Raw genomic sequence first — 57,671 nt, 5'->3', positions numbered from 1 at the left:
GTTTCGGATTCTCCTACAGCAATTTATGCTGCTACAGAAAACGCATTGTTTTCTAAAAATACCGCAACAAATATTGTTAAGACAATAAATACTGTTGATGGCCTTTCTGGGCAGTCTATCTCGTCTTTATATCATAGTGAATCATTTCGTAAAACACTTATTGGGTATGAAAACGGATTGATGACAATAATTAATGAAGTTGATGGTAGTATCGTAAAAGTGGTTGATATCATTAATAAACAACTCCCTGCGAATCTTAAAAAAATTAATCATTTCATGGAATATAATGGGATGGTTTATGTTTCATGCGATTTTGGAATTGTTCAGTTTAATCTAAAAACATTGCAGTTTGGAGATACTTATTTTATTGGAGACAGTGGAGCTCAAATTAATGTAAGACAAACTACGATTTACAACGGATTTATTTATGCAGCGACTAATAGTGGTATAAGGAAAGCTAATATTACGAATCTTAATTTAGTCGATTATATTCAATGGTCATTAGTTACTGCGGGCGATTGGTCAAGTGTAGAAACAAATGACACAAAACTGATTGCAATTAATACTTCAGGTTATATTAATAACTACGATTCAGGTTCTAATACTTTTGTTGGTTTTATGTCGCTTCCTCAACCATCAAAAGATATGAGAGCTAAAAATCATAATTTATTTATAACTACAGCAAGTGCAGTTTATGTATATAATAATCAAATGGTTTTACTACGTCAAATAAATAATAGTGACGTTTCGACAACAGGATTGAGTTTTACTTGCGCAACTGCTATTGGCGATAATATCTATATTGGAACAAATGAAAGTGGGCTTTTTGTTTCTACGCTTTCAGGGGCATCTATGTTTGAAAACACGATGCCAGCTGGGCCATCACAAAATAATATTTTTGCTATTAATGTTACGCCAAATTCACTTTGGGCAGTTTATGGTAATTATGATGTTTTTTATAATCCATATCCATTGGATAGTTATGGGATTAGTAAATTTAGTACTGCGGGATGGTTAAACATACCATACGAAAAATTATTTCAGGCAAAATCTATATCAAGGATTATAGTTAACCCTAATAATGAAAATCAAGTATATGCAAGTTCTTTTTTTTCAGGATTATTAAAAATAGATAATGAGACTCCTTCAATTTTATTTAATCAATCAAATAGCGGATTAGAGACTTTAACATTTTTGGGACCGAATTATATAGATGTTAGAATAAACGGAACTGCTTTTGATAAGTCAGGAAATTTATGGGTAACCAATAGTTTAATTAAAAATGGACTAAAGGTATTGAGAACTAATGGGCAATGGCAAACATTTCCTATTGGTGCAGTTCTTAGTAAGCCTGAGGATGCTAGTTTTAGTAGTATGACTATAGATAAGAATGGAACAAAATGGATTGGTACAAATAGAGATGGCGTAATTGGTTTTAATGAAAGTACAAATACAGCCAAAAAAATTGCAGTTGGTATCGATAATGGAAATTTACCAACTACAGATGTAAGGGCAGTTGCCGTAGATGCTAAAAATCAGCTTTGGATAGGTACAACAAGAGGACTTCGTGTTTTAAGTAATGTAAGTAATTTCCAGACAGAAAATCAATTAAAAACAAACCCTATTATCATAATGGATGATGGTTTGGCTCAGGAATTACTTTACGAGCAATTTATCTCGGCAATTGTTGTAGATGGGGCAAATAATAAATGGATTGGAACCACAGATTCAGGTGTTTTTTTTGTTTCACCAAATGGTCAGGAAACTAAATATCACTTTACGATAAATAATTCGCCATTACCAAGCAATCAAATTAATGATATTGGGATAAACAGTGTCACTGGAGAAGTTTATATTGCGACAAATAAAGGAATGGTTTCGTTTAAAGGAATCGCTACCGAAGCCAATGAAAATTTAAATAATGTATATGTATATCCAAATCCTGTACGTCCAGAATTTTCGGGAACAGTAAAAATTGCAGGATTACTAGATAAAGCCAATATTAAAATTACAGATATCGAAGGTAATCTTGTGTACGAAACAACATCCGAAGGAGGAACAATCGAATGGGATACGACTGCTTTTGGAAAATATAAAGTAGCTTCTGGTGTGTATATGATTGTTGTTTCGGCTGAAGACGGAGGAGAAACCAAAGTTAAGAAAGTAATGATAATACGATAGTTTTTAGTGTCAGTCCCAGTAATCAGTCTCAGTTTCTAAAAATCTAAGAAGTCTAAGCAAGTCTAAATAATCTAAGAAGTCTATTTTGCAAGTTAAAACCAAAGCAATTGTCATTTCAGCTATAAAATTCCAAGAAAAAAGCTTGATTGCCAAGTGTTTTACGCTTTCGCATGGATTGAAAACTTATTTTGTTAGAGATGCTTTTTCAACTCGTAAATCCAGTCAGAAAATAGCCTATTTTCAGCCATTAACTATTCTTGAGATTGAGGCTGTACATAAAAATAAAGGGACATTAGAAAATTTCAAGGAAATAAAAATTGGAACTCCTTTTCAGACCATTCATACCGACATTGTAAAAAGTACGATTGTCATGTTCTTATCCGAGATTCTGCATTATTCAATTCAGGAAGAAGAAAAGAATGAATCACTTTTTATTTTTTTAGAAACAGCTTTGTTTTGGTTGGATCAACATGATGAAATTACCAATTTCCATCTTATTTTGATGTTAGAAACTACTAAGTACCTAGGCTTCTATCCCGATGTTTCTGATGCCGATCTGCCGTTTTTCGAAATGAATGAAGGTGTTTTTACTCTTTTTCATGGGTTAAGTGCCCTAACCGAACATGAAACTAATTTGTTCAAAAAGCTAATAGATTTGAAGTTTGATAATGATCAAAAAGTTTTTCATGTTATTGAACGACAACTACTCCTGAAAATCTTAATAGACTATTATAGTTTTCATTTAGATGGTTTTAAAAGGCCGAAATCACTAGAGGTTTTGAAAGAAATATTTTCTTAAAAATCGAATCCTATTTTTATATATTTGCGCTGTAATTTTTATAAAATTTTGAAGTTTTCAATCTTTTATAATTAATTTCAAGAACATTATTCATTCTTAACTATAAAATTTTAAAAAACCAAACATGAAGAAAATTACGTTTTCGATTATTTTACTTTTATTAGTCAGCTTTTCGGCTATTTCCCAAAGGAAATATGACGAAATAGTTAACACAGAGAATACCGTACAAGATATGGTACAAAATGGAATTACAGGAATTGTTGTTTTTAATGAAGGAGGAACAATAAAAGGTTTAGATCCTGAAACTAAAAAAGTTGTATGGACTTTGACCAAAGATGATTTTGGAGGTAAATCAGCATTGACTATCATAGGTGATACCGATCTTACAAAGCTTTTTGATGATAAAAGTGCTTTAACTACCGTTGCCGGAAGTCCTTATGTTGAAGCTTACATCAATAACAAGTACATTATCATCAATACTGATACTGGTAAAGTGGTTTACAACTCTTCAAAAGAATCTTTTTGGGTAACACAATCAGATTTTATTCCTGAGACAAATGAGTATTTGCTTACTTTGAAAAAAGATGGCGACATGGCAATTGCATTATTGGATATGACGACTGGCGAATTAAAATGGAATACTACTGTAGATAAAGCAAAATCATTATTTAGCTTCTCTTTTAGAGAATCAGTAAATACAAACGTTGCTAAAGTACACGGATCAGTAATTTATTATTTGCTGTACGGAAAATTATATTCTTTTGACAGAGCTACCGGAAAGTTAAACTGGAAAGGTGAAGAAGATTATTCAAAATTCTTCCTGACACAAAATGATAAAAATATTGTTGTAGTAAACAACACTGGAACTTTTTCGAATAAACAATATTTGAATGTTTTGAATACAGAAAACGGAAAAAGTATCTGGAAAGAATCAATCAAAACAAAGAGAGTTGTTTATCTTGAAGATTGGGGAACAAAATTGTTAGTAGCTCACTATAGTGGTTTTAACTTTTTTGATTTAAAAACAGGTGAGAAAATCTGGAAAAAAGATGCTCGTGGAGATGGTTTGAAAAGAGTAATTCCTATTGATCAGGATTTCTTATACGTTGCTGAGAATGAAATGATGCTGATTAACAAAGACGGAGAAAAACTTTGGAAAAAATTTATTGAAATTTCAGATGATAAAGAAGATCCAATTTATTATTTAGGTAAAGTAGGCGAAAAAGTAATGTATCTTACAGGTACTTATGGAAACATGGTTGATTATAAGACCGGAGTTAAACTTTGGAAACGTAACATCAACTTTGATAAAAACCGCCCAGTCTTACCAACTTATGATGAAGCTACAAACTCGTACTTAGTATATAATGATGAGAAGTTATATAAATTTGATCCAAGTATTAAAGACAAACCAGAGCCTTTTGCTAAAGTAAATATCAAAAAAGAAAAAGACTTAAACAGCATCGAATTATTTCCTTGGGGAGTTGTGCTTTCAGGACCAGTTGAGGTAATGGGAGTTAATATGGATGGTACAATCAAATATCACCTTACTTATACACAACCAGGAGAGTCAACAAGACGCCTTCTAAAAAGTGCTGCTATTGTAGGAAGTATCGGTTTAGGAGTTGCTGCAGGAGTAAGTGATTTTAAAGGTTCAGAAGTAACCATGACATATCGTGATTCTGGCGGAAATATGAGAACTACAGTTGTGAAGGCAGAAGATCAAACGAATAAGGATCAGGCAAATGCTTATGCAGCCGGATCTGTAGCTCTTGGTATTGTAGCAGCTAAATTTAATTCTCGTTTTAATGCAATGAAACAAAATAGAGATTACTCTTATATTTTTGCAAAAGCAGAAACAGGAGAAAAAATTCTTGTAAAAGTGAGTAAAATAGACGGTGTTGAGGTTGATAAAATTATTTTCACAAACAACAAACCGGTTTATGAAGTAGATCCTGCAACACAAAACATTTTTTATGTTTCGGATAAATCTATTCAGATCTTTAATAAAAAATAAGAAAAATAAAAACCCAAAGCCATCAGAATTTATTTCTGGTGGCTTTTTTTTTGCCTATGAAAAAAATATTACTCTTAGTGGCTTTGCTTGTAATTGGATCAATTCAGGCACAAGAAAAAATAAGCTCAAAAACAAAGAAATTTAAAATTCCGATAATTAGATATTCTGAATTTCCAGCTCTTGATAATGTATTAACGCAAACGGCTTTTTATCAAATGGATAAATCGCTGCAGGAAGAAGAATCTAATTTAAAGAAGGATTTTTTTAATATTGATGGATTTATAAAAGATCCTGTAAACGGAAAACTTAAGCTTTATTTAACCTTTGCGATGCCCAGATATACAGACACTCAAATAGATAGTGTGTATGATAAGGAAAAAAATCGTTGGACTTATAATGCGCACTCTAATTATATAAATAATGTAAAATTGGATGTTAAGCTTGGCGATAAAATTATATTGACTAAGGATTTTGGAGGTTCAGATTCTTATTCGGTAAGTGTGGGAAATAGTATGGGTGCTTTGAAAGTTGTAGCCTCAGAACAGGATAAAAAAGTAAAGACAGCTGTAAAGAACTCAGATTACAGTGATGTAGGGCTTGGATTTGATAATGTTGTTTACAAAGCGGCAATAAGAATTCAGGATTTTTTAAATTATAAATTTGGATATTCAACTAGTGTAGTAAAGGAAAAATTTGAGTTTGTAACTTCAAAAGGACATTCAGAATACGCACAAATGCTTGCTTTCGAGACAGAAATTACAGCTCAGCTGGAGAAAGTAACTCTTGAGAAAGGTTTAGACGAGAAATTACTAACGCCACATTTGCAGTATTTAGAAAGTCTGTTGGTAAAATACCCACTTTCTCCGGCAAATGAAGATATTCGTTTTATTGTCACCAACAATTTGGCTGAAACTTATTTTTTACTTGAGAATAAAGAAAAAGCCCTGAAATATGCTAATTTATTAATTGAAAATGATAAACAAGATTCGAGAGGATCTACAATTATCGAAAGAGTTAATAATGGTTATTTTGCAGATAAAAAAATAAGAAGCCATACACCTCGTTTTGCAGAGCTTAAAAAATTAGGTTTAAAAATTGCCGAAGAAAAAGAAGAGTTGAGATTAGCTTTTTTTGAAAAAATCGACCGTCAGGAAGCTGATTGGAATATCGAAAAAGAAAATAGAGCGGCAGCCTTAGAAAAAAGTAAAATTCAACGAGAAAATATGCTTGATTCTATTGCATATCAATCTAATCCAGATTTGTTAGCGAAGATTATCGCTAATCTTGGTGGAAGCAATATTCTGAAAAAAGTAGAGAAAACACATTTGGTGTCTAAGTTAACTTTAGAAGAAAGTAATATACCTCACACCGAAGAAAGATGGGCGACAACGACAAATTATCTTTTGAAAAAGAAAATGCCGGAAACCTATTATGAAATCGTAAATGGACCAGAAGCATGGAGTCATAGTGATCGCGAAAGCGGAGTGGAAGCCAAATGGGCAAAATTACCAATTTACAAGTATAGTAATCTTTCTGCAAATTTGGACCCTGTGAATTTCTTAACTGCTTTTAGACTTGATTTATGGAATAAACTGGAGCTATTGCAAGATGAAATGGTTGACGGAAAATGGTGTTATCACTTTAATTATTTCGAAAAAACATTGAACACAAGTAATAGAACCATTCCTAAAACAGATTATCATCTTTTTATTGATAAAGAAGATTTTTCGATTGTTGCAACGGAAAGAACAGAATTTGATGATGGAAATAAAAGTTTTTTTGAGCGAAAGCTTTTCAAAGATTATCGCCCTATAACAGCTTTAAATTCAGGAAAAATTCCGCATAAAATCAATTATGAAATTGAAGATTTTTACGGAGATACTTCCTATCAGGAAAACCGCGAAAAAGTGGAAGTAAATGCCGTTTTTGGTAATAGAATTTTTATGAAAGAAGTTTATTTCGGAAGTTTTAAATAAAGATTAATACTATTAATGACGACCGTCTTTTTTGCTAATAAAAGACTGTTATATTTTCACTTTTGTAGACACTAAGAAATATTTTCTTGAAGATTGAATCCTTAGGGTTTTCAGTTTTTGAGAAAATATTTCTGTTTAAATCAATAACTATTTTTTGATAAATGCGGAATTATAAATGTATTAACAAATTTAATTAGTGAATTGGTGGCTAAAAAAATCAAAATTCCTTACTTTCGCACTTCGATTTAAGAAAAGGATAAAATGAGCACAAAATTTACTGAATACAAAGGACTTGACTTGCCTACTGTAGCGTCTGAAGTACTTGACTTTTGGAAGAAAGAAAATATATTTGAAAAGAGTGTAACTACTCGCGAAGGTGCAGTGCCTTACGTATTTTTCGAAGGTCCTCCTTCGGCAAATGGATTACCAGGAATTCACCACGTGATGGCACGTGCGATTAAAGATATTTTTTGCAGATATAAAACTCAAAAAGGTTTTCAGGTAAAAAGAAAAGCTGGCTGGGATACTCACGGATTGCCTGTTGAGTTAGGTACCGAAAAAGAACTAGGAATTACAAAAGAAGATATTGGTAAAACAATTTCTATCGAAGAATATAACGAAGCGTGTAAAAAAACCGTAATGCGTTATACCGACGTATGGAATGACTTAACCGAAAAAATGGGATATTGGGTAGATATGGAAGATCCATATGTAACTTATAAACCAAAATATATGGAGTCTGTTTGGTGGCTTTTGAAACAAATTTACGATAAAGGTTTGTTGTACAAAGGATATACTATTCAGCCTTATTCTCCAAAAGCAGGAACAGGATTGTCTTCTCACGAAGTAAATCAGCCTGGAGCTTATAGAGATGTTACAGATACTACAATTGTAGCACAATTTAAAACATTGCCAGAAACATTGCCTTCGTTTTTACAAGGTTTTGGAGATATCCACATCTTGGCCTGGACGACAACTCCATGGACATTACCATCGAATACAGCTTTAACAGTTGGTCCAAGAATTGACTACGTTTTGGTAAAAACTTTCAATCAATATACTTTTGAGCCTGTAAATGTTGTTTTGGCTAAAAATTTAGTTGGAAAACAATTCGGAAAAGGATTTTTTGCAAGCGAAGATGATGCCGATTTCGGCAATGTAAAAGAAGGTGACAAAAAACTTCCGTATAAAATTTTAGCGGAAGCGAAAGGAGCTGATTTGGTTGAGATTCGTTACGAACAATTATTACCATATGTATTGCCATATCAAAATGCTGAAAATGCATTTAGAGTAATAGCAGGAGATTTTGTTACTACTGAAGACGGAACGGGTATTGTACATACCGCTCCAACTTTTGGTGCTGATGATGCTAAAGTAGCAAAAGAGGCTAAGCCTGAAGTACCGCCAATGTTGGTTCTTGACGAAACCGGAACTGCAGTTCCTTTGGTGGATTTACAAGGAAAATTCACTTCGCATTTAGGTGAACTTGCTGGTAAATACGTAAAAAACGAATATTATGATGCAGGTCAGGCGCCAGAGCGTTCTGTAGATGTTGAAATTGCTATTCGATTAAAAGAAGAAAATAAAGCCTTTAAGGTAGAGAAATATGTCCACAGTTATCCACATAGCTGGAGAACTGATGAGCCGTTATTATATTATCCACTAGATTCTTGGTTCATTAAAGTAACCGATGTAAAAGATAGAATGTTCGACCTGAACGAAACTATCAATTGGAAGCCTAAGTCTACTGGTGAAGGACGTTTTGGAAATTGGCTTAAAAATGCCAATGACTGGAACTTATCTCGTTCTAGATATTGGGGTATTCCGTTGCCAATTTGGAGAACTGAAGATAAAAAAGAAGAAATTCTTATTGGTTCTGTTGAAGAATTGTACAATGCGATTGAGAAATCTATCGAAGCAGGTTTTCAAAAAGAAAATCCGTTTAAAGGATTTGAAATCGGAAATATGTCTGAATCTAATTATGATTTAATCGATTTGCATAAAAATGTAGTCGATCAAATAACTTTAGTTTCGGCTTCAGGCCAGCCAATGAAACGTGAAAGCGATTTAATTGATGTTTGGTTTGATTCAGGGGCAATGCCTTACGCACAATGGCATTATCCTTTTGAGAATAAAGATAAAATTGACGAGAATAAAGATTTTCCAGCTGATTTTATTGCTGAAGGTGTCGATCAGACTCGTGGATGGTTTTATACGCTTCACGCAATCGGAACTTTAGTTTTTGATAAAGTAGCTTATAAAAATGTGGTTTCAAATGGTTTGGTTTTAGACAAAAATGGAATAAAAATGTCTAAGAGTAAAGGAAATACAATTGATCCTTTTAAAACCATTGCAGAATACGGTCCTGATGCCACACGTTGGTATATGATTATGAATGCAAATCCTTGGGATAATTTAAAATTTGACCTTGAGGGAATTGCTGAGGTTCGTCGTAAATTCTTCGGAACATTATATAACACCTATTCATTCTTTTCGTTGTATGCAAACATCGATGGGTTTAAATATGCTGAAGCAGAAATTCCGATAAACGAAAGACCAGAAATTGATCAGTGGATTATTTCTGAATTAAATACACTTATCAAAGAAGTTGATGGCTTTTATGCCGATTATGAGCCAACAAGAGCTGCTCGTGCAATTTCAGACTTTGTACAAGAGAATTTAAGCAATTGGTATGTTCGTTTATGTCGTCGTCGTTTTTGGAAAGGAGAGTACGCGCATGATAAAATAGCAGCATATCAAACACTTTATACTTGTTTGTTAACTATAAGTAAACTAAGTGCTCCAATTGCTCCATTTTTTATGGATAAGCTTTACAGAGACTTAACAACTTCAACACAGTCAGAAAATTATGACAGTGTACATTTGGCAGAGTTTCCAAAATACGTTGAAAACTTTGTTAATAAAACGTTAGAAAGCAAAATGCAGAAAGCGCAGACTATCTCATCACTTGTTTTATCACTTCGTAAGAAGGAAATGATTAAGGTACGTCAACCGTTGCAAAAGGTAATGATTCCAGTACTTGACGATAATCAACGTAGTGAAATTGAGGCAGTTTCAGAGCTTGTAAAAGCAGAAGTTAACGTGAAAGAAATCGTTCTTTTAGATGATGCTTCGGGTATTTTGGTAAAACAAATTAAGCCTAATTTTAAAGTATTAGGACCTCGATTTGGTAAAGATATGGGCTTGATTTCCAAAGAGATACAGTCTTTTACGGCGCAGCAAATCAGTCAGTTAGACAAGGAAGGTTCGTTAGATATTGTTATTGCAGGAAATAATGTAACTTTATCATTAGAAGATGTCGAAATTACATCACAAGATATCGAAGGTTGGTTGGTTGCAAATTCAAACGGAATAACAGTTGCGCTTGATATTACGATCACGGAAGAGCTGAAAAATGAGGGTATCGCAAGAGAATTGGTTAATAGAATTCAAAACATCCGTAAAGATTCTGGATTTGAAGTAACTGATAAGATAAAAGTACAGATAAAGAGAAGCGGTATATTAGAAACTGCAATTCTTAAAAATGAAGACTATATTAAGTCTGAAACATTAACAGATAGTTTGGTTTTCTTAGACGAATTAGAAAGCGGCATAGAAATTGAATTTGATGATATAAAAACAATGATATTAATTTCAAAATAATATAAAAATGGTAGATGAAATTACAAGATACTCTGACGCTGATTTAGCTGAATTCAAAGAGATCATTTTGGGTAAAATACAAAAAGCGCAAGCAGATTTAGACTTGATTAAAAGTGCTTACATGAATGACTTAAATAACGGTACAGATGATACGTCTCCAACATTTAAAGCATTTGAAGAAGGAAGCGAAACTATGTCCAAAGAAGCAAACTCACAGTTAGCTATCAGACAAGAAAAGTTTATTCGAGATTTAAAGAATGCGTTATTTCGTGTAGAAAATAAAACATACGGAGTGTGCAAAGTAACAGGAAAGTTAATCGGAAAAGAAAGATTAAAGATTGTTCCTCATGCTACAATGAGTATTGAAGCAAAAAACTTGCAACGATAGTTTTTTAAATAAATAATAAAGCGCTCCTATTTAAGGGGCGTTTTTTTTGCATCAAAATGAAGAGAAGTAATTTAAGTGTAAAAAAGGAAGTAGTTAAATTAAAACTGTCTTTGTGCAAGACAGTTTTAATTAAGAAAGTAATGCTGTTACGCTAGATTTTTTTCCAAATCAGTTTTGTATTTTCTTAAAACAGCTCTTGTCATTCCTAAGTTGGCTTTTGTAGAGTCTGCGACTAGATAAACCATGAATTTATTATTTGGTGAAATATCAATAATGTGAATTTGATTGGTAAGCGTAATTAAGATATCCTCGATGTCTTGTTTTAAATTTAAGGCCTTTACAGCGCTTAATTTAGCTTTAACTACTTCAAGGTTATATGCAGAAGCTAATTCGGGATCAAATGCCGAATCTATGCTTAAATTACCATAACTAAGCCCTGTTTCAATCTCGGTTACAGCTACAGCTATAAAACCATTCACATTTGTTTTCATTTCAGTTAGAAAAACATTTAAAAAGTCGTTGCTCATAATTTTTGGGGATTTATTGGTTATTAATTATTTTAAAAGACTGTTTTTGTTAAGCTGATTGGCTAGTTCATCGATATTGCGCAGAAATAATCCGAGATTGCTACCATCATTAGAGAAAACGATGATGCTATGAGAATTGTTTATTTTGTTCATTACAGCGACTCCATTGGTGGTTTTAAGGTATAATTGTTTAAGTAGTCCTTTGTCTAAGTCATTAAGGAATTTGTCGCTCATAGATAGGATTGCGTCGCTCATTGCGGCAACACTGTCACTATATTCTAAGTGTAAAGAGGTAATCAATTTTCCTTTTGTACCCGATATAAGTGCCGATGTTGATTTGGTCTGAATTAAAAACTCATTTAGCATGGAAGTGATTTCATTCATTGTGTGGAGATTTGGGGAGTTGTTAAAAAATAATTGATTAAGCTAATTTAATTAAAAAATCATAGCTTTATCATGTATTATCTCGTTAATTTATTTAAAAAATATAAAATTTTTGCGTATTATTGTAAGAAAGGAATGGAGGATTAAGTAAGTATTAATTTAAGATAAAACGTTATGGCTAAAGTGTTGAAGTTTAAAGATGTGAAGTCGGATGTTGATAGTAGAATAAAGGAATTTGATAAAATAAGGGTTAAATTGAATGTTGCCAAAGCAAAAAAGGCACAGGGGAATATTGTTAAGACTACAGATGGGAAAAAAGAAGCTAAAGGATTGTTCAATTCAATCTCAAGTTTTTTTTCTGAAGGATCTAAGCCAGTTAGAAATAACGGAAAATAATAATGAAACATTTTGTTACGAAATAATTAACGCTCCTAAGGGGGCGTTTTTTTTGATTTAATTGTTACTTTTGCGCCAATAAAAAATTATAAAATGTCACTACGAAAAGCGTATTTACTTATTTTCATTATTTTACTTATTGATCAGCTTTCTAAAATTTATATAAAAACCAACTTCGTTTTAAGTGAAGAAGTGGAGGTTTTTAAGTGGTTTAAGATTCTTTTTATTGAGAATGAAGGAATGGCTTGGGGAACAAAAATTCCAGGAGAATACGGGAAATTGATTTTAACCGTTTTTAGGATTTTTGCTGTTTTTGGTATTGGGTACTGGTTATATGACTCTATTAAAAAACAAAGCTCAACATATTTAGTTGTTGCTATTGCTTTAATTTTGGCTGGAGCTGCAGGAAATATTATAGACTCTGTTTTTTATGGTGTAATATTCGATGATAGTTATAACAACTTAGCAACACTATTTGCTCCAGAACATTATGGAACATGGTTTCATGGTAAAGTAGTAGATATGTTGTATTTTCCTATTTGGGAAGGAAATCTACCAACTTGGTTGCCAATATGGGGTGGACAACAATTTAAATTTTTTAATGCAATTTTTAATTTTGCCGATATGGCAATTTCTACAGGTGTTGGTATTTTAATTGTTTTTAATAAAAAAGCATTTAATAAGCACTAATTAATTTTACTTTATAGAATTTTAGTTTTTTGCAACCGAATAGTTCTCGGGATGTTTTATTTTTACAGTTCGAAAAAATTAAAAAATGCAAAGACCTTCCTTCTCTATATATGATGCATCCGCAGGTTCAGGAAAGACATATACCCTAGTTAAGGAATATCTTAAAATTATACTTTCGGCTCCTAAAAATGATGCGTATCGCAATATTCTTGCAATAACTTTTACAAATAAGGCAGTTCATGAGATGAAAAGCCGAATTGTAGGTAGCTTATCTGAGTTTGCCAAAGAAGAGCCTTCCGCGAAAGCGATAGATTTAATGGAGGATTTGGCGAGGGAAACTGGCCTTTCAATCATTGAATTAAAAACAAAATCACAAAATATCATTAAGCATATTATTCATAATTATGCTGCTTTTGATATTTCTACAATCGATAAATTTACCCATAAGGTTATTCGTGCTTTTGCGCATGATTTAAATTTACCTATGACTTTTGAGGTAACTCTGGATACAGAAAATTTACTCATAGAGGCAGTCGATGCAATTATTGCACAAGCGGGACAAGATGAAACTTTGACCAAGTTGCTGATTGATTTTACGATGGAGAAAACCGACGATGATAAAAGTTGGGATGTTTCTCGTGAAATTCTTGAAACAGGAAGGTTAATCTTAAATGAAAACAATCGAAATGAGATTACTCATTTTCATGATAAGTCAATTGGGGAGTTTGTCGAAATAAAAAATAAGCTAAAGGATTTGTGTAAAAATCTTGAGGAAGAAAATGCTGTTTTTGCGACTGAAGCTCTTTTGTTAATTGAGAAAAACGGAATCGATTTAAAATCTTTTTCAAGAGGAACATTTCCGAATCATCTAGAAAGTATTCGAGATGGGAAGTTTAATCCCAAGAATAAAACATTTCATGAGTTTGATGATATTGCAATTAATAAAACGGCCAAAGACAAAGCCGTAATAGAAAATATTATTCCAGAATTACTTCAAATTCTGGATAAGATCTATAAAAATTTCGAAAAGAGAGATTTCTACAAAGCGTTTCTTAAAAATATTACGCCATTGTCATTGCTGAATACAGTAAGCAATGAGTTAGAAAAGATTCAGAATGAACAAAATGTCTTGTCTATTTCGGAGTTCAATGCAATTATTCATCGCGAAATCCAAAATCAACCTGCGCCTTTTATTTATGAACGTTTAGGAGAAAAATACCGTCATTTTTTTATTGATGAGTTTCAGGATACTTCCGAAATGCAATGGCAGAATTTAATTCCGCTAATCGATAATGCCCTTTCTGGGCAAGATGATTATGGAGTAAAAGGAACTTTGATGATTGTGGGAGATCCGAAACAATCTATTTATCGTTGGAGAGGGGGAAAAGCGGAGCAGTTTATTGAATTAAGTAAGGATTTAAATCCGTTTAATAATCCAGATAAGAAAATAACACATTTAGATACTAATTACAGAAGCTATAGTGAGGTTATTGAATTCAATAATGGCTTTTTTAAATTAATCTCTTCAGAGTTTGAAAATGCAGATTATAAAGATTTATATGAGAATCATAGTTATCAAAAGACAAATGCAAAGAAAGGCGGTTATGTAAATATTTCGTTTCTTCCGGTTATTGATAAAAATGAACAAATTGATGAAGATGCTGCTCTGGAGAAAACTGATTTGTATGTTTTAGCAACTTTAAATACAATTCAGAAAGTACTGCGTGAAGGGTTTGAGTATAAAGATATTGTTATTTTGACTCGTAAAAGAGATCAGGGTATCGCTGTAGCAAATTATCTTACGGAGCAAAATATTCCGTTATTATCATCAGAAACATTGATGATTCAGAATGCAACCGAAGTTCGATTGATTATTCATTTATTAAAGTATTTGAATAACAATGCTGACTTAGAAGCTAAAGCTAATTTTTTACATTTCTTAACTAAGAATATTGAGATTAAAAGGCCTGTTCATGACTTTATAGCCGAAGGAATGGCTGAGAGAAATGAAGCTGCTTTTGAAAAATGGTTAGAGCAATTTGATATTTCGCTTTCGTTTGAAAATATTCGAAAGAAATCACTTTATGAAGCCGTTGAAACTATCGTTTCTAAATTTGTGCGTCTGGAATATAATAATGCCTATGTGCAATATTTTCTTGATATAGTTTTGGAGCGCGACATTAGGAATCAAGCAGGTATTTCGGATTTCTTAAGTTATTGGGATAAGAATGCGGGAAAATTTAGTATTCCGTCTCCTGAGGGGAATAATGCTGTTCGTATAATGACAATTCATAAATCAAAAGGATTAGAGTTTCCAGTGGTAATTATGCCTTTTGCAGAAGAAGATTATAGTCGAAAACCAAAAGATAAGTTATGGTTAAATGCGGAGGAGTCAGACTTTGGATTGCCAAAAGTGTTAATAGATAATAGTAGTGCGGTAGCTGGTTTTGGAGAAGATGCCGCTGTTGTTTTTAATTCAAAAAAACAAGAAGAGCTACTAGATAATGTAAATGTTTTATATGTTGCCTTGACTCGTGCTGAGGAGCAATTATATGTTATTTCTCAGGAAATAAAGCCTAGAAAAGATGGAGAATTCCCAGGTAATATGGCATCTTTTTTTATAAAGTATTTGATTAATCTTGGGGTTTATGATGAGAGTAAATTGGAATATGAATTTGGAGATTCAGTAAAATTATCTTCGGGAGATAAACATTCTTCGTTCACCAAGACGATTCCGTTAGTTTCGGAAGTTTTAAATCCAAAAAATATTAAAATTGCGCAACGTGAAGCATTAATGTGGGGAACGCATCAGCAAGAAGCTATATCTTATGGGAATGTGATTCATGAAATCTTAGCGTTTGTAAAATATAAATCAGATGTTGATTTGGCGATTGTAAAAGCATTAGAAGATGGGTTAATTGTATTTGAGCAAAAAGAGATAGTTTTAAATACGATTAAGGAAATTGTAAATCATTCAGAAATCAGTATTTGTTTTGAGGAAGGTAATAGGGTTTTAAATGAGGAAACAATAATCCAGAAAGCAGGAAAGACATTGAAGCCTGATAGGGTAGTTATTACTCCAAAAGGAGAAGCTTATCTTTTGGATTATAAAACAGGTTTGAGTAATCCAAAATACATACAACAGTTACAAGAATATCAGGATGCTATTGAAAATATGGGTTTCAAAGTGTTAAAAAAAGCATTGGTGTATATAGGAACCGATATCGTTGTAGTAAATTTGTGAAAAAATTAATCAGACGTTAAAGAAAAAAATCAGGATAACTTGTTAAAATTTAACATATTAAATAAATAAAAATGTACGGAAAAATTAAAGAGCATTTGCAGAATGAATTGCAAACTATTGAAGAAAACGGAATTTTTAAAAAAGAACGAATAATAACTTCTGCTCAAGATGCTGAAATAACAATTTCTACAGGAGAGAAGGTTTTGAATTTTTGTGCCAATAATTATTTAGGATTGTCTTCGCATCCAGAAGTGGTTCAAGCTGCAAAAGACGCTATGGATACACATGGTTTCGGAATGTCATCTGTACGTTTTATATGTGGTACGCAAGATATTCATAAAACATTAGAGAAAAAGATTGCTGATTTTTACGGAACAGAAGATACAATTTTGTACGCAGCAGCTTTTGATGCTAATGGTGGTGTTTTTGAACCTTTATTAGGAGAGAACGATGCGATTATTTCAGATAGTTTAAATCATGCTTCTATTATAGATGGAGTTCGTTTGTGTAAAGCAGCTCGTTATCGCTATGAAAATAGTAATATGGAAGACTTGGAGCAACAGCTAATAAAAGCGAATGCTGCGGGAACCCGTTTTAAATTAATTGTTACTGATGGAGTGTTCTCTATGGATGGACTTGTAGCTCCATTGGATAAAATATGTGACTTAGCAGATAAATATGATGCTATGGTTATGGTTGATGAGTGTCATGCTGCTGGATTTATTGGAGCAACAGGAAAAGGAACTCTAGAGGCAAAAGGAGTAATGGGTAGGGTTGATATTATTACAGGAACACTTGGCAAAGCTTTAGGTGGAGCTATGGGAGGCTATACAACTGCTAAAAAAGAGATTGTAGAATTGTTACGCCAAAGATCAAGACCTTATTTGTTTTCAAACTCATTAGCGCCTGCAATTGTTGGAGCTTCGATTAAAGTATTTGAGCTTTTAGAAAAAGATACTGTATTAAGAGATAGATTAGAGTGGAATACAAATTATTTTAAAGAAGGTTTAAAGAAAGCAGGCTTTGATATAATAGATGGAGATTCGGCTATCGTTCCAGTTATGTTATATGATGCAAAATTATCGCAAAATATGGCAAATGAGCTTCTAAAGGAAGGGATTTATGTAATTGGGTTCTTTTTTCCAGTAGTTCCTAAAGAAAAAGCAAGGATAAGAGTACAGTTATCTGCAGCTCATACGAAAGACCATTTAGACAGAGCCTTAGCGGCTTTTGTTAAAGTAGGTAAAATGTTAAAAGTTGTATAATTCCCACTTTTTACACTTCTTATTGCTTTTTTTTAACATTTCATTTTGTAGTTAAAAATTTACGCATTACTTTTGTCTATAATTAACTAAATTGTAATTAAATAAATTAAGTATGAAACATCTTAACAAACTTTTAGTTGCTGTGATGATGGCGATGGGTTTAACTTCTCACGCACAAGACAGTAACAATCCATGGGCGATCTCTTTTGGAGTTAATGCCGTTGACACTAGAACCAGTTCTGGTGCAGGGAGCGGTTTCTTTGATCAACACTTTTCTCAGCCATTCGCAGTGAAAGACAACTGGAATATTCTTCCTTCTGTATCTTATATTAGTGTATCTAGATACGTTGGTAGTAATTTTTCTGTAGGATTGCAAGGTTCTGTGAACAAAATTGATAAATTAGTTACTTTTAATCCAACTGCTCCAGGTCATGATTCAAGAGGAAATGTTGTAAGTAACCCTGGTGATTTGATGTATTATGGAATTGATGCTACTATTAGATATAGCTTCCAAGAATTAATCAAATCTAAAGTAATCGATCCTTCGTTAACTGTAGGTGGAGGTTATACTTTCTTCGGAGATAGTAGTTTTGGTACAGTTAATCCAGGTGCTGGAGTAACTTTTTGGTTTACTGAATCTATTGGTCTTGAGCTTGCTACAAAATACAAATGGGCTGTTTCTCCTAACGAAACTAAAGCTACTGACAGATCTGTTTTCCAACACACTGCTGGTATCGTTTTCAAATTCGGAGGTAAAGATACTGACGGAGACGGAATCTACGATAAAGATGATGCTTGTCCAGATGTTGCTGGTTTAAAACAATTCAATGGATGTCCTGATACTGACGGAGACGGAATCGTTGACGCAAGTGATGCTTGTCCTACTGAATTTGGTTTAGCTGCTTTAAACGGTTGTCCTGATAGAGACGGAGACGGTGTTGCTGATAAAGATGACGCTTGTCCAGACGTATTTGGTTTAGCTGCTTTAAAAGGTTGTCCAGATGCTGACGGTGATGGTATTGCTGATAAAGATGACAAATGTCCTACTGTAGCAGGTCCTAAAGAAAACGGTGGATGTCCTTGGCCAGACGCTGATAAAGATGGTGTACTTGACAAAGATGATGATTGTCCTACTGTAGCTGGTCCAGCTAGTAACAGAGGTTGTCCAGAAGTAACTACTGCTGTATTAGATGATCTTAAAGTTCAAGCTAGAGCGGTATTCTTTGACACTGGAAAAGCTACTTTCAAAAAAGGTGATGCTCAAACTCCAGTTAGATTAGATGCTATCAAAGAAATCCTTAAAGATTATCCAAATGCTAAATTCAGCATTGAAGGACACACAGATAGTACAGGTTCTGCAAAAATTAACGATAAATTATCTCAAGAAAGAGCTGATGCTGTAATGAATGCATTAATCGCAAGAGGTGTTAATCCAGCAAACTTAACTGCTAAAGGATTCGGTTCATCTCAACCAGTAGCAAGTAACAAAACTGCTAAAGGAAGAGCTGAAAACAGAAGAACTGAAATTAGACACGTAGGTTCTAAATATGAAGGTAAATTGTAATTTACTTTTCTAAATAATTTTAAAAAGCCATTCTTAATTGAATGGCTTTTTTTATTTTTATACAATGACAGAGACTTACTTTTTAGATAAGATTGCAAAGGTTATTATTGAAAACTATTCGGGTAAATTAGCCGAAACTACAATTGTGTTGCCGAATAAAAGAGCTAAAATTTTTCTTATTGAAGCTTTAAAAAAACAAATTACCAGTACAGTTATTAGCCCAAAAATAATTAGTATAGAAGACTTTATCCAAGATATAGCTTCTGTGCGTTCAATTGATTCGATTGAATTGTTGTTTGAGTTTTATGAAGTTTACCTATCTGTTACAGAGAAACAGAATCAGCAGTCTTTTGAACTGTTTGCGAACTGGGCAAAAACACTATTACAAGATTTTAACGAGATTGACAGGTATCTACTAGACCCTTCTCATGTTCTTTCTTATCTTAAAGACATTGAGGATATCAAAAAGTGGGGAATTGAGGTTGAAAACAAAACACAATTATTAGAGAATTATATAGATTTCTGGAAACTGCTACCTAATTATTATGAATCGCTGTATACTCATTTGTTGAATAAACAAATCGGATATCAAGGATTGATTTATAGAGAGGCTGTTAATAATATAAATCACTTTACAAATTCAGTTCCGGGGAAACATTTTGTTTTTGCAGGATTTAATGCTTTAAATGCTGCGGAAGAAAAAATTATTCAACATTTAATTGCTTCAGATCAGGCTAAGATATATTGGGATATTGACAGAGTATTCTTGAATGATCCATATCATGATGCAGGGTTGTTTGTGCGACGTTTTAAACAAGACTGGAAACATTATAAAGCAAATGATTTTGAGTGGATATTTGATGATTTTTCTCAATCTAAAAACATACAAGTTATTGGAACGCCAAAAACAATTGGGCAAGCTAAAATAACAGGTAGTATAATTGAAGAAATAATTACAAATAATCCAGGTTCTTCGCTAGATAAAGTTGCTGTAGTATTAGGAGATGAAAATTTATTGATTCCACTTTTATATGCTTTGCCGTCTACAGTTGGTGCTTTAAATATTACGATGGGTTATTCTAGTAAAAATAATCCAACTCAAATTTTAATTGCAAAGTTGTTTAAAATGCATACTAATGCATTGTCTAGAAATGGTGCATCTTATGTTTTTTATTATAAAGATGTTTTGGATATATTAACTCATCCATTAGTTGAACCTTTTGCAAATGTAAAAGAGTTGGTGAAAAAGATAAATCAGAATAATTATACTTTTATTACTCATTCTAAAATCATTGAACTTAATGAAAATCCATCGGATTTATTTTTATTACTTTTTCAGAAATGGGATTCAGGTTCTGTAGCTGTTTTAAATAATATTTCTACTCTCTTACTTGTAATAAAAGAGAATTTAAGTAATGATAATGAAGAAGATAAAATAGCTAAGACATTTGTTTTTGCCATTTTTAAAGTAATCAATAAATTAATTAACTATTACTCTCAACATGGACATATCGATAAGATAGAAACGCTGTATGCTATTTATAAGCAGGTTATTGATGTTGCTGAAGTTTCATTTGAAGGAGAGCCTTTAAATGGTTTACAGATAATGGGAGTTTTAGAGAGCCGTGTTTTAGATTTTGATACCGTTATTGTCACTTCTATGAACGAAGGAAAATTTCCGGCAGGAAAATCTATGAATTCGTTCATTCCTTATGATGTAAAACGCGAATTAGGTTTGCCAACTTTTAAAGAAAAAGATGCTATCTATACGTTTCATTTTTATCATTTATTGCAACGTGCTAAAAATATTTATTTACTATATAACACAGAGAGTGAAGGGCTTGATGCGGGAGAAAGAAGTCGTTTTATAACACAATTAGAGGTCGAAAAAAAGTCGAAACATAATTTAACTCAGGAAATTTATAATGCAGTTTTGCCTGAAACAGCTTATCAGCCAATGGTTATTCCGAAATCTGAAGCTGTAATGACACGATTGAAGGAAATAGCTACTACAGGATTCTCACCATCGGCATTAACGAGTTATATTCGAAACCCAATTCAATTTTATTTTCAAAAGATATTGCGAATTCGTGAGGTTGAAGAAGTTGAAGAGAATATTGCTTTAAATACGTTAGGAACTATTATTCACGAAACGCTGAAGGCGCTTTACGAGCCTTTTATTGGAAAGTTTATTTCAGAAAGTGATATTGCTAATTGTTTCAAGTTATTAGATGCTGAAGTATTGAAACAGTTTAAGGTAGTTTATAAAGAAGGAGAGATTAAAAAAGGACGTAACCTTTTGGCTTTTGAAGTTGCTAAGCGTAATGTTTCTAATTTCTTAAAAGTTGAGCTTGATAGTATTAAAGATGGTGATGCGATTAAGATTTTGGCAATCGAAGAAACTTTTGAAAGAACATTAACGCATCCAAGTTTACCTTTTCCTGTTTTGATAAAAGGAAATGTTGATAGAATTGAACAACGTAACGGAATACTTAGAATTATTGATTATAAAACTGGTAAGGTCGAAAAAGCAAATGTTGTTCTTAAGAATTGGGACGGACTTACAGCAGATATAAAAAACGACAAAATTATTCAGGTTTTGGCATATGCTTTTATGTACGAGAATAATGCCAAAGGATTGCCTATTGAAGCAGGAATCATTTCTTTTAAGAATTTAAAATCAGGGTTTTTACCTTTTGGCTTTAAAGAAGAAAAGGATGTTAATATGATTATTAACAATGAAATAATGCATAGTTATTTGGAGCAAATCGTGTTGCTGCTCAATGAGATATTGGATATAACAATTCCTTTTGAAGAGAAAATATTATGAGAATAATTAAGAAGTTAGGGAATGCCTTTGAGTTTTTTAAAGGTACAATAGCGATTAATCTGGCTGTTAGTATCTTGCCTTTACTTTTTGGAGGATTGCTTCTCTTTAATTATTCGGTTGTGAGTTTTGGTTTTGCCATAAGTTTAGCGGTAAAAGAAATTAATTCTAAAAATGAATATTTATTTTATTTCAATAATGGTCTTTCCAAGGGTGTTCTTTGGTTTTATTCTTGGTGCTTTAATTTTATTCTTCTAATATCTGGAATTCTCATTTTTAATCTAATAAATAGATTATTTTGAAAAGACATATTTTAGAAATTGATAGTGTTAAAAAGTCTTTTGGTGAGAAAATAATTCTTTCCGATGTTTATTTGCAATGCGAAACAAATGATATTATTGGGCTTCTGGAAAGAAATGGCTCGGGTAAATCTACTTTTCTTAAAATTATTTTCGGAGTTATACCGGCAGATTTTAAGTTTGTAAGAATTGATGGAGATATGAAAACCAAGACCAGGGAATTAATGAGTGAAATAAGTTATTTGAGTCAAGATAATTTTATTCCTAATGTTTTTTCTGTTAAAAAAGCAATTCGACTTTCGATTGCAAAAGAAAGGATTGATTCGTTTTGTAATGATGAAATGATACAGGTAATAACCGACAAAAAGATTGCTCATTTATCAGGAGGCGAATTGCGTTATCTCGAAATAAAACTTGTATTAGAAAATTCTTCAAAGTTTGTATTACTCGATGAACCTTATAGCGGATTATCTCCTTTAATGATTGAAAAGGTAAATCAATTAATTATCATGAATTCGTCTAAAAAAGGAATCATAATATCCGACCATAATTACAGAAACGTAATTAGCATTTCGACAAGATTGGTTTTAATCAAAGATGGAAAATTAAATCATCTAAATAACAAAAACGAACTGATAGAAAAAGGGTATTTAAGTTCTGAGATGATTTAAATCCCTTTAAAAAAATCTAATAATACAGTAGTTAATTCTGTTTCATTCTCTATTGAACTCATGTGTCCATCAGGAAAAGTAACGAGAGATACATTTGTATTTTCTATTTGCTGAATGCTCTCTTCATAATTTAAAACAGGGTCTTTTTCTCCTAAAATTAATAACATCGGGAAAAGATTAGTATGTAAAATAATTTCCTTGTCTTTTCTTATTTTCATTCCTTCTAAGGATGCAATTATCCCCTGAAGTGGAGTTTTTAAGGCTTCTTCTTTTACGAGTTCTATATTTGTAGCAAGTCTTTCTCTATTGTTTTCGCTAAATAAATTTCCAATGGCTAAACCTATAAAAGCAGCATAGTTTTGTTTAACGGCTTTAATAGCTCGATTTCGATTTAGCTTTCGTTCGGCACTATCAGGTTTAGATGTAGAATTTAATAAAACCAACCCTTCTACTTTTTCGGTATATAATTCGGCGAAAGCCAAAGCAACATATCCGCCCATAGAATGTCCTATAAAAATAGCTTTATTAATATTGAGATGAGATAAAACTTCATTAACTACGTCGGCATTATCCTCCATGGTGTGAACGTAACCTAGAGGTTCGGTCTTTCCATGACCCAATAAATCAATAGTAATAACACGGTAATTTTTAGAGAATGCATCAACATAGTGGTTCCACATCATTTTGTTTTCCAAAAAGCCATGAAGTAGGACTATTGTGGTTCCTTTTCCTGTGTCTGAATAAGAAATATTGGTGTTTTTAAAAAGAATATTTTTCAATGAGATAGATTTAATGTTGCAAAAATAGCGGTTTGTTGTGTAAGGAAAAGCAAAACGGCTAACATTTCTGAAAGCCGTTTATTTTATGAATTTAGTGAACTGAATTAAACGTTCATTAAGCTTTCTATTTCATCAGCTTCGATAGGAATATTACGCATTAAATTAAATGGTTCTCCAGTTTCTTGGATTACAACATTATCTTCTAATCGAATACCAAAACCTTCAGCAGGAATGTAAATTCCAGGTTCAACAGTAAAAACCATATTGGCTTTCATTGGTTCGTGTAATAATCCGTAATCATGCGTGTCCAATCCCATGTGGTGAGAAGTACCGTGCATGAAATATTTTTTATAAGCTGGCCAATCAGGGTTTTCGTTTTGTACATCGGCTTTGTCTATTAGTTTTAAATCTAATAATTCCGAAGTCATTATTTTTCCAACCTCTACATGATATTGTTTCCAAAGTGTTCCAGGAGTAAGCATTTTTGTAGCCTCATTTTTCACACGTAAAACAGCATTATAAACCGCTTTTTGACGCGCTGTAAAAGTACCTGAAACTGGGATAGTACGCGACATATCGCTAGAATAATTAGCATATTCGGCAGCAATATCTAGCAAGATTAAATCTCCAGCCTTACATTGTTGGTTGTTTTCGATATAGTGTAAAACATTTGCATTATTTCCAGAAGCAATAATCGGAGTATAAGCAAAACCTTTAGAGCGATTACGAATAAATTCGTGAATAAGCTCTGCTTCGATTTCGTATTCAGTTACATTTGGTTTTACAAAAGACAATAATCTTCGGAAACCTTTTTCGGTAATATTACAAGCGTGCTGAATCAAATCGATTTCTTCACTTTCTTTTACCGAACGAATGCGTTGCAATATAGGGTTGCTTTTTGCAACCTGATGCGCTGGATATCTTTCCTTCCACCATTTTACAAAACGAGCTTCACGAGTTTCAGTTTCAACAGTTGCACGATAATGTTCATTAGTATTAATGTACATAGTATCGGCATACGTCATCATTTCGTTCAGAATCTTATGAAAATCTTGTAACCAATAAACGGTTTTAATTCCCGAAACTTCAAATGCGCGTTGTTTAGTAAGTTTTTCCCCTTCCCAAACAGCAATATGGTCATTGGTTTCTTTTAAAAATAAAATCTCACGCTGATTTTCGTACGGAGCATCAGGAAAAAGCAACAAGACGCTTTCTTCCTGATCTACACCACTTAAGTAAAAAATATCTCTATGTTGAGCAAAAGGTAATGTACTATCGGCGCTAACTGGGTAAATATCATTTGAATTAAAAACCGCGACACTATTAGGCTTCATTTGAGCCATGAATTTTTCGCGATTTTTTATAAAAAGAGAGCTGTTTATTTGATGATATTTCATATTAATTTAGTTTTATACTTTGAATACTCAAAAATACTAATTTTAGAAATACTAGATAGATTTGATTTATTAAAATTTTCTTATTTATCTATACAATATTCACACAAACTTGTCTTTCTGAGGAACGAAGACACGAGCGATAGCGAATTGGCGAAGCAATCTCCACATGGCACTCATACAAAGCATCTCCAGATTGTTGAGCTACTCGCGAAGATTTCTCCTCCGTCTAAATTGACAAAATTGAGGATAAATAAAACTTTCTAAAGTCTTAGCAACTTAGATTCTCAGAACCTTAGAACCTAGAATCTCAATAATGGCGTGTCCCTCCGGGTCGGGCTTTCGGCTATATCTTTTACTCCGCTATCGCTTCATAAAAGGATACCGCCTCTATCCCTCACGCAAACTTGGTGGCTGAGAAGCTTATTGTTTATATTGAAAAGAAGTTTTTCAATTGTGAGAATTTGTATATTGCTACTGTTATAACAAAAAAATATGATAGAAATTAACAACTCAATTTTAAAGGGTTTACAAGAAATTGAAAAGGAAGCTAAGAGAGTAGTTACTGAAGATTTGGAGGAGTCAGAAAATGAAACCTATTTAACCTTTTATAATTTATGGAAAAATCAGAATAGAGAGGATAATATCAATTTGATGTTTGAAGAATTAAAATTAAATATTGATAAATATTGGTTAACTCAGAAATATAATAGTGATATTGAAAAAAGCTTCAATATGATTTATTTTGAACATGGTGGTTTGTATGGAGGTGAATTAGAGGCTTTTGCTGTTGATTTTAATTATTCGAATGTCGAATTACCAGAATTTGAAACAATGGATGGTAGATTAGAATATTTAGATAATATTTCTTGTTTGCCCGCTTTTGTTTCTCCTACTTTATATCATTTAACAGAAAATATACAAGGAGAAGAAGATAATTTTGATGATTTCCTTGATGTGAATAATATTTATGAGCTATTTGAAGCTACAGCATTAATTGAAATAAACAAATTGTTTGAAAAAGCAAATGAGGAAAATATTTTCGAAAAACTGAATTTTAAAAAGCCATTTTATTTTGCTATTGGAGAGCATGATGCAGGTGCACCAAAATTAATTTATGTTGTTGAGTAAGATAAATTATATTATAAAAAAATGACCGTAGAAAAAGCAAATATAACCGACCATGAAATCTTAACAGAAATAACCAAAAAGTCAAAAGCATATTGGGGATATTCGGCAGAACAGATTTTGCAATGGGATAAAAATCTAACAATTACCCAAGAGTATATTAAAGATAATTATGTGTTTAAGTTGGTGAAGGAGGATTTAATTATTGGTTATTATTCATACTTTGTTGAAGAAAAAAAGAATGTAAAACTGGATAATTTATTTGTTAGACCAGAATATATTGGAAAAGGATTTGGAAAATATCTAATTGATGATTTTTTAAGCAGGATTAGAGAAGATAAATTCGAAAAAGTAATACTCGATTCAGAACCAAATGCTGAAGCATTTTATTCGAAACTTGGATTTGAAAAAGTTGGCGAATTCGAAACTTCAATAAAAAATAGGTTCATGCCAATTATGGAAATGAAACTAGAAGAAAATAGGAAATAGATAGTATTAATCTATTAATGCATACGGTAGAATATATTTAAAATAAGGCAGTAAAAAATGAATAAGTTAGATTTTAAATTAATAACAATAAAAGAGGTCAAATCAAAATATCCATTTTTGATAGAGCGTGAAGGATTCGATTATTTTGAAGAATGGGAAGATCAGGATTTCTTTCTTGTAACAAACGGAAATGTAAATTTTGAAGGTAATTTCTATTTAGATCTTTATGAAGATAAAGAGAAAAAATGGCTTACAAATGTATTAAATCTACCGTTAAAAGATATTGATGCAAGAAGAATCGAAGGCATTTTAATAAACGGAGATTTCTCTACAAACGGAATAATTATAAATGCCGAAGGAGATTATGGTCCTTATGTTTATATAAACGGTAATGTTACTTGTCAGAGCTTGTTACTAGGAGGTTCTTATACCGAAATAATAGGAAATGTAAAAGCAAAGGAAGTTGTAATGACTTCTTATAATCACGGTAATTTTAAATGCACAGGAATTATAGAAGCACCAGTATTTATAGTCGAAGATCATTATACAACATTTGCAGAGCGTAAAAATAATTTGTTTTATTATAATGATAAAACAGACAATTTTGATGCTAAAAACGAATGTGAATACGATGAAGTTTCAGGAGAAGATATTATCTCAATAGAATTGCGAAAACATCTTGATAATCCGTTAATAGAAACTTTCGAAGAATTAAAACGAGAATTAGAATTTGGAGAATTGATTTTAAAACAAAATAATCCTCCTGCAAAAACGTATGAATATTGGCGCGGTCGTGTTTTATCAAATTATAGAGATCTTAAATTGGTTCCGAAAGAATTTAAAACCGAGGAACTTTGTAATCTGGCATTAAATATTAGCTATCATGCTTTGTCATTTATGGATGAGAACTTAATAACTTTTGAATTCTGCGATACATTAGTTGGCAAAGATGGTTTTGCAATTCAGGTTATTCCGGATGAATTTATGACAAAAGAACTTTGTTTTAAAGCCGCTGAAAATGGAACAATGTTAAGATTAATTCCAGAAGAATATTATTCTGAAGAATTGATTCTGTTAATTTTCAAGAACGGAAAACATCAACCGGATATTAATGATGTTCCTTCTGCGTTTATCACCGAAAGTTTGCTCAAAGAATATGTAAAAATTGGAAGAGGATTATGGCTTGATAAGGCTTGCAAAGAAAATGGAATTGATAAATTATTTATTCTAAAACAAGTAGTTGATTCTGGAATAGAATATTTAGATACTGTTTTGGGAAATCATTTCAGTAAAGAAATAGTCGATTATGCTGCGTCTATTTATAATAATGAAAAGTACAAAGAAGAGTGGCGTAATTATGTTGAGAAATACAGGGTTAAATTTGAACGTATTAGTTTAAATGAATATTTATTCAAGTAAAATGAAAGACCTTATAATTGAATGTAAAGGAATAAAAACTGATCAGTACTTTATACCACCTTTTGAGTTGAGAGAAGGGGAGTTTGTTGTTGTTTGTTTGTATAGTGGGCCTTGTTTTGACGAAATAAAAAAAACAATTAACAGATATTCTTACAGGAAGAGTACATCATAAAAATGTAAAGATATATAAGCATTTGACTTTTGCAGAACCTTTTGCAGAATCATTTTTTAGAAGAATATTTTATCCTGTTACAGTAGGCAGTTATTTGAAAAAAAATGCAGATGTAAATAATCCAATAGTATCGAAAATTTTCGAAATAGATACTTTTACTAAAAAAGACAAGATGAAAAATCTTGAGACAAGTCAAAAAAAGAGGATTTCTTTAAGTGCCGTTTTTTCAAGAACAAAAAATATTGTTTTTGATATGAGAGGAGAAGGTGCTTTGCAGTTTACTAAAACATTAGAGCTTGTTAAAGATGAAATTAAAAGTGAAGGTGCTGCCATTTTAATAGACTGGGTTGCTGATTTAAGAAATGACTGTTCGAAATTTATAGCAATTGAATGGTTGTTGGATGATGAAGAATTAAGAAAAATCAGGAATGGAAGTGTAAAACTTTCTCAAATGTATTAGCAAAAGTGGGCATTTTTAATTGTGTGATAATTTGTAAGTAGAATATGGATTCGAAAATAAAAATCAGGAAAGTAGAGAAACAAGATTTAGATTTCGTGTACAAGTCGATATGCGAACTTGAAAATGAGATATTAGATTTCGAAGTTTTTACAGAGATTTTCAATGAAAATATTTCTAACCCGAAGAATTTATATTTATTAGCTGAAAATGAGAATGAAGGCGTAGGCTTTATTAGTTTTCATACACAGAATCTTTTGCATCATTGCGGGTTAGTTGGTGAAATTCAGGAATTTTTCATCAATAAAGATTATCAAGGTAAAGGAATTGGGCGACAATTAATACAAAAGATATTGGATTACGCCGATCAAAATAATCTAAAAAGTATTGAAGTTACCACCAATCGCAGAAGAATAGAAAATGTCTTGATTTATGAGAATCTCGGTTTTGGATTAACACATAATAAGTTTACTATTTATAAAGAATAATTTAATAAATTGCTTCAAATAAAATAGATTGAAAAAACATTTAAAATATCTGATTTATCTCTTTCTGGCTTTTGTCGTGATTGCAGGTGACGGTGCTTTAGGTTTTCAATCAAAATCGGTCGATTATTATCAATCTTCACTCATTAACGAAAGCAGAGAATTAAATTTTAAAGACTCTGGTTTATACGTTTTTAATCAAGTAAAATCTCAAGGAAAGAACTTCTTCTCTATTCCTTTAAAATGTGTTGAATTTGCAACCGTTTTTAGTCTTAAAATCAAGATTGTCTTAAAGGTACGAGCGTTTCTTCATCAAAATATAAATTCATTTATAAAGCAATCTGTTTTTATAAATGAAATAATTACTTCCAATAACTCTTATAGAGGTTTATACAACGCTTAGGAAATTTATTTTCTAAGAATTTATGCTATTGAAAGCATAAGGATGATAAAAAATGTCTAATCATTTATTATTTACAAAATGTATAAACACAAAAATAAAATACGTTTAGAGGAATCTAAACAACCACTTCATTGGATAAAAAGAAAACTAATCCTAATTATAACCGCATTCATGCTAGGAATGGCAAATGGAATGAATGCGCAAGACGATGCTATTAAAGGAAATAAAAATTATACAGAACAACATAAAAAGGATTGATTTGCTAATAAACTTTTGTCAAAGGTTTTGGTTGGCTACTTGGATTTTTTTTAAAATAAAAGTAATTATTAATTAATTTTCTTACATTCGCCTTTTGTTTAAAAATTAAGAAATTTTGTATAAAATTCATGCGTTTTTATGCAAAATAAAAAGATAGACGTATTATATTAATAGTTAAAAACAAAGATTCATATCTATGAAAACAAAAATCTACCGATTTACAACATTACTTCTTATTTCTTTTATAGTATTTTCATGTGCTTCAGAAGAAAAAACGGTACCATTGAGTGCCGAGAATAAAATTTTATCTTTTAGTATTACTAAAGGGGATGTTTCTAAGCAATTTGATGTTTTAGAAGGCTCGGTAACAGGCAAGGTAGCCAGTGACTTTGAGTTGAATGATATAAAAATATCTGTTTCAATTCCTAAAGGAGCAACAATTAGCCCAGATCCAAGTATAATCAAATCTATTACGGGACCGTTTAATCTGACTGTTACTGCCGAAAATGGAGATAAGAAAGCGTACGAGATATCGATAAAAAGAGAATTAGGTGTAGATAATTTTATTTTAGAGTCTAGCATCAATACTCAATATTTTGTAACCAGTCCAAAAATTGATGGAGAAACTGGAATGATAACAAAAAGATTACCTGAATTTATTGACTTGAAAAATTTAAGTATAGATTTGAAATATTCAAAATATGCTACGATTACGCCAGATCCAAAAACTGTTAAAGATTATTCGTCTCCAGTGAGTTTTACCGTTAAGTCTGAATCTGGAGTAGAGAAAGTTTATCAGGTTAAGGTAGAACATATGAATATTAATAAATTCGAATCATGTACAGAAGCAAATGCTACAAAATGGTTTGGTGGAGATGATAGAACTGATGCTCCGGATACTTTGCCTTATGATAGAAATGTAGGGACCGGACAGGCAATTGTATTGAGTAAAGACTTGGTTCCTTCGGTTTTTAGTATACATCTTAAGGAAGGTTTTTATTATTTTAAAGCTAATACCGAGTATAATAAACCTGTTGTGATAAAGTTAATTATTAGAGATGAAAATCAAAAAACGATAGGCTATACAACTACAACTGTTTCAGGACAATTTAAAGGAGGTTTTATTCCTTTTGATCTAAAAGGTTTAAATCTTTTCTTAGAAGCTGGAAAAACATATAGTTTTTATTGGTATTTAGTAGATGGAACATCTTTAGGTATTACAGCTTCTAGTTCGGGTAACACCAAATCTGGATCTGGATTCTGTTTTAGTACAGGGTATAGTGGGCAATCTAAAGTTAGTAAAAATAATACTCTCGAAGATTCAAGTGTTTGGTATAAACACGACTGGCATTTTAACATACAGTTAGAAGGTAAAGAATAAAACAAAATATAAATTATAGAAAAAAACCGAAGCATTTTATTTGAAATGACTTCGGTTTTTTTTGTGCAATTGAATTGATTCAGTATAAATCTTTGTCAAAGTTGAAAAACTTTGACAAAGATGGCTGCAATACAAAAACCGAAGTTTAATCACTTCGGTTTTTGTATATATTTTAATCAACCCATTTATAATATCTCGCCCCAATTAAATTAGGAATTTCTTTCTCGATTCTATCCAGAACCCATTCGTTTTTGGGAGTTCGGATGCTTTGTTTTTGTTCTTTTTTGTGAAGCTTCTCGTAGGTTTCAAAATCAATTTCGGTACTTTTTTCTAAAGTTTCAAAAAGATTAGTTTCGGTAAGAGCAGATTTCCATTCAGGTTGAATTGTTCCTTCGAAAACTTTCGATTTAGATCCACTTCCGTAAGCTAAAAAGCCGAATTGAGTTCCTGAAATTTCATTTTTGGTGTCATAAAAATAAGCCAAAGTCGATAATAATCCCATAAAAACAGATCCTGTATAAAGGTTTCCTATTAAAGAAGAAGCTAATTCAGCAGGTTGTAATTTATCAACAACAAAAGTTTTGTATGCTTCGGATTTGCTTATTTCTTTTAGTTTGTTTTGATATTCAGCTGCAGATTCATCTCCCGAAATAATTTTAGAATCGCTGTCTAAAGCATAAATCTCAGATAACATTCTTCGTCCCTGAAATGAGTATGGTAAATGCATAATGATACTTTTCCAGGAATTGTAAACAGTCTCTGAAGTGTTTTTTAATTTCTTAAACGAAAAATAAGCATTTCGAGTACGATCCATATAACACTGATTCGAATATTGTCCATCAAAAACAGGTTGGTCTTTATGGATTTCTATTTCGGCTTCCAGATTATCAAACCAAGATTCATTGGTTGTATTCCCTGTTATTGATTCTTTCGAAATAGTTCGGTATGGTTTAAAAAAGTCAAAAACACCTTTTGTGCTTGTCGCCCAATTGTTTTCGAAAGCAATAATTCTAGGGTTTGAAGTTACAAGCATTGCAAGAGCTCCAGCTCCTTGAGTATATTCTCCAGTTGAATTTAAATCGTATTTTGCAAAATCGGTAGTAACTACAATGGCTTTTTTAGTCGGATTTAATTTTACAAAATCAATACAGTTTTGCAGAGCATCTACACCTCCAATACAAGCAAATGTAAAATCTACAACATCGCATTCGGCTAAAGTATCTTCTCCAAATTTCTGTTCCATCAAAGCAATCAAGAAAGAGCTAATAGGTTTAGAACTATCAATGGCACTTTCGGTTCCAACATAAATACGACCAATTTCGCTTAAATCGATTTTATTGTCTTCTATTAATTTGGTTAAGGTATTTGCTCCAAAAACTACAGTATCCTGATAAGTGTCTGGAAGCGTCATTTTGATTAAACCCAAGCCTTTTTCTAGTTTTTCGGGTTCTATATTTCTGGCGGTTGCCAATGTTTTTATAGGTAAATGTATTTTGGCTACATCAAATGTAATAGCGTCAATTCCTGTTTTCATTCTGGTTTCTTTGAGGCGATAAAGATAAAATTAAGCTATCAAACTTCAATTGTTTTAAAAGGATAAAATTCGGTTTTGGGATACTTTTGAGGAAAACAAATTAAAATGTTAGAAAAAATAACAATTTGGTAATTATATAAAAAGCAGGATTTTGTTAAAACAACCTTTGGAGAAAATGTATTTTATTGTTTTTAAATAATTTGCAATAAAATCATTTAAAACTCTTTAAAATCATTATAAATAACAACGAAATGGTTGTAGTTCATGTCTATTTGAGTTATTTTTGTATAATTTTTTAAAACAAACTACTTAAACACTTATGGCACAATCTGCACTATTGAATGCTTCCATCTTAAAGAAAGTGGCTATGGCTCTTTCGGGAATATTCTTAATCACGTTTTTAGCGCTGCATGTTTCTTTAAATTTTATTTCTATTATTAGTAAAGATGTTTTTAACGAAGCTTCTCACTTTATGGGATACAATCCGCTGATTCAATATGTAATGCAACCAGTTTTGGCAATCGGGGTAATTTTCCATTTCGTAATGGGATTTGTTTTGACTTTACAAAATAGCGCTGCAAGACCAATTGCGTATGCAAAATACAATGGAGCTGCTAATGCTTCTTGGAGTTCTAGAAATATGATTATTTCTGGATTGGTTATTTTAGCATTCTTAGGATTGCATTTTTATGATTTTTGGTTTCCTGAAGTTGCCTACAAATACATTGCAGGTACAGCACCAGATGCTACGAGATATTATGGAGAGTTAGTTCATAAATTTCATGACCCAATTCGTACTGGGTTATATTGTATTTCTTTTGTGTTATTAGGATTCCACCTTTGGCACGGATTCAGTTCTTCTCTTCAATCTATGGGGATGAACAATAAGTACTCAAGATCTTTAAGTAGATTCGGTTATGGATTTGCGGTAGTAGTACCAGCACTTTTCGTCATAATCGCATTATTTCATCATTTCAATAATTAATATAAATTATAATGGCATTAGATTCAAAAATTCCACACGGCCCAATATCGGACAAATGGACAGATTATAAAGATCATATTAATTTAGTAAACCCTGCTAACAAACGTAATTTAGATATTATCATTGTTGGTACAGGTTTGGCTGGAGGTTCAGCTGCGGCTACTTTGGCTGAGCAGGGATATAACGTAAAAGCTTTTTGTTTTCAGGATTCACCAAGACGTGCGCACTCTATTGCAGCTCAAGGTGGTATCAATGCAGCAAAAAACTATAAAGGTGATGGTGACTCGGTTTATAGATTATTTTATGATACTGTAAAAGGAGGTGACTACCGTGCGCGTGAAGCAAACGTTCACCGTTTGGCCGAAGTTTCGGCTAATATTATTGACCAATGTGTGGCTCAAGGGGTGCCATTGGCAAGAGAGTATGGTGGTCTTTTAGATAACCGTTCTTTTGGAGGAACTTTGGTTTCTCGTACATTTTACGCACAAGGACAAACAGGACAACAATTATTGTTAGGAGCTTATTCTGCAATGAACCGTCAGATTGGTCGTGGAAAAGTAAAAATGTACAACCGTCACGAAATGTTAGACATTGTTATCGTGAATGGAAAAGCGAGAGGTATTATCGCTCGTAACTTAGTTACTGGAGAAATAGAAAGACATTCTGCTCACGCTGTAGTAGTTGGTTCTGGAGGATACGGAAACGTGTTTTTCTTGTCAACAAATGCTATGGGAAGTAATGCAACAGCAGCTTGGAAAATTCATAAAAAAGGAGCGTTTTTTGCAAATCCTTGTTACACACAAATTCACCCAACTTGTATTCCGGTTTCAGGAGATCACCAGTCTAAATTGACTTTGATGTCTGAATCGTTACGTAATGACGGTCGTATTTGGGTTCCTGCAAAACAAGAAGATGCTAAAGCAATCCGTGAAGGAAAGAAAAAAGCAACTGATTTATCTGAAGCTGATAGAGATTATTTCTTAGAAAGAAGATATCCTGCTTTTGGTAACTTAGTACCTCGTGACGTAGCGTCTCGTGCTGCAAAAGAAAGATGTGATGCTGGTTTTGGAGTTAACAAAACTGGAGAAGCTGTTTACTTAGATTTTGCTGCAGCAATTAAACGTTACGGAACTGAAGAAGCTTTCGTAAAAGGTTTAGATGATAAAGATGCTGCTTTGGTGACTAAATTAGGAGCTGAAATCGTGAAGAGTAAATACGGAAACTTATTCCAAATGTATTACAAAATCGTCGATGAGGATCCTTATACAACACCAATGATGATTTACCCAGCGGTTCACTACACTATGGGTGGAACTTGGGTTGATTATAACTTAATGACTACAATTCCGGGATGTTTCTCAATTGGAGAGTCTAACTTCTCTGATCACGGAGCAAACAGACTTGGAGCTTCTGCTTTGATGCAAGGTTTAGCTGATGGATATTTCGTATTACCTTATACTATTGGGGATTATCTTGCTCCGGATATTAAAATGGGAGAAATTTCTACAGATTTACCAGAATTCGTAGCAGCAGAAAAAGAAGTAAAAGATCAAATCGATAGATTTATCAATAATAAAGGAACTCATTCTGTAGATTATTTCCATAAGAAATTAGGAAAGATCATGTGGGATAAAGTAGGTATGGCTCGTAATGCTAAAGGTTTATCTGAGGCTATTGTTGAGATTGCTGCTTTACGTGAAGAGTTTTATAAAGATGTAAAAGTTCCTGGAAGCGCTAACGAATTTAATCAGGAATTAGAGAAAGCGACACGTGTTGCCGATTTCTTAGAGTTAGGAGAATTGTTCGCAAAAGATGCATTGCACCGTAATGAATCTTGTGGAGGTCACTTCCGTGAAGAATACCAAACAGAAGAAGGAGAAGCACTTCGTGATGATGAAAACTTTGCATACGTTGCAGCTTGGGAATACAAAGGAAAACCAAGTGATGCTGTATTACACAAAGAACCTCTAGTTTACGAAAACATTAAATTAGTTCAAAGAAGCTACAAATAGTATTTAAAGAAGTCTTAATACTTGCTTTAATGCTTAAAACTTATACAAAATGAAACTTACATTAAAAATATGGCGTCAGAAAAACGCCCAAGATAAAGGAGGAATCGTTGATTACCCAATCGACGGAATCGAACCAGATATGTCTTTCCTTGAAATGCTTGATGTTCTTAACGAACAATTAATCAATAAAGGAGAAGAGCCAGTAGCATTTGATCACGATTGTCGTGAAGGAATCTGTGGTATGTGTTCATTATTCATCAATGGAGAAGCACACGGACCAGACAGAGGAGTAACTACTTGTCAGTTACACATGCGTATGTTTAAAGATGGTGATACGATTTTTATCGAGCCATTTAGAGCAAAAGCTTTCCCTGTAATTAAAGATTTAGTTGTTGACAGAAGTTCTTTTGACAGAATTCAACATGCTGGTGGTTTTATCTCGGTAAATACTTCAGGAAATACAATTGATGCAAATACAATTCCGATTAACAAACACGATGCAGATAAATCATTCGATGCAGCTGCTTGTATTGGTTGTGGAGCTTGTGTTGCAACTTGTAAAAACTCATCGGCAATGTTATTCGTTGCTGCAAAAGTATCTCAATATGCTTTATTACCTCAAGGTAAGATTGAAGCTGTTGATCGTGTATTAAACATGGTACACCAGATGGATCACGAAGGTTTTGGTAACTGTACTAACACTGGAGCTTGTGAAGTAGAATGTCCTAAAGGAATTTCTCTTGAAAATATTGCACGTATGAACCGTGAGTATTTATCTGCAAGCTTGAAAGGATAAAAATAAAATGCAATTTAGTTTTTATAAAAAACGCATTCGCCACGGCGAATGCGTTTTTTTGTTTTTGCCTATTCATAATACAATTGCGAAGCACTTATTTCTTGTTTTTCTTTCCCTTCTTGTCGGATAAAGCATTGTAGTGTAGAACTTCCTGCAGCATCAAAATAACTGATGTTTATCTTGTGAAATCCTTTTTCGAGTTTTGCTGCCCCAAAAGCTTCATTAATCCAATGTCTTCCGTCGTTATCAACAATAAGCTGGTTGTCTATAAATAATTTTGCACCATCGTCTACAATAGTCGAGAACTCATATTGTGCAGTTTCAGGAATATAGATATAGCCTTCAAATTTTAAACCCATATATAGGTTCTCTTTTGATTTGTATCTTTTCATTTCAATTACTCCTTCATGAATGCCTGACTTAATAAATTTGATAGTATCTAGTTCTAGTGTTTGTTGAACGAGTTTATTTGTATAGGAATATTTTAAGCCATTTTTGGTTGGCTTAATAGCTAAAGCAGGTTGGGTTTCGGAATTTTTAACTGAAATTGTGGTAATGGAACTTCTTCTTCCACTTGGACTTATTTGTACTACTTTGATGTTTCTAAATTCTCCTTTTGGGATATAAACTGTAACAGGTTTTGTGTAATTGCTGGCTGTTTCATCTGGATTATAACCATCGATGGTATAGAAAATTTGCCCATTTTTAATGGTTGGTTGCATTTCTAGAATGAATTTTGACGCTATAATAGTGGTGTCCTGAATTCCAAATGGGGTAGGGACTTTATATAATCGTTTTTCGGATTCCAATTTTTCGATATGATGTGGGAACCTTTTTAGCATTAAATTTGAATAATTTTTATTCTTTGTCTCTGTCCAGGCTATTTCTGCAAATGGAAATAGTCTTGGATATAGCATATAATTTAGCTTTGCTGGACTGGTTACATATTCCGACCAAATATTAGCCTGAACTCCATGAATGTATTTTTGTTGCTCTATGGTTAGGCTGTCTACGGGAGTTGGGTTGTAGTTGTATACTTCATGAACTGTGGTTAATCGACCAACTGATAATGGTTCTTGTAAAGAATAGCCTTGATTATGGTCGAAATAAACATAATCTTCCGGAGTCATTACTACTTTGTGTTTGTCTCTAGCTGCTGCAATTCCGCCAGATTTGCCACGCCATGACATAACTGCTGCATTAGGAGCAAGGCCACCTTCTAGAATTTCATCCCATCCAAAAATCTGTCTTCCGTTTGCATTTAGAAATTTTTCCATGCGTTTAATAAAATAACTTTGTAGCTCATGTTCATTTTTTAGACCAAGGTCTTTTATTCTCTTTTGACAATTCGGACATTTTTCCCATCGTGATTTTGGACATTCATCTCCGCCGATATGAATGTAGTTACTTGGAAAAAGTACCATTACTTCTTTTAAAATATCTTCTAAAAAAACAAAAATTTCTTCTTTGCCTGCGCAAAATACATCTTCGAACACACCCCAGGATTCAATTACTTTTAAGTCTGTAGATGGAAAACAGGTTAAGTTTGGGTAAGCAGCTACGGCAGCAGAGGCATGTCCTGGCATTTCGATTTCGGGAATAACGTTTACAAAATGCTCTTCGGCAAATTTTACAACTTCTTTGATTTCTTCCTGTGTGTAATAACCTCCGTAGGGAGTATTGTCAAAAAATCTTGGGAATCGTTCGAATTTATTCCCAACGAGTGTTTGTGCTCTTTTAGATCCGATTTCGGTAAGCTTAGGATATTTTTTTATTTCAATTCTCCAACCTTGATCATCAGTTAAATGCCAATGGAAATTATTTAGTTTGTAATAAGACATTTGGGCAATGAAATCTTTAATAACATCTGCCGAAAAAAAGTGACGACATACATCGAGATGTAATCCTCTATACGGATATCTAGGCTCATCGATAATTTCAATACATGGTAGTTTGATCTGAGAACTTACTGTTAAGTTATTTGGCAAAAGCTGAAGTAAACTTTGTACTGCATAAAATAGCCCTTGCTCTTGACCCGTAACAAAAATACCTTTTGGAGTAATATTTATTTTGTAAGCTTCCTTATCTCCTTTTGCGGAAGCGGATTCGGTTGTAAATTGAACCAAAATGTCAGCTTTCTTTTTAGGAGAGTTTTTGTTTATAACAGATTCAAAAATTTGAGCTGTTTTGAGTTCTTTGGAAGTGTATTTATTGTTTTTAAAAACAATTTTTATTTGTCCTTTTATAGCGATACTATCACCTGTTGCCTTATAAAAATTAGGTGCAGGAATTATAGTTGTATTGTTAGAAGTTTCTTGGGCATTCCCTAATGAATAGCACAATGTTAAAATAAATAGGAGGATTTTTTTCATGTTAGGGTTTTTGGTTGGTTAAAAACAAATTTAAAGTTTATAGTGATTTAAATTAGTTGTTTTGCAAAAAAATTGCACTGTGTGTTTTTGTATTTAATGTATTGTAAATGATGTTTTTTGTGTTGTTTTTGTGTTAGTTTTTTATTTCTTCCAGCAATATTATTGCATTATTTGTTTACTTTTGTTATAATAAATGGAAACGCATGAATGATAACGAATTGGTAAATTACACCAAGGAAGAAAGAAAAGCTCATATTTTAAAAGAGATTAACTTACATACCCGAGTGAGTTTCGACACACTTTCTAATCAATTGTTTGTTTCTGAGGATACAATTCGAAGAGATATAAATGAACTTGAATCAGAGTCTTTACTGATTAAGGTGAAAGGTGGTGCTATGACAAAAGCATATCATCATTCTTCGGTAACAAAAACTTACGCAGGTGAATCTAAACAAATAATTGCAAAAAAAACTGTTGGATTGCTTCACGACGGAATGGTTTTGTTAATTGGTGGAGGAACTACAATTAGAGAGTTTATTCGATTAATTCCTAATGATTTAAATCTTACCATTTTTACCGTAACTGTTTTATCTGCAGTTGAACTTTTGGATAAACCTAATGTGAAAGTTATAATGATTGGTGGGAGTATTTCGCCTTATAGTCAAATGTGTGTGAGCGGAGATGTGTATCATCAGTTATCAAGTATTAAGGTTGATTTATTAATTTTAGGAACAAATGCATTAGATGTCAAAGGAGGTTTTTCAGACTCTGATTGGGAAACTGTTCAGGTAAAAAAAGCAATGATTCAGGCTTCTCAAAAAACGGCTATTCTTACAATATCCGAAAAATTGGATACGGTTTTAAAGATGAAAATTGCCAGCTTATCCGAAGTAGATTTTGTAATAACTGAGGTTGATCCTAATCATGAAAAGCTTCAATCGTATAAGCAGGCTGTTCCAAATTTGACTTTTATTTAATCCCAATTTTTTATTAGGAAGTTTATCCAGTTTTGATGGAAGATATTTTTTAAATCTTCTTCTGAATATCCATGGCTTCTAAAGATGAAGACTAATTTTTGTAAATCGGCTATAGTGTTTAAATCATATGGTGTTTGTTCTGTGCCAAATGCGCCATCTAAATCTGAGCCTACGCCAATGTGATTTGCATTTCCTGCCAATTGGCATATGTGGTCCATATGTTTAAAAACGGTTTCGAGATTACATTGCATTCCTAATGGAGTAGAAACACCTCGTTCCCAGTTTGGTACCAACATCCATGCATCTAATGCGCCACCTATAACTGCTCCTCTGGAAATGAGTTCTTTGATTTGATCATCACTATATTGTCTATTATGATTTACTAAGCTTCGGCAATTATTGTGACTTGCCCAAACTGGACCGTTATAGTTTTCTAGGGCTTGCCAAAAAGCATCGTCACATAAATGTGTTGCATCCAGAATAATATTTAAACGTTCCATTTCTTTAAGCAATTCGATTCCGTTTGCGCCCATTTTTCCTGTAGAATCGGTTCCGTTAGCATAACGACCTGGGCCATAATGTGCGGGACCAATAGCTCTTAGTCCGTAATTGTGCGCTTTTTCTACGTATGAAATATCAATAAGGGAATCTGCACCTTCGAGACTTAAAATATAGCCAATAGGTTTTTTGTCGTTTGGAGTGCCATCATTCCATAATTCAATTTGTTTTAGTAATGATTTCTTGTCGGTAATTGCAGTCATTTCGCCTTCCTCTTCCATGCATTTGTACCAAGAGACTTGTGCTTGTGTTTGCGCCCAAGCTTGTTGTGGCGAATTCCAACCAGGAATTTTACTATCGGGTTTAACAAATCGCGCTATTTGAGTAGCTACTACAATCCCGATGTTTCCTTTTCTTAAATCTGGGAATGATACGGTAGCTTTTTCTCTATCTGGTTTGTCATTCATTCCTTTTTCTAAATGACGCAATGTAGATACATCATTTCTTAAATCTCTATTCCATTCCATAGCATTCATGCTTAGGTCTAGATGTGCATCAAATATGAACATAGTGTTGTATTTTATTTTTAAATACTTATTTTTTTATTGCGGGCAAGAACAGTCCATTGATTGTAAATATCTTGCTGAGAGTTTACTACTTGAACTGTTTCGTATAAAGCACAAGTAGGACAAATATGGTAAGGGATTGCATAAATGGTGTCGCCTAGGTTGTATTGTTTGTTTCCTTTGTTTTCGAGAACTAAATGTTCTTCGGAATGCGATATTGGAATTAACTTATCGTCATTTAAAATTGTCAAACGTTTGTCTATTGGGTTTTCTGATGCCACAGATTTATATCCAATATCGATACATAAGGTGTTTTCTGTGGGTTTAGAAATAATTGTTCCTACTAAAACCGCTGCGGGTTTAAAACTCTGTTCAGGTAAATTAGTCTGATAATTAATATCCCAAAATACAAATGTACCTGGGCTAGATTCTACATTTTCCTGAGTGGCATAAAACGGAAATGTATTAGAGCCACCAGCAACAATTTTTAGTTTGTAATCTAGTTTTTGCTCAAGTGTAGAAAGTTTATCTGTTATCTGAGTAAATGAATCTGATGCTTCTTTTGTTCGTTGCTCGATAGTGCCTTTTAAATGGCCATCATAAATATGTAATCCTAAGAAATTGATATTTGGTAATTGGATTATGGCACTGGCTAAATCACTCCAATTGCTTTTAAAATTTATTCCGGTTCTATTCATTCCAGCATTTATATCAAGATAGATATTTAGCTTTAAATTGTAGCTTTTGCCTAACTCGGACAATTCGTTTGCTGTGTCGATATTATCGACAATAGTCGAAAAATTAAGGCGAGGATATTTATGTAGTAAGGTAATCCAGCGTTTTTGTTTTAATCCTGTGGGTTGATAGGCTAATAATATATCAGGAACATTGTGAATGGCACATAATTCGGCCTCGGCAATAGTGGCACATTTTACTTTGTTTATTTGATATTTTTTAAACAAATCAAGAATTTCTCCAAGTTTATGCGTTTTTATATGTGGTCTTAATTTTTGAGTATTCCCATTTACAGATTCAATTAAATGCTCGATATTGTATCGAATACGGTCGATATAAAGCGCTAAAAAAGGAGTGTCAATACGCGTTTCTGGATTTATTTCCCACCAATTATTTCCCATGTCTTTATTTTCTGGTTTTATCAACAATAGCAATTAAATTTTTAAAAGCTTCAAATGATTTATTATAATCTAATTGAGATAACATTTCTTTGGAGAACAAATGAGAGCCAATCCCTACACAAACAACTCCTACTTTAAACCAGGATTTTAAATTGCTTTCCTCTAATGTTACTCCGCCAGTAGGCATCAGTTTTAAATTTGGGAATGGTGCTTTTATAGCTTTTACATAATCAGGACCTCCTATTTTATCAGCAGGAAAAAGTTTAACTATTTCGGCTCCTAATTTATTAGCATGAAGAACTTCGTTTAATGTAGCTGCTCCCGGAATCCAATAAAGATTATTTTTTAAACAATAATTTCCTATTTCTAAATCTGTATGTGGGCATATAATGCAATCTGCACCAAGTTTATGGTACGTTTCGGCATCATTTAAGGTCAGGACAGATCCAACAGCCAATTTTATATCTAGGTTATTTGTGTTTCTAAAATTTACCATTTGGGTAAAAACTTCTTTTGCATCATCAGCACGTGCAGCAAATTCAATGATTTTAATTCCTGAATCTGAAGCAGATTTTAGTATAATCTCGGCAGTTTTAATGCTGATTTGTGTGACTAAAGGAAGTACTCTTTGTGCTTTTAAAATATTATACATTTTGTAATTATGTTTTATCTATTAATTCTATTACTTGAGCCGTATTTGATAAAATGGTTTATTTCTTCGGATGTAGTTATTGCAAAGTCTCCTACTACGCTTTGTTTTATAACGCCACATGCCGTTGCCCAATCTATACATTCTTGTCCTGATAGATTGTTTTTAAGGCTGTAAAGTAATCCTGCGGTAAAGGCGTCTCCTGATCCAATCTGGTCGGTAACTAAATGTATTAGATATTGTTTTGATTCGTAAAATTTACCTTCGTGAAATAACATGCCTGAATACAAATGGGTTTGACCTTCTGATTTTCTGAAGCTCATAGCTAATGTTTTTAGGTAAGGCATTTTTTCTTTTAATAACTGATATGTTTTTTGGAATCGATTAGAATCGGAATCATTTTTGTCTGTTTTAATACCAAAATATATTTCTGTCGAATCTAAATCGGCTACAGTAATTGTGCTGTAATAAAGAAGGTCGGGCATTATTTCTGAAGGACTTTTTCCGTATTGCCATAATTTTGTACGAAAGTTAAAGTCAGAGGATATTGTTAAGCCTTTGTTATGAGCTGCTAATATTGCTTTTTTGCAAACTAAACCAGCCTCATTAGAAACTCCTGGGCTGATTCCAGACCAATGAAAATGGGTTGTATTTTCTAAAACTTTATCCCAATTTATTTCATCTTCGGCAATAGTTGCAAAAGCCGAATTATTACGGTCATAGATTACCTGCGATTGTCTTATCTGATTACCTGATTCGATAAAATATAAGCCAATTCTATCTCCTCCATAAATACAATCTGTGGTATTTACATTGTATTTATGGAGTTCATTTAATGCAAGCTGAGATAGGTCGTTGTTAGGTAAACGAGTTATGTAATTGGTATTTATGCCTAATTGTGAAAGTAGTACACAAACATTTGCTTCGGCTCCTCCTATATGAACCTGCATTTCTTTGGCTTGCGTAAATCGATTGCCATTGGCTATGCCCATTCGTAATAGAAGTTCTCCAAATGTTGCAATTTTTGTTTGTGAGGTATTTGTATTCATAGTTATTATTTTTTTTGCCACTCCCGATAGCTATCGGGATTCACAGATCAAACATTTAATATTTTTTTACCATTAAGATATTAAGAAAATTAAGCTTGACTTCTTAATGAAAATTAGTAGGTTAAGAAAAATTAAGCTTAGATTCTTAATGAAACTTAATGTCTTAATGGTTTAATTAAAAAAATTAATGTTAATCATTGAATCCCGATAGCTATCGGGAGTGACATAACTTTTTTAATATAATTCGAAAATCGCTTCTACCTCAACAGGAATATTATCGGGTAAAGAACCCATTCCTACGGCACTTCTTACTCCGATTCCGTTTTCTTGTCCCCATACCTCAGCAAATAATTCGCTACATCCATTAATAACATAAGGATGACGTAAAAAATCAGAGGTACAATTTACCATTCCGAGTACTTTAATTACTCTTTTTACTGCGTTTAGGCTTTCAAAATTGGTAACAATTGTTGATAACATTGTTAATCCTACTTGTCTAGCTGCTAGTTTACCTTCTTCAATATCCATGTCTTCTCCAATTCTTCCTATGATTAAAGATTTGTCGTCTTTAACAGGACCATGACCAGATAAATATAAATATTTGCCATCGATTAAGAATGGTTTGTATATGCCTAAAGGTTTAGGAGCTGGGGGTAATGTTAGGCCAAGTGATTCAAATTTTTCTTGTGGTAATAAGCTCATAATATTAGTGTATAAAAATGTTTAATATAAAAATAAAAATAATTCCAAGGACGGATACTAATGACTCCATCACTGTCCAGGATTTAATGGTGTCTTTCATGCTGGTGCCAAAGTATTCTTTGAACATCCAGAATCCAGGATCGTTTACATGAGAGCACATCAGGCTACCTGCGCCTATAGAAAGAACCAATAAGTTGGGGTCTAATGATTTTAATTGTAATAAAGGTACTAAAACTCCGGCAGTCATTAAGCCTGCGGCAGTGGCCGATCCAACACAAATTCGTATTAATGCAGCTATTAACCAGGCAAGTAAATAAGGATGAATGTCTATTTGTATTAAAGATTCGACAATGGTTTGGCTTACGCCGCTTACCATCATTACTTCTTTTAAACTTCCGGCTCCACCAATAATAAGTACTATTAATGCAACGTCTTTTATCGCAACTGCATATTTGTCCATAATGGTTTTCATGTTTTTACCTGTACGAAAGCCTAATGTGTAGGTGCAAATGATTAATGAAATTAACATGATAATACTAGGTTCGCCTATAGTTTTGCATAGTAGTTCTACTTGTTCGTTTTTCCAGACTAATGGTAATAAGGAAGTAATCGTTAAACCAAATACTGGAAATAATGAAGAAGCTATACTTGTAAAAAAACTAGGTTTTGTAGCTTGGTTTGTAGGTTCTTCGGTTGGAACAATAGTGTTTTTATCATTAGATTTAATATTCTTAAGCGTGTTAGAGAATAATAAACCTGCAATAAGAATAGTTGGTATAGAAACAATAATACCATAGGTTAAAACCAAGCCAATGTCGGCACTTAAGGTATTGCTTAAAGCCATTGGCGATGGATGGGGAGGTAAAAAACCATGTGCAACCGAAAGTGACGCGAGCATAGGAATACCTATATATACCTTGGGTAGTTTAAACTGATTGGCTACAGAAAATATTAAAGGAACCAAAAGTATAAAGCCTACACTATAAAATAAAGGGATTCCAACAATAAATCCTGTAATCATTAAACCTAATCGTACGTATTTTTCGCCTGTCCATTCCATAACTGTCTTTGCAATTACAGATGCGGCTCCAGAAAAAACGGTAAGTTTACCAATGCAGGTACCAAATATGATAATTAGGGCAATTGAGCCCAGCATATCGCCCAAACCTTTTTGAACGGTTTGTGTTAACGTTATTATTGGCAAACCTAATAGTAGGCCTGCCAATAATGATGTTATAATAAAGGCAATAAATGGGTTGATTTTAAACCAAGTTATTTGTAGCACTAAAAAAATAATGCATGCCGAAAGAATTATAATACTCATTTAATTTACTTATATTATTGTTTATCCCACCACATTCTTGTTGTAAACGCATCGCTGCCCTGACGCTTAACTGCTTCTGCTAAGTTAGCAGAATTAACAGAATATTCGGCAGTTGGATATTTAAAACGCCTTGGTATTGTGCCGTTTGTCACGTTTCCGGGAAAATTTACAGGAGTTAATATTGGGTAGCCAGTTCTTCTCCAGTTTGCATAAACTTCTTGTTCATCTATAAATAAAGCAATCCAGAATTGAGTATGTATCTGATTCATTTTTTGATCAAATGTGCCTCCAGCCAAATATGGATTTGCAGTTAAATATGGGGTTGCATCAGTTATGGCGTAAGAAGGACCGTAAATCACAGCATTTAGGAAAGAAGCTTTTACCGCTTTTTCGTATAAACTTTGGTCAGATTCTCCCACATACCATCCTCTAAGAGCAGCTTCTGCCAGATATAAATTAGTTTCGGCATTGCTAATTATAATAAGAGGAGAGTCAACTTTAAGAACGGTACTTTGGTTTGGTTCAGAATAAGTAGCCTGCTCAATTGGAGTTGGTGCTATTTTAGTTCCGTTTGGAAAACCTTTTTGCACGGCAGGACTTGTATTTTGTACCGTACCTTGCCAAACACCTGAGTATATACTAATTCTTGGATCGTTAGTAGTTTTTAGTATATCAATAAAAGTTTTACTAAGTTTTCCGCCTTCATTGTTTTTTTGTCCGAAAGATGATTTTGCAAAATCAAGATTTATTGGATCTAGAGCAGATGGATTACGGTTTATATCGTTTGGCCCGTCTTTATATTCCATTATGGCATTATCGGCAGCATTAAGGATTACCCCACCTGTAATTGCCTTATTTACCCAAGTTTTAGAAAGCGCAGGGTCAACTTTAGATAATCTCATTCCTAATCGAAGCATTAATGAATATGAAAATTTCTTCCATTTATTAATATCACCATCGTATATTAAATCAGCCTCGCCAAAACTAGGTTTGGATGTGGTTAATGCTGATGCTGCTTCATCTAATTCTTTCAGTAAATCTTTATATATAAATTCCTGACTATCATATTTAGGTAAAAAAAGAAGATCAGAATTTGCTTTTGCAGCTTGAGAGTATGGAACGTCTCCATATAAATCTGTAACACGGTGAAATAGGTAAGCTCTCCAAATTCTGGCAATATTATACCTGTTGATATTTTCTGGATTATCCTTTAGTGTGTTTATTACAATAGTTACTTCGTTTATTGCATTTGGATATATTCGTGCAAAAAAGGCAGAGTAATATACTTCGTTGTCAAGGTATTTGTCTCCTGCTCCTGATGCTTCTTTGTAAGTGGAATAATGTTGCATCATTTGACCACATTCAATAATTGAGGTGAAAAAATAATTATTGTTTAATCCGTCAAGCTGAGATCTGCTAAAAATGAAATTTGGAGTAGGTTTATCTACTGCATTTGGATTTGTATTAGTTTCTTCAAAATCTTTAGTACAAGCTGATATGCTTAATAAAAGGATGCCTGCTATATATAGGGTTGTTATCTTTTTCATGTCTTTTAATTTTTATATTTTAACACTTAAGCTTAAACCAAAACTTCTGGTTCTAGGTACACCAAATTGTTCTATACCTTGAGCATTACCAGCGCTAAAAACTGATTCAGGATCTACGTTTGGAGTTTTCTTATAAAGAATGAATAAATTTCGGGCAACAAATGAAATTGATGCTGATTGAATTACAGAAAGACCTTTAATCTTATTAATAGGCAATTGGTATCCGATAATTACTTGTCTCAATTTTACAAAACTAGCATCATAAACAAATTCAGATGTTATGTTTTTTAATCCGTCATAATACGTTCTTAAGTTTTCAGGAGCAATAACCATATCTACAGTTCCTCCGTTTTTATCAACACCTTTTATTGGTAATCCATTTTCACGTCCTTCCAGAGTAAGTTTTGTAAGTCCCATACGAGTTCCATATAAATCGGTACCAGAATATAGGCTACCTCCAAATTTTGCATCTATCAAAAAGCTAAATGTTATTGCTTTGTATCTAAATTCATTACTAAGTCCTGCTCCCCAAGGATGTACACCTTGACCTAATTCTTCAAGTGGTCCTCTTTCTGTGGTAGCCGAGCCTCCGCTTACATTATAAACAGTGTTTCCATTTGCATCTTTAAGAGGTTTATATCCTTTTATGATACTATATGGTCTGCCAACATCACTTGCAATAATCGCATAATTATTTACAGAAGATGCCATTGTTATAGAGGTTAATTCTTCGGTTAAGGCCTCTACTGTGTTTTTGTTATAAGATCCATTGAAGGTAACATCCCATGAGAAATTTTCTGAACTCATAATTTTTCCATTAATTAAAAGTTCTACACCTTTGTTTCTCATTTTTCCGAGATTTAATAAAGAAGTAGTTGCTCCAGATGCATTGGATATAGTAGTTTCTACAATGTCGTTGGTTGTTTTACGATTGTACCAAGCAAAATCAATGTTCATACGATTATTAAAAAAACCTAAATCTGTACCTATTTCAAATGTTGTTGAGGTTAAAGGGCTTAGAGTAGGGCTAGGTACTCTTGAGCTAGTTGGACCTTGGAGTTGTTGCCCATTATGGCCTCCTTGAATCATAGAGTAAGATGGATTTAATGCGTATGGGTCAGGAGTTGCTCCACCTACTTGTGCCCATGAACCTCTTAATTTTGCAAAAGAAACCCAGCTTGGCATTGTTAATATGTCTGAAACTATTACGCTAGATCCAATAGAAGGGTAGAATACGGTGTTATTATCTTTAGATAGTGTAGAGAACCAATCTTGGCGTCCTGTAAAGTTTAAAAAGAATACATTTTTATAATCTAAATCTATCGCACCGTAAACTGAGTTGGTTTTGGTTTTTCCGTAAGGGTATGTATAGCTTACAGTTTTTAAGTTTGTTAGTGAGTAAAAATCGTCTAGAACAAATCCTGTTCCATCCACTCTTACTTCGTCTCTTAGTGTCGTTCTCGAATTAACTCCTATTAATGAGCTTAAAGAAATTCCTCTGTATATGTTTTTCTTGGTGTAATTAAGTATTGCTTCAGAATTTATATTAGATAATATCATTTTTGAACCCTGAACATAACCATCAGGAGTATTTAAAGATGTTTTAGGGATGTATCCAAAGAATTCATAGTTTGTGTAATCTTGACCAATACGACCTTGTAAAAATAAATCTGGTGTAAAGTTTAACTTTACGTTTGCCATTCCTACAAAACGGTTTTTAGTATCATTATTTTTAATTCTATTCACCACAAATTGAGGATTTGTTGCAACGGGAACAGGGTTCCATGCTACTTCTTTTCCGTTTTCATCATATCCAGGAGCTAAGTTTCTAATGTCTACAGTATTTGCAATTAAGTAAGTTCCCCAGTTTGGGTTTGCTTCAGCATCGGATACAGTTGGTCTGTTGTTTGATTTTTCTAGATTGTATTGTGTTACCACATCAAATTTTAACCAATCAGTTAGATTTACATTACTGGCTAAATTGATTGTTTTGCGATTAAAGTCGGCATTTGGTACAATACCTTCGCTATTCATATTAGAGAATGAAAGACGACCACTTGCTTTGTCGGTACCACCAGATAACGCAATTGAGTTTATATATGTAGTTCCAGGTCTGTAGAAATTTTTAATATTATCTTTTTGTGGGCTATAAGGTCTTTTTACTCCATCAAATTGCACTACATCAGTTCCGTCCATTTTAGCTCCCCAAGACCAGCGTCCGGTAGCTATGGCTTCATTTTGGGTTAAAGGCTTTTTGCCCGCATCTCCAGCTCCATATTCATATTGCCAATCTGGTATTACTGCGGGAGTTTCTAGAGTAAATGATGTGTTATAGTCAATCCCGATACCTTTTTGAGCAGAACCTCTTTTGGTTTGAATCAAGATTACTCCATTAGCAGCATTAGCACCATATAAAGCCGCAGCAGTTCCTCCTTTAAGAACTGTTATAGACTTGATGTCGTCAGGATTTATTAAAGCAGTTCCATCTCCTCTGTCAACATTTAATTTTGGTGAGCCAGGCGCATTTCCGGTTCCAGGTAAATTAAGTTGTGTGTTGTCTATTGGTAAATCATTTACAACATACATAGGTTGATTATTTCCGTTTAAGGAACCATTTCCACGTATTACAACTCTGGTCGAACCGTTTGGTCCTGTTGCTGTACTGCTAACGTTTACTCCGGCAATTTTACCCACCAAAGCATTTGAGATATTAGCTTCTTTCGCTTTGTTAAACTCAGACCCTTTTAGCTCGGTTACTGCATAGGTTAGAGATTTGCTTACTTTTTTAACGCCTAATGCAGTAACAAAAACTTGTTCTAAAACATTTTCAGATGGTTTTAAACTTATAAGTAATTGATTTGTGCCATTTATTTTGGATTCGCTTGTTCCGTATCCCATGTAGTTAACGACAACAAAACTTTCACTTTCAGGAACATTTAGTTTAAAGTTTCCGTTTTCATCAGTAATCGTTGCTATTCGGTTATTGCTTTTTGCGTATACGGTTGCTCCAGCAATTGGCATTCCGTCATCTTGACCTACTACTTTACCAGTTATCTCAATTTGACTCGTGCTTTGTTCTAAGGAATGCTTTTTTATTGCATTTTCATGTGCGTTTATTGTTAGGCTCATTCCTCCAATAAATACTAAAGATAATAATTTGGTTTTCATAATTTTCTGGTTTTCATTGTTTTGTGGTTTGGTTGGTTATTTGTTTGTGGTCAAATATATATAATTTATTCTCACGATTTGAAATATTTTTGCAATATTTTGCAAAAATATTGCAATATTTTTTTGTTTAATGTTTTTTTATTCCCAAAAGTGTGGTGTTTGTTGAGTTGAATGAGTTTTAAGAAATAATCTATTTGGAGTTAAAGTCGAATGAGCTGATTTATTTTAAAAAAGAGTATTTTTACAATATGAAAATTGCATTAATTCAAACAGATCTATACTGGGAAAGCCCAGAAAAAAACCGAAATTATTTCGAACAAAAGATTCATGAAATTAGCGAAGCTGTTGATTTGATTGTGCTTCCCGAAATGTTTTCTACAGGATTTACTATGAATCCTTCTAGTGTTGCCGAAACAATGCAAGGAGAAACCGTTGAGTGGATGAGTTTATTAGCTAGAGCTACAAAAAGGGCAATTACCGGAAGTTTGGTAATCGAGGAGAATGGGGAGTTTTATAATAGGTTATTATTTGTTTTTCCCTCAGGAGAAACAAAATATTATGATAAGCGACATTTGTTTACTCTTGCAGGAGAAGATAAAGTGTATACCAAAGGAGATCAGAAACTAATTGTAGATTATTTAGGATGGAAAATATGTCCGCTAATTTGTTATGATCTTAGATTTCCTGTTTTTTCTAGAAATACAGAATCCTATGATTTGCTATTATATGTAGCCAATTGGCCTAAAATACGCACTAATGCATGGGATACATTATTAAAAGCGCGTGCTATCGAAAACATGTGTTATTCGGTAGGAGTAAACAGAATTGGTTTAGATTATCATGGATATGAGCACATTGGGCACTCACAAGTAATAGATTTTCTTGGAGAATATTTAATTACTCCCCAAGAAATAGAAGGTGTTTTTATTACGGAATTAGATAAAGAAAAAATGTACGAAACAAGAAAAAAACTTGATTTCCTGAATGATAAAGATCAATTTATAATCCAGGGATTATAGATTATTTCTTTTTATCGGTTTTCTTTTTGTCTGTTTTTTTATCAGATTCTGGATTATAAGGAATGCTTAGATCAAAAACTTGATCAACATCCCAATTGGCTCTAACGTCGATTTCTTTTGAGAAATAAATAACCTCTTCAGCATATCTTTTTTCTAAAAAATTTCCTGGATCATACTGCTTGTTTTTATTATCGTCATAAATCGCACGAAGAGTAAATAAGCTTGGCTCCAAGAGGTCAAATTCTATTTTAGTATTACCTTCAGTGTATTCAGTCGCAAGAACCGTTTCTCCTTTTTGATTTGTTAATTCAATGATTATAGGGAACCGTTTTGCATTCTGTAAATTAAGGATTAGATTTCCGTAATCAGCAGGAGCTTTTGTTGTTAAAGTATATTTTAAAGTGTCATTTGTTTTTTCGTAAAAATCAATCAATGCTCCAGGCAAAAGAGTAAATGAATATTTTTCAGAAGGTTCTTTTTTGAAGTCAAAGAATAGACGTTGATCAAAATCATCATATTCAGTTTTAAAAGGAACTGCGACAGAATCTTTGTTTATTAGTTTTATTTTTGATTCATCAAAACGAACCAAAGGAGTTCCGCTTTCTAATGTAAATCGGTCTCTAAAATGGATAATTCCACTTTGCAGCGCATTAATATGTAAAGTATCTTTCTTTTGATCTTTTATCTTAAAAGAGTAATTCTTTTTGTAGTTGTCTTTGGTGATTTCCATCGATAGAGAATCGACTTTTAGAGGTTTGTACCATACCTGAAGTGAATCTTTTTTAGGAAATTGAGTAACAATTGTTGGGAGAATTTCTCCGTTGTTCTTTAAGATAATCTTAGGCCTGGAGTTCTTAAAATTTTGTTTTCCATCGTAACCTACAACCAGTCTGTTTCCTGAAACCTGAGCAGGTTTATGTGTTTTTAAAGGTAGTACTTCTTTAAATAATTCTAATTCATAAATAGTATCATTAGGTATTGTAATAGGATGTTTTATAAATCCTATTTTGTCATCCTTAGGGTTGAATTTATTGTTATTTCCTTTGTCTTTTAGAGCAACCAGAAGATATTTTCCAGCCTTTAGATTCTCTAATCTAAACGTCTTTAAACTATCTAATGTGTTGGTAATATATCGTGGATTTTCCTTGTAAACAACCGAATCTTTATAAGTGTCGTTTATTTCATAAAGCATTACAGATACAAATGAGTCTGATTGTTTATCATGTGCATCTTTTATTTTTCCACCAAGAGCCAAGGAGTCTATATAGCTTCCTGTAGAAAAAATGTACTTAAATTGGTTATACGGATTTCCCTCATTATTATCGGTAATACTTTGCCCAAAATTAAAACTATAGGTAGTATTAGGTTGTAAAGTGTCGTTTATTTTTATAGTGATGTATTTGCTCGCCGTTGTAGGATTTATGAGAGGTTCATGCTTCATTGGTGGCGAAATAATCAATTGTTTATTCGCGTTTTTAATTTTTACATACTCATCAAATGTCAATTTTATAGTATTGCCTTTAAATTCGGTACTAAAATTTTTAGGAACACTAGATAATAAAACAGGTGCAAGGGTGTCTTTTAATCCTCCGGTTATGCTTCCGCGTTTGGCGCAACTTACCATTAATAAGGTCAATAAAAAGAAAATATATTTTAAGTTGCTTTTCAACATAATCGGTTTAGATTTTTATTGCACAAAATAACAATTATATTTGCTTTAATCGAAATTTTTTATCGAATTATTGGGAGTTGTTACTTTGGATTAAAATAAAGGTAAGCTAGATTTACCTCAAATTATTTATAGATAAACCTGTTTGTATTCTTTCGCTAAAATAAAATGTATCCTTACATTTGACAGTAAATTTAATTTAGAATATTTTGAAACTTCGCGTTGTCTTTAGTGTTTTGTTTTTATTATTGATTTCATGTAATAAACAAGAAAAACCAGTTGCAGCTTTTTATTATTGGAAAACCATCTTTAAATTATCTACAGTAGAGAAGGAAGCTTTGCAGCAAAATAATATCAGTAAGGTTTATATTCGATATTTTGATGTCGATTTACACCCAAAAACTCAAGAAGCATTTCCGCTGAGTCCAATTCATTTCGAAAATAAAACAGAAAACTTAACGATAGTCCCAGTGGTATACATCAAAAATAAAGTGATGTTAAAAAAAGGAATTGATGTTGATAATCTGGCTAAAAAAACATTTGATTTTATCGAGTTAATAAACAAGAAAAATGGAATCTCGTGTCAGGAAATTCAAATCGATTGTGATTGGACATTGGCGAGTAAGTCAAATTATTTAAAATTTATAGAAACTTTCAAGAAGATATCTCATAAAAAGCTTTCGGCTACAATACGTTTACATCAGGTAAAATATTTTGAAAAGACTAAAATTCCAAATGTAGACAGGGGAGTTTTAATGTATTATAATATGGGGACAATTGCGCCAGATTCTCTTAATTCAATTTACGACAGAAGAGTTGCGCAGCGATATATAAAAAGTTTAAAAAAATATCCTTTACCGCTTGATTTTGCCTTGCCAATTTATTTTTGGGCGGTACATATCCGAGACAATAAAGTAATAGGATTAAAAAGTAAAATGAATGTAGAAGAATTGCAAAATGATGCTAATTTTGTACTAAGTCGTAAAAAATATTTCACTGTAAAGAACTCAAATTATAAAAATGGGACTTTTTACAAGCAAGGCGATATTTTAAAAATGGAGATAATATCGAGGGATGATTTGCTGGAAATGGCTTCTGATTTAGAAGAGAATACAGCTCAATATCCAAAAGAAATTATTTTTTACGACTTAGATGAATTCAATTTAAAAAATTATGAAAAAAATGTTTTTAAACAAGTTCTTTCTTGTTTCTAGTGGTGTTTTATTGTTTGCTTACGGTATAATTTATGCTTGCGGAGGCGGTGACGATTGGGGAATGGGGTATAGTTCTAATTTTACTCCCGAAACTTTTGTTGAGAAATCATACAGACCATTGTTTTTATCAGGAGAAGTTTTTTACGGAATCGGTTTCGATACTGAACATAATTCTAGATTTAATGAAGATATTAAATCAGATTGGAATGCCTATTTAAAAACTAAAGTTGATACAGCTACAGTAAGTTATTTTTTAATAGGGGATAATACGTCAAGTTATTCGTATGATAGAGAAAAAGCTTCAAAATATAAGGGAGAAATTGAGCAACTTCACGTTTTTTTTAAAAATAAAAAAGCGAATCAGTCTTCTTTAAAATGGGGTAAAAAAATAAACCTGAAAGATGATAAAACGAAAGCTTTTATTGAGTTTTTGTATTTGGCACAAAAGATAGAAACAGTTTCGGTTGGAGAAAATTATTGGAGTTATGAGCCAAGGGTAGCTGATACTTTTGATGATTTTAAAATGATCCAATCTATCGAAAATGTTTATAATACGATATCAGATCCGTTCCTGAAAAACAGATATTGGTTTCTTACCATGAAAGCCTATTTTTATAGTAGTAATAAGCAAAAAGCAATTGCATTTTTTAATAAAACAGAAGCATCAGTTCCTAAAAATGTATTGTATTATCGTGCGCTTGCTTATGTGGCAGGAATAAATCACCAACAAGGTAGATATCCAGTATCTAATTATTTATACGCACAAGTATTTGATAAATGTCCAGAATTGAGAGTTGTTACAGCATATAGTTTTCGCCCAGAAAACGAAGCAGATTGGAATAAATCTTTGGCTATGGCCAAAAATAATAAAGAAAAAGCGGCACTTTGGGCAATTCATGGATATTATAAAGATGAAGCGCAAGCAGTTGATAAAATTTATCAATTAGATCCTAAAAATCAACACTTAAATTATTTGCTTACAAGATTGGTTAATCAACAAGAGCAAGGAATTAATAATTCATTTGAGTTGGCTAAAGTTAATTCTGAGGGTTCTACGGATTATAGTGCACCTGCAATAAAACAAACTGTTGCTGAAAATAAGAAAGGAAATCAGGCTAAAATTGATGTAAAAGCATTCGATTTAGTGTCTAAAATAGCTGCAACAGGAAATACAGAAAAACCGTATTTGTGGGATATTGCGCTAGGGTATTTGCAAACATTAAAAGGAGAGTTTGCTAAAGCAGATGAGAATTTTACGAAAGCAGAAAAAACAATGCCTAAAACAGAATTGGCTAATAATCAGCTTAGATTACTTCGTTTTGTAAATAATATGAGTAAAATCGATAAGCTAACTTCTAAAAATGAAAAAACAATCCTTAAAGATTTAAATTGGTTATATCAAGAGCTTCCAAAGCAAAAGGTAGGTGATTTTCGCTATGAAAACGCTTCTAGTTGGAGTAAAACGTATTTGATGACACTTTATACAGAGCAGAAAGATTATGTAATGGCAGAATTGTTTGCAAATACTTCGGCTTATGGTTATTGGGGAGCAGGAAATTCTTTTTATGATGTCGAAAAGAATTTATTAGGGATGAAAGCATTTTTGGCTAAGCCAAATAAAACTGAAATAGAAAAAATAGGATATAGTATTTATAATTTGAATTTAAATAATATTAATAATTTCCAAGCAATACAGGCAACGTATCAAAATAAAATTCCAGAAGCAATTGCTTTTATGCAACAAACAGATACATTGCAAAATAAGGTTTTTTACGGAAATCCATTTAATGGAAATATAAAAGATTGTCATGATTGTGATCATACAGCATTCCAGAAAAAGAAATATTCTCAGATAGAGTTTTTAACGACTATAAAAACGATGCAAGATAAACTTGCTAAAAATGAAGATGTATATACGAATAGCTTATTGCTTGGGAATGCATTTTATAATATTACACATTTCGGAAACGGGAGAAGTTTTTATGAAATCGGAATTGTAGGGTATGGTTCAAGTCCGTATTCATTTAGAGATTCTATGAAAAAAATGATTACAAATTGCTCGGTTCCTAAAATGTATTATCAAAAAGCACTTGAAGCTGCTGCAACAAAAGAGCAAAAAGCAAAATGTGTTTATATGTTGGCAAAATGCGAGCGAAATGAATATTATAATAAAAAGTATAATTCGGCAAAAAATTGGTGGGATATTCCAGAAGATAAGATTAATTTTTTAGCGTGGAATAGTTTTAAAATGTTGAAAAAAGATTATTCGGATACGAAATACTATCAAGACGTAATTGCCGAATGTGGTTACTTTAATACATACGTTAATCAATAAAAAGAATCTGTAATTTTTTAAATCAATTTAAGATGATGAATAAAATAGAACATATAGGAATTGCAGTTAAAGATTTAGAAGTTTCAAATCTTTTGTTTGAAAAGCTTTTCGGAGTCCCTGCATATAAATCAGAAGCAGTAGAAAGCGAAGGAGTGATAACTTCATTTTTTCAAAACGGACCAAATAAAATAGAGCTTCTGGCAGCAACAAACCCAGAAAGTCCGATTGCTAAGTTTTTGGAGAAAAAAGGAGAAGGGATTCATCATATAGCTTTTGATGTAACGGATATCATTGCTGAAGTGGAGCGTTTAAAAAATGAAGGTTTTGTTGTTTTAAATGAAACTCCAAAAAAAGGAGCAGACAATAAATTGGTAGTTTTTTTGCATCCCAAAAGCACAAATGGAGTTTTGATTGAGTTATGTCAGGAAATTAAATAATTTTAGAGTATTTAATGCGTAAGTTAGAGGTTTAATAATCAGGTAGTTTTGATTTTGTTGAAATTATTAACGAAATTAATGTAAAAATCACCCCCAAATATTTGCTACAAATGAAAAATAGTAGTAATATTGCAACCTCAAAACCGGTCCTATAGCTCAGCTGGTTAGAGCACCTGACTCATAATCAGGTGGTCCCTGGTTCGAGCCCAGGTGGGACCACAGTCTAAATTAGAAAAGCCTTTACAGTAATGTAAAGGCTTTTTTTGTAGATAAAAGTTTTTTAGGTTTCAAAAAACAGGATCAGGTGCAAAAGTTGGGGATTAAGCAAAAAGATTAGATAATCTGAATAAGAAGAAATCAATATTTCTTACACCTCTAAATTGGCTTCTAAATGCTTTTATTTTTGCATTAAAAGATTCGGCAGAA

44 protein-coding genes and 1 tRNA gene (1 of these 45 running past the window's edge) are annotated in these 57,671 nt (G+C 32.6%); 30 read left to right on the top strand and 15 right to left on the bottom strand.

Annotated elements, in window-relative coordinates:
* The 6 genes from SHI72_RS19685 to SHI72_RS19660 all read left to right on the top strand — a co-directional run.
* Positions 1 to 2,181, top strand: the 3' portion of a protein-coding gene (locus tag SHI72_RS19685) for a two-component regulator propeller domain-containing protein (RefSeq protein WP_323491131.1). Its footprint begins 108 nt before the window's first position; only the last 2,181 of its 2,289 coding nucleotides appear in the window; its start codon lies beyond the left edge, outside the window; its stop codon occupies positions 2,179 to 2,181.
* A gap of 85 nt (positions 2,182 to 2,266) precedes the next feature.
* Entirely contained in the window at positions 2,267 to 2,980 is a 714-nt protein-coding gene (recO, locus tag SHI72_RS19680) for a DNA repair protein RecO (protein WP_039117984.1), read from the top strand.
* A gap of 124 nt (positions 2,981 to 3,104) precedes the next feature.
* Entirely contained in the window at positions 3,105 to 4,997 is a 1,893-nt protein-coding gene (locus SHI72_RS19675) for a PQQ-binding-like beta-propeller repeat protein (protein ID WP_039113144.1), read from the top strand.
* Positions 4,998 to 5,053: 56 nt separating this feature from the next.
* Complete coding sequence (locus SHI72_RS19670) at positions 5,054 to 6,973, top strand: hypothetical protein (protein WP_323491130.1); 1,920 nt, start codon at positions 5,054 to 5,056, stop codon at positions 6,971 to 6,973.
* A 261-nt stretch (positions 6,974 to 7,234) separates the two neighbouring features.
* On the top strand, positions 7,235 to 10,636 hold the full coding sequence (gene ileS, locus SHI72_RS19665; protein WP_323491129.1) for an isoleucine--tRNA ligase: 3,402 nt from the start codon (positions 7,235 to 7,237) through the stop codon (positions 10,634 to 10,636).
* Between the two features lie 7 nt (positions 10,637 to 10,643).
* Positions 10,644 to 11,024: a TraR/DksA family transcriptional regulator gene (locus SHI72_RS19660; protein WP_082001802.1), complete on the top strand. Its 381-nt coding sequence runs from the start codon at positions 10,644 to 10,646 to the stop codon at positions 11,022 to 11,024.
* A 146-nt stretch (positions 11,025 to 11,170) separates the two neighbouring features.
* Here SHI72_RS19660 and SHI72_RS19655 read toward each other — a convergent pair whose 3' ends face one another.
* Both SHI72_RS19655 and SHI72_RS19650 read right to left on the bottom strand, forming a co-directional pair.
* Entirely contained in the window at positions 11,171 to 11,551 is a 381-nt protein-coding gene (locus tag SHI72_RS19655; RefSeq protein WP_039113140.1) for a hypothetical protein, read from the bottom strand.
* A gap of 27 nt (positions 11,552 to 11,578) precedes the next feature.
* On the bottom strand, positions 11,579 to 11,935 hold the full coding sequence (locus SHI72_RS19650) for a roadblock/LC7 domain-containing protein (protein WP_323491128.1): 357 nt from the start codon (positions 11,933 to 11,935) through the stop codon (positions 11,579 to 11,581).
* Positions 11,936 to 12,109: 174 nt separating this feature from the next.
* Between SHI72_RS19650 and SHI72_RS19645 the strand changes: the two genes are divergently transcribed.
* The 7 genes from SHI72_RS19645 to SHI72_RS19615 all read left to right on the top strand — a co-directional run bounded on the left by SHI72_RS19645 (position 12,110) and on the right by SHI72_RS19615 (position 22,891).
* Positions 12,110 to 12,331, top strand: a complete 222-nt coding sequence (locus SHI72_RS19645) for a hypothetical protein (protein WP_039113138.1) — start codon at positions 12,110 to 12,112, stop codon at positions 12,329 to 12,331.
* A 93-nt stretch (positions 12,332 to 12,424) separates the two neighbouring features.
* Positions 12,425 to 13,021 carry a lipoprotein signal peptidase gene (locus SHI72_RS19640; protein ID WP_039113137.1) on the top strand — a complete coding sequence of 199 codons (597 nt, stop codon included), beginning with the start codon at positions 12,425 to 12,427 and terminating at the stop codon, positions 13,019 to 13,021.
* Between the two features lie 85 nt (positions 13,022 to 13,106).
* Positions 13,107 to 16,265, top strand: a complete 3,159-nt coding sequence (locus SHI72_RS19635) for a UvrD-helicase domain-containing protein (protein ID WP_323491127.1) — start codon at positions 13,107 to 13,109, stop codon at positions 16,263 to 16,265.
* A gap of 71 nt (positions 16,266 to 16,336) precedes the next feature.
* Entirely contained in the window at positions 16,337 to 17,530 is a 1,194-nt protein-coding gene (gene kbl / locus SHI72_RS19630) for a glycine C-acetyltransferase (protein ID WP_039113135.1), read from the top strand.
* A gap of 112 nt (positions 17,531 to 17,642) precedes the next feature.
* Positions 17,643 to 19,094, top strand: coding sequence for an OmpA family protein (locus SHI72_RS19625; protein ID WP_323491126.1), 1,452 nt, complete (start codon positions 17,643 to 17,645; stop codon positions 19,092 to 19,094).
* 64 nt (positions 19,095 to 19,158) lie between these two features.
* Positions 19,159 to 21,924, top strand: coding sequence for a PD-(D/E)XK nuclease family protein (locus SHI72_RS19620; RefSeq protein WP_323491125.1), 2,766 nt, complete (start codon positions 19,159 to 19,161; stop codon positions 21,922 to 21,924).
* Positions 21,925 to 22,219: 295 nt separating this feature from the next.
* Entirely contained in the window at positions 22,220 to 22,891 is a 672-nt protein-coding gene (locus tag SHI72_RS19615) for an ATP-binding cassette domain-containing protein (RefSeq protein ID WP_323491124.1), read from the top strand.
* Here the strand turns inward: SHI72_RS19615 and SHI72_RS19610 are convergent.
* A complete protein-coding gene (locus tag SHI72_RS19610) occupies positions 22,888 to 23,670 on the bottom strand; it encodes an alpha/beta hydrolase (protein ID WP_323491123.1) in 783 nt (260 codons plus the stop codon). The two genes, SHI72_RS19615 and SHI72_RS19610, sit on opposite strands and share 4 nt — an antisense overlap.
* A gap of 104 nt (positions 23,671 to 23,774) precedes the next feature.
* Positions 23,775 to 25,067: an aminopeptidase P family protein gene (locus SHI72_RS19605; protein ID WP_323491122.1), complete on the bottom strand. Its 1,293-nt coding sequence runs from the start codon at positions 25,065 to 25,067 to the stop codon at positions 23,775 to 23,777.
* A gap of 492 nt (positions 25,068 to 25,559) precedes the next feature.
* Here SHI72_RS19605 and SHI72_RS19600 point away from each other — a divergent pair, with 492 nt between their 5' ends.
* From SHI72_RS19600 to SHI72_RS19565, 8 genes are all read left to right on the top strand, one after another.
* Positions 25,560 to 26,195 carry a hypothetical protein gene (locus tag SHI72_RS19600; RefSeq protein WP_323491121.1) on the top strand — a complete coding sequence of 212 codons (636 nt, stop codon included), beginning with the start codon at positions 25,560 to 25,562 and terminating at the stop codon, positions 26,193 to 26,195.
* 21 nt (positions 26,196 to 26,216) lie between these two features.
* Complete coding sequence (locus SHI72_RS19595) at positions 26,217 to 26,681, top strand: GNAT family N-acetyltransferase (protein ID WP_323491120.1); 465 nt, start codon at positions 26,217 to 26,219, stop codon at positions 26,679 to 26,681.
* 57 nt (positions 26,682 to 26,738) lie between these two features.
* On the top strand, positions 26,739 to 28,100 hold the full coding sequence (locus SHI72_RS19590) for a polymer-forming cytoskeletal protein (RefSeq protein ID WP_323491119.1): 1,362 nt from the start codon (positions 26,739 to 26,741) through the stop codon (positions 28,098 to 28,100).
* 194 nt (positions 28,101 to 28,294) lie between these two features.
* A complete protein-coding gene (locus SHI72_RS19585; RefSeq protein ID WP_323491118.1) occupies positions 28,295 to 28,732 on the top strand; it encodes a hypothetical protein in 438 nt (145 codons plus the stop codon).
* Positions 28,733 to 28,776: 44 nt separating this feature from the next.
* Positions 28,777 to 29,217: a GNAT family N-acetyltransferase gene (locus SHI72_RS19580; protein ID WP_323491117.1), complete on the top strand. Its 441-nt coding sequence runs from the start codon at positions 28,777 to 28,779 to the stop codon at positions 29,215 to 29,217.
* Between the two features lie 28 nt (positions 29,218 to 29,245).
* On the top strand, positions 29,246 to 29,617 hold the full coding sequence (locus SHI72_RS19575) for a hypothetical protein (protein ID WP_323491116.1): 372 nt from the start codon (positions 29,246 to 29,248) through the stop codon (positions 29,615 to 29,617).
* 78 nt (positions 29,618 to 29,695) lie between these two features.
* Positions 29,696 to 29,875 carry a hypothetical protein gene (locus SHI72_RS19570; RefSeq protein ID WP_323491115.1) on the top strand — a complete coding sequence of 60 codons (180 nt, stop codon included), beginning with the start codon at positions 29,696 to 29,698 and terminating at the stop codon, positions 29,873 to 29,875.
* Positions 29,876 to 30,071: 196 nt separating this feature from the next.
* The gene (locus tag SHI72_RS19565) at positions 30,072 to 31,256 is read left to right on the top strand and encodes a hypothetical protein (protein ID WP_323491114.1); all 1,185 of its coding nucleotides are present in this window, start codon (positions 30,072 to 30,074) and stop codon (positions 31,254 to 31,256) included.
* A gap of 172 nt (positions 31,257 to 31,428) precedes the next feature.
* Here SHI72_RS19565 and SHI72_RS19560 read toward each other — a convergent pair whose 3' ends face one another.
* Positions 31,429 to 32,790 carry a hydroxymethylglutaryl-CoA synthase family protein gene (locus SHI72_RS19560; protein ID WP_323491113.1) on the bottom strand — a complete coding sequence of 454 codons (1,362 nt, stop codon included), beginning with the start codon at positions 32,788 to 32,790 and terminating at the stop codon, positions 31,429 to 31,431.
* A gap of 319 nt (positions 32,791 to 33,109) precedes the next feature.
* Here SHI72_RS19560 and SHI72_RS19555 point away from each other — a divergent pair, with 319 nt between their 5' ends.
* Genes SHI72_RS19555 through SHI72_RS19545 form a run of 3 tightly spaced genes read left to right on the top strand, consistent with a single transcriptional unit; the run spans position 33,110 to position 36,583 of the window.
* Complete coding sequence (locus SHI72_RS19555) at positions 33,110 to 33,775, top strand: succinate dehydrogenase cytochrome b subunit (protein ID WP_039113117.1); 666 nt, start codon at positions 33,110 to 33,112, stop codon at positions 33,773 to 33,775.
* Positions 33,776 to 33,786: 11 nt separating this feature from the next.
* Positions 33,787 to 35,787 (top strand): fumarate reductase/succinate dehydrogenase flavoprotein subunit, encoded by a 2,001-nt coding sequence (locus SHI72_RS19550; RefSeq protein ID WP_039118006.1) that lies wholly within the window; start codon positions 33,787 to 33,789, stop codon positions 35,785 to 35,787.
* Positions 35,788 to 35,836: 49 nt separating this feature from the next.
* On the top strand, positions 35,837 to 36,583 hold the full coding sequence (locus SHI72_RS19545; protein ID WP_035617551.1) for a succinate dehydrogenase/fumarate reductase iron-sulfur subunit: 747 nt from the start codon (positions 35,837 to 35,839) through the stop codon (positions 36,581 to 36,583).
* A 68-nt stretch (positions 36,584 to 36,651) separates the two neighbouring features.
* On the opposite strand, the gene SHI72_RS19540 is transcribed toward SHI72_RS19545, so the two are convergent.
* Positions 36,652 to 38,955: a family 20 glycosylhydrolase gene (locus tag SHI72_RS19540; protein WP_323491112.1), complete on the bottom strand. Its 2,304-nt coding sequence runs from the start codon at positions 38,953 to 38,955 to the stop codon at positions 36,652 to 36,654.
* A gap of 203 nt (positions 38,956 to 39,158) precedes the next feature.
* Here SHI72_RS19540 and SHI72_RS19535 point away from each other — a divergent pair, with 203 nt between their 5' ends.
* Positions 39,159 to 39,932 (top strand): DeoR/GlpR family DNA-binding transcription regulator, encoded by a 774-nt coding sequence (locus SHI72_RS19535; RefSeq protein WP_323491111.1) that lies wholly within the window; start codon positions 39,159 to 39,161, stop codon positions 39,930 to 39,932.
* On the opposite strand, the gene SHI72_RS19530 is transcribed toward SHI72_RS19535, so the two are convergent.
* The 8 genes from SHI72_RS19530 to SHI72_RS19495 form a co-directional block, all read right to left on the bottom strand.
* Positions 39,929 to 40,999 (bottom strand): dipeptidase, encoded by a 1,071-nt coding sequence (locus tag SHI72_RS19530; RefSeq protein ID WP_323491110.1) that lies wholly within the window; start codon positions 40,997 to 40,999, stop codon positions 39,929 to 39,931. The genes SHI72_RS19535 and SHI72_RS19530 overlap by 4 nt on opposite strands.
* A 17-nt stretch (positions 41,000 to 41,016) precedes the next feature.
* On the bottom strand, positions 41,017 to 42,132 hold the full coding sequence (locus SHI72_RS19525) for a D-TA family PLP-dependent enzyme (RefSeq protein ID WP_323491109.1): 1,116 nt from the start codon (positions 42,130 to 42,132) through the stop codon (positions 41,017 to 41,019).
* A 4-nt stretch (positions 42,133 to 42,136) separates the two neighbouring features.
* The gene (locus SHI72_RS19520) at positions 42,137 to 42,784 is read right to left on the bottom strand and encodes an aldolase (protein ID WP_323491108.1); all 648 of its coding nucleotides are present in this window, start codon (positions 42,782 to 42,784) and stop codon (positions 42,137 to 42,139) included.
* A 14-nt stretch (positions 42,785 to 42,798) separates the two neighbouring features.
* Complete coding sequence (locus tag SHI72_RS19515) at positions 42,799 to 43,830, bottom strand: sugar kinase (protein ID WP_323491107.1); 1,032 nt, start codon at positions 43,828 to 43,830, stop codon at positions 42,799 to 42,801.
* A 234-nt stretch (positions 43,831 to 44,064) separates the two neighbouring features.
* Positions 44,065 to 44,532, bottom strand: coding sequence for a RidA family protein (locus SHI72_RS19510; RefSeq protein ID WP_039118012.1), 468 nt, complete (start codon positions 44,530 to 44,532; stop codon positions 44,065 to 44,067).
* A 4-nt stretch (positions 44,533 to 44,536) separates the two neighbouring features.
* Positions 44,537 to 45,856, bottom strand: a complete 1,320-nt coding sequence (locus SHI72_RS19505; protein WP_323491106.1) for a gluconate:H+ symporter — start codon at positions 45,854 to 45,856, stop codon at positions 44,537 to 44,539.
* Positions 45,857 to 45,870: 14 nt separating this feature from the next.
* The gene (locus tag SHI72_RS19500) at positions 45,871 to 47,403 is read right to left on the bottom strand and encodes a SusD/RagB family nutrient-binding outer membrane lipoprotein (protein WP_323491105.1); all 1,533 of its coding nucleotides are present in this window, start codon (positions 47,401 to 47,403) and stop codon (positions 45,871 to 45,873) included.
* 12 nt (positions 47,404 to 47,415) lie between these two features.
* A complete protein-coding gene (locus tag SHI72_RS19495) occupies positions 47,416 to 50,571 on the bottom strand; it encodes a SusC/RagA family TonB-linked outer membrane protein (protein ID WP_323491104.1) in 3,156 nt (1,051 codons plus the stop codon).
* A 248-nt stretch (positions 50,572 to 50,819) separates the two neighbouring features.
* Between SHI72_RS19495 and SHI72_RS19490 the strand changes: the two genes are divergently transcribed.
* Positions 50,820 to 51,590, top strand: coding sequence for a nitrilase family protein (locus SHI72_RS19490; protein ID WP_039113107.1), 771 nt, complete (start codon positions 50,820 to 50,822; stop codon positions 51,588 to 51,590).
* A 1-nt stretch (position 51,591) separates the two neighbouring features.
* On the opposite strand, the gene SHI72_RS19485 is transcribed toward SHI72_RS19490, so the two are convergent.
* Positions 51,592 to 53,262 (bottom strand): Ig-like domain-containing protein, encoded by a 1,671-nt coding sequence (locus tag SHI72_RS19485; RefSeq protein WP_323491103.1) that lies wholly within the window; start codon positions 53,260 to 53,262, stop codon positions 51,592 to 51,594.
* Between the two features lie 206 nt (positions 53,263 to 53,468).
* Here SHI72_RS19485 and SHI72_RS19480 point away from each other — a divergent pair, with 206 nt between their 5' ends.
* The 4 genes from SHI72_RS19480 to SHI72_RS19465 all read left to right on the top strand — a co-directional run bounded on the left by SHI72_RS19480 (position 53,469) and on the right by SHI72_RS19465 (position 57,464).
* Complete coding sequence (locus SHI72_RS19480; protein ID WP_323491102.1) at positions 53,469 to 54,473, top strand: hypothetical protein; 1,005 nt, start codon at positions 53,469 to 53,471, stop codon at positions 54,471 to 54,473.
* A complete protein-coding gene (locus SHI72_RS19475) occupies positions 54,433 to 56,808 on the top strand; it encodes a hypothetical protein (protein ID WP_323491101.1) in 2,376 nt (791 codons plus the stop codon). Before SHI72_RS19480 ends, SHI72_RS19475 begins: the two co-directional genes overlap by 41 nt.
* A gap of 35 nt (positions 56,809 to 56,843) precedes the next feature.
* Positions 56,844 to 57,245 carry a methylmalonyl-CoA epimerase gene (gene mce, locus SHI72_RS19470; protein WP_081912417.1) on the top strand — a complete coding sequence of 134 codons (402 nt, stop codon included), beginning with the start codon at positions 56,844 to 56,846 and terminating at the stop codon, positions 57,243 to 57,245.
* A 145-nt stretch (positions 57,246 to 57,390) separates the two neighbouring features.
* Positions 57,391 to 57,464, top strand: a tRNA-Ile gene (locus SHI72_RS19465).
* Positions 57,465 to 57,671: the final 207 nt, after the last annotated feature.

The sequence above is a fragment of the Flavobacterium sp. PL02 genome (assembly GCF_035013205.1).
GTDB lineage: Bacteria > Bacteroidota > Bacteroidia > Flavobacteriales > Flavobacteriaceae > Flavobacterium.
This window is presented reverse-complemented; position numbering and strand designations above follow the sequence as displayed.

Excerpts from the sequence above, each read along its gene's own strand:
- SHI72_RS19675 (WP_039113144.1), top strand. The coding sequence starts at position 3,105 with ATGAAGAAAATTACGTTTTCGATTATTTTACTTTTATTAGTCAGCTTT.
- SHI72_RS19670 (WP_323491130.1), top strand. The coding sequence starts at position 5,054 with ATGAAAAAAATATTACTCTTAGTGGCTTTGCTTGTAATTGGATCAATT.
- ileS (WP_323491129.1), top strand. The coding sequence starts at position 7,235 with ATGAGCACAAAATTTACTGAATACAAAGGACTTGACTTGCCTACTGTA.
- SHI72_RS19660 (WP_082001802.1), top strand. The coding sequence starts at position 10,644 with ATGGTAGATGAAATTACAAGATACTCTGACGCTGATTTAGCTGAATTC.
- SHI72_RS19655 (WP_039113140.1), bottom strand. The coding sequence starts at position 11,551 with ATGAGCAACGACTTTTTAAATGTTTTTCTAACTGAAATGAAAACAAAT.
- SHI72_RS19650 (WP_323491128.1), bottom strand. The coding sequence starts at position 11,935 with ATGAATGAAATCACTTCCATGCTAAATGAGTTTTTAATTCAGACCAAA.
- SHI72_RS19645 (WP_039113138.1), top strand. The coding sequence starts at position 12,110 with ATGGCTAAAGTGTTGAAGTTTAAAGATGTGAAGTCGGATGTTGATAGT.
- SHI72_RS19640 (WP_039113137.1), top strand. The coding sequence starts at position 12,425 with ATGTCACTACGAAAAGCGTATTTACTTATTTTCATTATTTTACTTATT.
- SHI72_RS19635 (WP_323491127.1), top strand. The coding sequence starts at position 13,107 with ATGCAAAGACCTTCCTTCTCTATATATGATGCATCCGCAGGTTCAGGA.
- kbl (WP_039113135.1), top strand. The coding sequence starts at position 16,337 with ATGTACGGAAAAATTAAAGAGCATTTGCAGAATGAATTGCAAACTATT.
- SHI72_RS19625 (WP_323491126.1), top strand. The coding sequence starts at position 17,643 with ATGAAACATCTTAACAAACTTTTAGTTGCTGTGATGATGGCGATGGGT.
- SHI72_RS19620 (WP_323491125.1), top strand. The coding sequence starts at position 19,159 with ATGACAGAGACTTACTTTTTAGATAAGATTGCAAAGGTTATTATTGAA.
- SHI72_RS19605 (WP_323491122.1), bottom strand. The coding sequence starts at position 25,067 with ATGAAATATCATCAAATAAACAGCTCTCTTTTTATAAAAAATCGCGAA.
- SHI72_RS19600 (WP_323491121.1), top strand. The coding sequence starts at position 25,560 with ATGATAGAAATTAACAACTCAATTTTAAAGGGTTTACAAGAAATTGAA.
- SHI72_RS19595 (WP_323491120.1), top strand. The coding sequence starts at position 26,217 with ATGACCGTAGAAAAAGCAAATATAACCGACCATGAAATCTTAACAGAA.
- SHI72_RS19590 (WP_323491119.1), top strand. The coding sequence starts at position 26,739 with ATGAATAAGTTAGATTTTAAATTAATAACAATAAAAGAGGTCAAATCA.
- SHI72_RS19580 (WP_323491117.1), top strand. The coding sequence starts at position 28,777 with ATGGATTCGAAAATAAAAATCAGGAAAGTAGAGAAACAAGATTTAGAT.
- SHI72_RS19570 (WP_323491115.1), top strand. The coding sequence starts at position 29,696 with ATGTATAAACACAAAAATAAAATACGTTTAGAGGAATCTAAACAACCA.
- SHI72_RS19565 (WP_323491114.1), top strand. The coding sequence starts at position 30,072 with ATGAAAACAAAAATCTACCGATTTACAACATTACTTCTTATTTCTTTT.
- SHI72_RS19560 (WP_323491113.1), bottom strand. The coding sequence starts at position 32,790 with ATGAAAACAGGAATTGACGCTATTACATTTGATGTAGCCAAAATACAT.
- SHI72_RS19555 (WP_039113117.1), top strand. The coding sequence starts at position 33,110 with ATGGCACAATCTGCACTATTGAATGCTTCCATCTTAAAGAAAGTGGCT.
- SHI72_RS19550 (WP_039118006.1), top strand. The coding sequence starts at position 33,787 with ATGGCATTAGATTCAAAAATTCCACACGGCCCAATATCGGACAAATGG.
- SHI72_RS19545 (WP_035617551.1), top strand. The coding sequence starts at position 35,837 with ATGAAACTTACATTAAAAATATGGCGTCAGAAAAACGCCCAAGATAAA.
- SHI72_RS19540 (WP_323491112.1), bottom strand. The coding sequence starts at position 38,955 with ATGAAAAAAATCCTCCTATTTATTTTAACATTGTGCTATTCATTAGGG.
- SHI72_RS19535 (WP_323491111.1), top strand. The coding sequence starts at position 39,159 with ATGAATGATAACGAATTGGTAAATTACACCAAGGAAGAAAGAAAAGCT.
- SHI72_RS19530 (WP_323491110.1), bottom strand. The coding sequence starts at position 40,999 with ATGTTCATATTTGATGCACATCTAGACCTAAGCATGAATGCTATGGAA.
- SHI72_RS19525 (WP_323491109.1), bottom strand. The coding sequence starts at position 42,132 with ATGGGAAATAATTGGTGGGAAATAAATCCAGAAACGCGTATTGACACT.
- SHI72_RS19520 (WP_323491108.1), bottom strand. The coding sequence starts at position 42,784 with ATGTATAATATTTTAAAAGCACAAAGAGTACTTCCTTTAGTCACACAA.
- SHI72_RS19515 (WP_323491107.1), bottom strand. The coding sequence starts at position 43,830 with ATGAATACAAATACCTCACAAACAAAAATTGCAACATTTGGAGAACTT.
- SHI72_RS19510 (WP_039118012.1), bottom strand. The coding sequence starts at position 44,532 with ATGAGCTTATTACCACAAGAAAAATTTGAATCACTTGGCCTAACATTA.
- SHI72_RS19505 (WP_323491106.1), bottom strand. The coding sequence starts at position 45,856 with ATGAGTATTATAATTCTTTCGGCATGCATTATTTTTTTAGTGCTACAA.
- SHI72_RS19500 (WP_323491105.1), bottom strand. The coding sequence starts at position 47,403 with ATGAAAAAGATAACAACCCTATATATAGCAGGCATCCTTTTATTAAGC.
- SHI72_RS19495 (WP_323491104.1), bottom strand. The coding sequence starts at position 50,571 with ATGAAAACCAAATTATTATCTTTAGTATTTATTGGAGGAATGAGCCTA.
- SHI72_RS19490 (WP_039113107.1), top strand. The coding sequence starts at position 50,820 with ATGAAAATTGCATTAATTCAAACAGATCTATACTGGGAAAGCCCAGAA.
- SHI72_RS19485 (WP_323491103.1), bottom strand. The coding sequence starts at position 53,262 with ATGTTGAAAAGCAACTTAAAATATATTTTCTTTTTATTGACCTTATTA.
- SHI72_RS19475 (WP_323491101.1), top strand. The coding sequence starts at position 54,433 with ATGAAAAAAATGTTTTTAAACAAGTTCTTTCTTGTTTCTAGTGGTGTT.
- mce (WP_081912417.1), top strand. The coding sequence starts at position 56,844 with ATGAATAAAATAGAACATATAGGAATTGCAGTTAAAGATTTAGAAGTT.